The 56,130-nt window shown below is 55.0% G+C and carries 57 protein-coding genes and 1 pseudogene (2 of these 58 only partly in view); 21 read left to right on the top strand and 37 right to left on the bottom strand.

The features are described from left to right. A protein-coding gene (locus tag AC6I8T_RS22005) for a polysaccharide deacetylase family protein (RefSeq protein ID WP_497834404.1) crosses the window boundary here: on the bottom strand, window positions 1-597 show its 5' portion. Its footprint begins 279 nt before the window's first position; only the first 597 of its 876 coding nucleotides appear in the window; it begins with the start codon at window positions 595-597; the stop codon falls past the left edge of the window. 324 nt (window positions 598-921) lie between these two features. Here AC6I8T_RS22005 and AC6I8T_RS22000 point away from each other — a divergent pair, with 324 nt between their 5' ends. Both AC6I8T_RS22000 and AC6I8T_RS21995 read left to right on the top strand, forming a co-directional pair. After that, window positions 922-1,932, top strand: coding sequence for a GntR family transcriptional regulator (locus AC6I8T_RS22000; protein ID WP_208726516.1), 1,011 nt, complete (start codon window positions 922-924; stop codon window positions 1,930-1,932). 212 nt (window positions 1,933-2,144) lie between these two features. Beyond that, complete coding sequence (locus AC6I8T_RS21995) at window positions 2,145-3,302, top strand: alpha-hydroxy acid oxidase (RefSeq protein ID WP_208726514.1); 1,158 nt, start codon at window positions 2,145-2,147, stop codon at window positions 3,300-3,302. Between the two features lie 11 nt (window positions 3,303-3,313). Here AC6I8T_RS21995 and AC6I8T_RS21990 read toward each other — a convergent pair whose 3' ends face one another. Next, the gene (locus AC6I8T_RS21990) at window positions 3,314-4,456 is read right to left on the bottom strand and encodes an alanine racemase (protein WP_497834403.1); all 1,143 of its coding nucleotides are present in this window, start codon (window positions 4,454-4,456) and stop codon (window positions 3,314-3,316) included. Between the two features lie 17 nt (window positions 4,457-4,473). Further along, a complete protein-coding gene (locus AC6I8T_RS21985; protein WP_208726510.1) occupies window positions 4,474-5,442 on the bottom strand; it encodes a threo-3-hydroxy-L-aspartate ammonia-lyase in 969 nt (322 codons plus the stop codon). Window positions 5,443-5,531: 89 nt separating this feature from the next. Between AC6I8T_RS21985 and AC6I8T_RS21980 the strand changes: the two genes are divergently transcribed. Continuing rightward, window positions 5,532-6,155 (top strand): helix-turn-helix transcriptional regulator, encoded by a 624-nt coding sequence (locus AC6I8T_RS21980; protein ID WP_497834402.1) that lies wholly within the window; start codon window positions 5,532-5,534, stop codon window positions 6,153-6,155. A 3-nt stretch (window positions 6,156-6,158) separates the two neighbouring features. Here AC6I8T_RS21980 and arnF read toward each other — a convergent pair whose 3' ends face one another. Genes arnF through arnB form a run of 7 tightly spaced genes read right to left on the bottom strand, consistent with a single transcriptional unit; the run spans window position 6,159 to window position 13,508 of the window. After that, the gene (arnF, locus tag AC6I8T_RS21975) at window positions 6,159-6,533 is read right to left on the bottom strand and encodes a 4-amino-4-deoxy-L-arabinose-phosphoundecaprenol flippase subunit ArnF (RefSeq protein ID WP_208726507.1); all 375 of its coding nucleotides are present in this window, start codon (window positions 6,531-6,533) and stop codon (window positions 6,159-6,161) included. Further along, window positions 6,530-6,862 carry a 4-amino-4-deoxy-L-arabinose-phosphoundecaprenol flippase subunit ArnE gene (gene arnE, locus AC6I8T_RS21970; RefSeq protein WP_208726505.1) on the bottom strand — a complete coding sequence of 111 codons (333 nt, stop codon included), beginning with the start codon at window positions 6,860-6,862 and terminating at the stop codon, window positions 6,530-6,532. The genes arnF and arnE overlap by 4 nt, the downstream gene beginning before the upstream one ends. Further along, entirely contained in the window at window positions 6,859-8,508 is a 1,650-nt protein-coding gene (gene arnT / locus AC6I8T_RS21965; RefSeq protein WP_497834401.1) for a lipid IV(A) 4-amino-4-deoxy-L-arabinosyltransferase, read from the bottom strand. Before arnT ends, arnE begins: the two co-directional genes overlap by 4 nt. 6 nt (window positions 8,509-8,514) lie before the next feature. Further along, on the bottom strand, window positions 8,515-9,411 hold the full coding sequence (gene arnD, locus AC6I8T_RS21960) for a 4-deoxy-4-formamido-L-arabinose-phosphoundecaprenol deformylase (RefSeq protein WP_497834518.1): 897 nt from the start codon (window positions 9,409-9,411) through the stop codon (window positions 8,515-8,517). Beyond that, window positions 9,411-11,390: a bifunctional UDP-4-amino-4-deoxy-L-arabinose formyltransferase/UDP-glucuronic acid oxidase ArnA gene (gene arnA, locus AC6I8T_RS21955; protein ID WP_497834400.1), complete on the bottom strand. Its 1,980-nt coding sequence runs from the start codon at window positions 11,388-11,390 to the stop codon at window positions 9,411-9,413. Before arnA ends, arnD begins: the two co-directional genes overlap by 1 nt. Then, window positions 11,387-12,370 (bottom strand): undecaprenyl-phosphate 4-deoxy-4-formamido-L-arabinose transferase, encoded by a 984-nt coding sequence (gene arnC, locus AC6I8T_RS21950; RefSeq protein ID WP_208726499.1) that lies wholly within the window; start codon window positions 12,368-12,370, stop codon window positions 11,387-11,389. Before arnC ends, arnA begins: the two co-directional genes overlap by 4 nt. A gap of 1 nt (window position 12,371) precedes the next feature. Beyond that, a complete protein-coding gene (gene arnB / locus AC6I8T_RS21945; protein ID WP_497834399.1) occupies window positions 12,372-13,508 on the bottom strand; it encodes a UDP-4-amino-4-deoxy-L-arabinose aminotransferase in 1,137 nt (378 codons plus the stop codon). 466 nt (window positions 13,509-13,974) lie between these two features. Between arnB and AC6I8T_RS21940 the strand changes: the two genes are divergently transcribed. From AC6I8T_RS21940 to AC6I8T_RS21925, 4 genes are all read left to right on the top strand, one after another. Beyond that, on the top strand, window positions 13,975-14,184 hold the full coding sequence (locus AC6I8T_RS21940) for a hypothetical protein (RefSeq protein WP_208726495.1): 210 nt from the start codon (window positions 13,975-13,977) through the stop codon (window positions 14,182-14,184). 170 nt (window positions 14,185-14,354) lie between these two features. Continuing rightward, window positions 14,355-15,110: a prepilin peptidase gene (locus tag AC6I8T_RS21935; RefSeq protein WP_497834398.1), complete on the top strand. Its 756-nt coding sequence runs from the start codon at window positions 14,355-14,357 to the stop codon at window positions 15,108-15,110. A 211-nt stretch (window positions 15,111-15,321) separates the two neighbouring features. Further along, complete coding sequence (locus AC6I8T_RS21930; protein WP_208726492.1) at window positions 15,322-16,707, top strand: diaminobutyrate--2-oxoglutarate transaminase; 1,386 nt, start codon at window positions 15,322-15,324, stop codon at window positions 16,705-16,707. A gap of 14 nt (window positions 16,708-16,721) precedes the next feature. Then, a complete protein-coding gene (locus tag AC6I8T_RS21925; protein WP_415175500.1) occupies window positions 16,722-18,194 on the top strand; it encodes a pyridoxal phosphate-dependent decarboxylase family protein in 1,473 nt (490 codons plus the stop codon). A 133-nt stretch (window positions 18,195-18,327) separates the two neighbouring features. On the opposite strand, the gene AC6I8T_RS21920 is transcribed toward AC6I8T_RS21925, so the two are convergent. Then, the gene (locus tag AC6I8T_RS21920; RefSeq protein WP_208726488.1) at window positions 18,328-19,512 is read right to left on the bottom strand and encodes a pyridoxal phosphate-dependent aminotransferase; all 1,185 of its coding nucleotides are present in this window, start codon (window positions 19,510-19,512) and stop codon (window positions 18,328-18,330) included. Between the two features lie 97 nt (window positions 19,513-19,609). Beyond that, window positions 19,610-20,518, bottom strand: a complete 909-nt coding sequence (locus AC6I8T_RS21915) for a LysR substrate-binding domain-containing protein (RefSeq protein ID WP_208726486.1) — start codon at window positions 20,516-20,518, stop codon at window positions 19,610-19,612. A 96-nt stretch (window positions 20,519-20,614) separates the two neighbouring features. On the opposite strand from AC6I8T_RS21915, the gene AC6I8T_RS21910 reads away from it, so the two are divergent. Beyond that, window positions 20,615-21,484, top strand: coding sequence for an aldo/keto reductase family oxidoreductase (locus AC6I8T_RS21910; protein ID WP_208726485.1), 870 nt, complete (start codon window positions 20,615-20,617; stop codon window positions 21,482-21,484). On the opposite strand, the gene AC6I8T_RS21905 is transcribed toward AC6I8T_RS21910, so the two are convergent. The 3 genes from AC6I8T_RS21905 to AC6I8T_RS21895 all read right to left on the bottom strand — a co-directional run bounded on the left by AC6I8T_RS21905 (window position 21,481) and on the right by AC6I8T_RS21895 (window position 24,292). Next, window positions 21,481-22,632 carry a glycosyltransferase gene (locus AC6I8T_RS21905; RefSeq protein WP_208726483.1) on the bottom strand — a complete coding sequence of 384 codons (1,152 nt, stop codon included), beginning with the start codon at window positions 22,630-22,632 and terminating at the stop codon, window positions 21,481-21,483. The two genes, AC6I8T_RS21910 and AC6I8T_RS21905, sit on opposite strands and share 4 nt — an antisense overlap. A gap of 228 nt (window positions 22,633-22,860) precedes the next feature. Further along, on the bottom strand, window positions 22,861-23,733 hold the full coding sequence (gene rluF / locus AC6I8T_RS21900) for a 23S rRNA pseudouridine(2604) synthase RluF (RefSeq protein ID WP_208726481.1): 873 nt from the start codon (window positions 23,731-23,733) through the stop codon (window positions 22,861-22,863). An 82-nt stretch (window positions 23,734-23,815) separates the two neighbouring features. After that, on the bottom strand, window positions 23,816-24,292 hold the full coding sequence (locus tag AC6I8T_RS21895) for an Lrp/AsnC family transcriptional regulator (RefSeq protein ID WP_208726479.1): 477 nt from the start codon (window positions 24,290-24,292) through the stop codon (window positions 23,816-23,818). Between the two features lie 137 nt (window positions 24,293-24,429). Here AC6I8T_RS21895 and AC6I8T_RS21890 point away from each other — a divergent pair, with 137 nt between their 5' ends. After that, complete coding sequence (locus tag AC6I8T_RS21890; protein WP_497832888.1) at window positions 24,430-24,852, top strand: DUF2000 domain-containing protein; 423 nt, start codon at window positions 24,430-24,432, stop codon at window positions 24,850-24,852. A gap of 38 nt (window positions 24,853-24,890) precedes the next feature. Next, window positions 24,891-25,352: a GNAT family N-acetyltransferase gene (locus tag AC6I8T_RS21885; protein ID WP_208726475.1), complete on the top strand. Its 462-nt coding sequence runs from the start codon at window positions 24,891-24,893 to the stop codon at window positions 25,350-25,352. On the opposite strand, the gene AC6I8T_RS21880 is transcribed toward AC6I8T_RS21885, so the two are convergent. The 3 genes from AC6I8T_RS21880 to AC6I8T_RS21870 form a co-directional block, all read right to left on the bottom strand. Then, on the bottom strand, window positions 25,329-25,748 hold the full coding sequence (locus tag AC6I8T_RS21880) for a nucleotide triphosphate diphosphatase NUDT15 (RefSeq protein WP_208726472.1): 420 nt from the start codon (window positions 25,746-25,748) through the stop codon (window positions 25,329-25,331). The two genes, AC6I8T_RS21885 and AC6I8T_RS21880, sit on opposite strands and share 24 nt — an antisense overlap. Window positions 25,749-25,812: 64 nt before the next feature. After that, the gene (locus AC6I8T_RS21875) at window positions 25,813-26,319 is read right to left on the bottom strand and encodes a DUF1543 domain-containing protein (RefSeq protein ID WP_208726470.1); all 507 of its coding nucleotides are present in this window, start codon (window positions 26,317-26,319) and stop codon (window positions 25,813-25,815) included. Window positions 26,320-26,391: 72 nt separating this feature from the next. Beyond that, window positions 26,392-27,546, bottom strand: coding sequence for an MFS transporter (locus AC6I8T_RS21870; RefSeq protein WP_208726468.1), 1,155 nt, complete (start codon window positions 27,544-27,546; stop codon window positions 26,392-26,394). Between the two features lie 105 nt (window positions 27,547-27,651). Here AC6I8T_RS21870 and AC6I8T_RS21865 point away from each other — a divergent pair, with 105 nt between their 5' ends. Together AC6I8T_RS21865 and cybB are read left to right on the top strand one after the other, a co-directional pair. Then, window positions 27,652-28,146: a MarR family transcriptional regulator gene (locus AC6I8T_RS21865; RefSeq protein WP_208726466.1), complete on the top strand. Its 495-nt coding sequence runs from the start codon at window positions 27,652-27,654 to the stop codon at window positions 28,144-28,146. Between the two features lie 80 nt (window positions 28,147-28,226). After that, on the top strand, window positions 28,227-28,766 hold the full coding sequence (gene cybB / locus AC6I8T_RS21860; protein ID WP_208726464.1) for a cytochrome b561: 540 nt from the start codon (window positions 28,227-28,229) through the stop codon (window positions 28,764-28,766). Here cybB and AC6I8T_RS21855 read toward each other — a convergent pair. Beyond that, a complete protein-coding gene (locus AC6I8T_RS21855) occupies window positions 28,758-29,702 on the bottom strand; it encodes a helix-turn-helix domain-containing protein (protein ID WP_244634073.1) in 945 nt (314 codons plus the stop codon). The two genes, cybB and AC6I8T_RS21855, sit on opposite strands and share 9 nt — an antisense overlap. Window positions 29,703-29,760: 58 nt before the next feature. Here AC6I8T_RS21855 and AC6I8T_RS21850 point away from each other — a divergent pair, with 58 nt between their 5' ends. Further along, entirely contained in the window at window positions 29,761-30,753 is a 993-nt protein-coding gene (locus AC6I8T_RS21850; protein WP_497834397.1) for a class I SAM-dependent methyltransferase, read from the top strand. 41 nt (window positions 30,754-30,794) lie between these two features. Here the strand turns inward: AC6I8T_RS21850 and AC6I8T_RS21845 are convergent, their stop codons facing one another. Continuing rightward, a complete protein-coding gene (locus tag AC6I8T_RS21845) occupies window positions 30,795-32,735 on the bottom strand; it encodes a methyl-accepting chemotaxis protein (protein WP_497834396.1) in 1,941 nt (646 codons plus the stop codon). A gap of 217 nt (window positions 32,736-32,952) precedes the next feature. On the opposite strand from AC6I8T_RS21845, the gene yefM reads away from it, so the two are divergent. Next, window positions 32,953-33,204: a YoeB-YefM toxin-antitoxin system antitoxin YefM gene (gene yefM / locus AC6I8T_RS21840; RefSeq protein WP_208726458.1), complete on the top strand. Its 252-nt coding sequence runs from the start codon at window positions 32,953-32,955 to the stop codon at window positions 33,202-33,204. Beyond that, window positions 33,201-33,455, top strand: coding sequence for a Txe/YoeB family addiction module toxin (locus AC6I8T_RS21835; protein ID WP_497834395.1), 255 nt, complete (start codon window positions 33,201-33,203; stop codon window positions 33,453-33,455). The genes yefM and AC6I8T_RS21835 overlap by 4 nt, the downstream gene beginning before the upstream one ends. Before the next feature lie 35 nt (window positions 33,456-33,490). On the opposite strand, the gene AC6I8T_RS21830 is transcribed toward AC6I8T_RS21835, so the two are convergent. The 6 genes from AC6I8T_RS21830 to AC6I8T_RS21805 are packed head-to-tail and all read right to left on the bottom strand — an operon-like array spanning window position 33,491 to window position 38,617. Continuing rightward, window positions 33,491-33,958 (bottom strand): GlcG/HbpS family heme-binding protein, encoded by a 468-nt coding sequence (locus AC6I8T_RS21830; RefSeq protein ID WP_208726454.1) that lies wholly within the window; start codon window positions 33,956-33,958, stop codon window positions 33,491-33,493. Between the two features lie 45 nt (window positions 33,959-34,003). Beyond that, window positions 34,004-35,398, bottom strand: coding sequence for a c-type cytochrome (locus tag AC6I8T_RS21825; protein ID WP_208726452.1), 1,395 nt, complete (start codon window positions 35,396-35,398; stop codon window positions 34,004-34,006). A gap of 3 nt (window positions 35,399-35,401) precedes the next feature. Next, window positions 35,402-36,994, bottom strand: coding sequence for a GMC family oxidoreductase (locus tag AC6I8T_RS21820; protein ID WP_497834394.1), 1,593 nt, complete (start codon window positions 36,992-36,994; stop codon window positions 35,402-35,404). A 26-nt stretch (window positions 36,995-37,020) separates the two neighbouring features. Further along, on the bottom strand, window positions 37,021-37,677 hold the full coding sequence (locus AC6I8T_RS21815; protein WP_208726448.1) for a sugar dehydrogenase complex small subunit: 657 nt from the start codon (window positions 37,675-37,677) through the stop codon (window positions 37,021-37,023). Window positions 37,678-37,692: 15 nt separating this feature from the next. Then, window positions 37,693-38,169 carry a GlcG/HbpS family heme-binding protein gene (locus AC6I8T_RS21810; RefSeq protein ID WP_208726446.1) on the bottom strand — a complete coding sequence of 159 codons (477 nt, stop codon included), beginning with the start codon at window positions 38,167-38,169 and terminating at the stop codon, window positions 37,693-37,695. Between the two features lie 49 nt (window positions 38,170-38,218). Next, window positions 38,219-38,617: a DoxX family protein gene (locus tag AC6I8T_RS21805; RefSeq protein WP_208726444.1), complete on the bottom strand. Its 399-nt coding sequence runs from the start codon at window positions 38,615-38,617 to the stop codon at window positions 38,219-38,221. 493 nt (window positions 38,618-39,110) lie between these two features. Here AC6I8T_RS21805 and AC6I8T_RS21800 point away from each other — a divergent pair, with 493 nt between their 5' ends. From AC6I8T_RS21800 to AC6I8T_RS21790, 3 genes are all read left to right on the top strand, one after another. Next, entirely contained in the window at window positions 39,111-40,088 is a 978-nt protein-coding gene (locus AC6I8T_RS21800) for a hydroxyacid dehydrogenase (protein ID WP_497834393.1), read from the top strand. 3 nt (window positions 40,089-40,091) lie between these two features. Beyond that, entirely contained in the window at window positions 40,092-40,784 is a 693-nt protein-coding gene (locus AC6I8T_RS21795) for an RraA family protein (protein WP_208726439.1), read from the top strand. An 80-nt stretch (window positions 40,785-40,864) separates the two neighbouring features. Continuing rightward, a complete protein-coding gene (locus AC6I8T_RS21790; RefSeq protein WP_208726437.1) occupies window positions 40,865-42,325 on the top strand; it encodes an MFS transporter in 1,461 nt (486 codons plus the stop codon). A gap of 342 nt (window positions 42,326-42,667) precedes the next feature. Here AC6I8T_RS21790 and AC6I8T_RS21785 read toward each other — a convergent pair whose 3' ends face one another. After that, complete coding sequence (locus AC6I8T_RS21785) at window positions 42,668-44,635, bottom strand: acyltransferase family protein (protein ID WP_497834392.1); 1,968 nt, start codon at window positions 44,633-44,635, stop codon at window positions 42,668-42,670. 272 nt (window positions 44,636-44,907) lie between these two features. Between AC6I8T_RS21785 and AC6I8T_RS21780 the strand changes: the two are divergent. Beyond that, window positions 44,908-45,265: pseudogene (locus AC6I8T_RS21780) on the top strand (Fic family protein); the annotation flags it as partial. A gap of 122 nt (window positions 45,266-45,387) precedes the next feature. Here the strand turns inward: AC6I8T_RS21780 and AC6I8T_RS21775 are convergent. The 10 genes from AC6I8T_RS21775 to AC6I8T_RS21730 form a co-directional block, all read right to left on the bottom strand. Beyond that, on the bottom strand, window positions 45,388-45,735 hold the full coding sequence (locus AC6I8T_RS21775; protein ID WP_208725738.1) for a YebG family protein: 348 nt from the start codon (window positions 45,733-45,735) through the stop codon (window positions 45,388-45,390). A 73-nt stretch (window positions 45,736-45,808) separates the two neighbouring features. Continuing rightward, on the bottom strand, window positions 45,809-46,603 hold the full coding sequence (locus AC6I8T_RS21770) for an SIR2 family protein (protein WP_013511679.1): 795 nt from the start codon (window positions 46,601-46,603) through the stop codon (window positions 45,809-45,811). Beyond that, window positions 46,600-47,160 (bottom strand): non-canonical purine NTP pyrophosphatase, encoded by a 561-nt coding sequence (locus AC6I8T_RS21765; RefSeq protein WP_497834391.1) that lies wholly within the window; start codon window positions 47,158-47,160, stop codon window positions 46,600-46,602. The genes AC6I8T_RS21770 and AC6I8T_RS21765 overlap by 4 nt, the downstream gene beginning before the upstream one ends. 202 nt (window positions 47,161-47,362) lie before the next feature. After that, entirely contained in the window at window positions 47,363-48,157 is a 795-nt protein-coding gene (locus AC6I8T_RS21760; protein WP_208725742.1) for an amino acid ABC transporter ATP-binding protein, read from the bottom strand. After that, the gene (locus tag AC6I8T_RS21755; RefSeq protein WP_208725743.1) at window positions 48,141-49,055 is read right to left on the bottom strand and encodes an amino acid ABC transporter permease; all 915 of its coding nucleotides are present in this window, start codon (window positions 49,053-49,055) and stop codon (window positions 48,141-48,143) included. The genes AC6I8T_RS21760 and AC6I8T_RS21755 overlap by 17 nt, the downstream gene beginning before the upstream one ends. After that, window positions 49,052-49,561 carry a GNAT family N-acetyltransferase gene (locus AC6I8T_RS21750; protein WP_497834390.1) on the bottom strand — a complete coding sequence of 170 codons (510 nt, stop codon included), beginning with the start codon at window positions 49,559-49,561 and terminating at the stop codon, window positions 49,052-49,054. Before AC6I8T_RS21750 ends, AC6I8T_RS21755 begins: the two co-directional genes overlap by 4 nt. Before the next feature lie 9 nt (window positions 49,562-49,570). Then, the gene (locus AC6I8T_RS21745; protein WP_208725747.1) at window positions 49,571-50,506 is read right to left on the bottom strand and encodes an ABC transporter substrate-binding protein; all 936 of its coding nucleotides are present in this window, start codon (window positions 50,504-50,506) and stop codon (window positions 49,571-49,573) included. A gap of 15 nt (window positions 50,507-50,521) precedes the next feature. Beyond that, window positions 50,522-51,835: an LLM class flavin-dependent oxidoreductase gene (locus AC6I8T_RS21740; RefSeq protein ID WP_497834389.1), complete on the bottom strand. Its 1,314-nt coding sequence runs from the start codon at window positions 51,833-51,835 to the stop codon at window positions 50,522-50,524. A gap of 82 nt (window positions 51,836-51,917) precedes the next feature. Beyond that, window positions 51,918-53,075 (bottom strand): amidohydrolase, encoded by a 1,158-nt coding sequence (locus tag AC6I8T_RS21735; protein ID WP_497834388.1) that lies wholly within the window; start codon window positions 53,073-53,075, stop codon window positions 51,918-51,920. 22 nt (window positions 53,076-53,097) lie between these two features. Then, a complete protein-coding gene (locus AC6I8T_RS21730) occupies window positions 53,098-54,096 on the bottom strand; it encodes an MsnO8 family LLM class oxidoreductase (RefSeq protein WP_208725753.1) in 999 nt (332 codons plus the stop codon). Window positions 54,097-54,282: 186 nt separating this feature from the next. Here AC6I8T_RS21730 and AC6I8T_RS21725 point away from each other — a divergent pair, with 186 nt between their 5' ends. After that, window positions 54,283-55,188 carry an alpha/beta hydrolase fold domain-containing protein gene (locus AC6I8T_RS21725; protein WP_497834387.1) on the top strand — a complete coding sequence of 302 codons (906 nt, stop codon included), beginning with the start codon at window positions 54,283-54,285 and terminating at the stop codon, window positions 55,186-55,188. Between the two features lie 192 nt (window positions 55,189-55,380). Further along, window positions 55,381-56,130, top strand: partial view of a TIGR04028 family ABC transporter substrate-binding protein gene (locus tag AC6I8T_RS21720; protein ID WP_208725757.1) — the start only. 873 nt of this gene lie beyond the right edge of the window; 750 of the gene's 1,623 nt are visible here — the first part of the coding sequence; it begins with the start codon at window positions 55,381-55,383; the stop codon falls past the right edge of the window.

Below are 56,130 nucleotides of genomic sequence, written 5' to 3'. Positions count from 1 at the left end.
GTCGAGATACCAGTTGGCCGGGATCTCCACCAGATCGGTTTCTGCTCCGCGTTGTAACGGCTTCATCCAGCTATCGGGGTGCTGGCTGTAGTCGATTTTGGTCCAGCTATCGCCGACGCGCACATAGTAAGGATGGAAATCGTTATGCATCAGGCTGTGGTCATATTTGATACCCTTCTTCAGCAGTAACTCGTTGGTGACGTTGCTGAATTCCCACCAGGGGGCGACATAGCCGGTCGGACGTTTGCCTGCCAGTTGGGTCACCAGTTCGATGCTGCGATCCAGCACCGCCTCTTCCTGCGCTGGCGTCATGGCGATGGGATTTTCATGGCTGTAGCCGTGAATACCGATTTCATGACCGGCATTCACCACCGCTTTCATTTGCTCGGGGAAGGTTTCAATCGAGTGGCCGGGAATAAACCAGGTGGTACGCAGATTCTGCTCGGCAAACATCTTCAGCAGACGTGGCGCGCCGACTTCACCGGCAAACAAGCCGCGAGAGATATCATCAGGGGAATCTTCGCCACCGTAAGAACCCAACCAACCGGCAACAGCATCGACGTCTACACCAAATGCGCAAAGGATTTCTTTGGCCATATCTGCAACTCCATAAATGTATATTTGAAAATAATATCCATTTGTTAATTGCAATGCTCATGCCAGGATCTTGCCGCCGGGAGGAATTGATCACCTGATAAGATAGAAAAATACCGGTTAACTACGTGTTTTCAATTCGTTACATGATCATCGTCAGCATCTGAAAGAAAACGCTGCGAGTCTCTCCAGCTCGTCCTTAAGATGTATATTTATAAATATGATCCGTTATTGTGCGAGCTGCACCATAATTGTGCTTCGCCATTACGCGACTTTGCAGCCCGCCCGGATGTGATAATGTAGCGCGATGAAAACAGGGCCGATGACATGAGAATGCTGACAAACAACACCCCGGCAGCGACGGAAGAAACCGGTTCTGCGCGCTATGAAGTGATCCGACAGGTTTTGCATAACGTATTGATACAGAAGCGAGTTCCGCAAGGTCTGGTCTTGCTGGAGGGGCCGCTGGCACAGTTGTTTGGCACCAGCCGTGTCCCGGTACGCCGCGCCCTGAGCCTGCTGCATGAAGAAGGGTTGATCGCGCGCTTTGAAGGTCGCGGCTTTATTGTGGCGAAAGAGGACGAGGAACCAGAACCGTTACGCGCCGGACTGACGCGTGAACTGCTGGGTCTGGATGAACAAGAGGCGCTGGTGGATACCCGCAGCACCGGCGAAAAGGTGCTGGATAACCTGCAAGTGGTGCTCTCGACGGCAATGGTGTTTGGCTGCTATCAACTCGACGAACAACTGGCCGCACAGCACTACAACGTCAGCCGCGCGGTTATTCGGGAAAGCCTGATGCGCCTGCGTGATAAAGGTTTGGTGGAAAAAGAACCCTATTCCCAATGGCTGACCGGTCCCCTGACCGCACGCGAAATTGCTGACCACTTCGAAATTCGCGCCAGCCTCGAACCCACCGCGCTCCGCAAAGCGGGTCGCCTGCTGCCGGTCGAGTGGCTGACGGCATCACTGGAAAAAGCGCAACGCTATAAAGGTCAGCAACTCAGCGCCGCCGAACTGGAGTTACTGGAGGAGGATTTGCATGTACGTTGCCTGGAACCCGCAGGCAATAAATTGATGATGCAAATTCTGCGGCAAAACCAGTCGCCGTTTATCGTCACGCGCATCTTTTATGATCTGCTGTCCATCCCGGTGGAAACCGCGATGCTGGAAGAGCATTGCCTGGTGTATGAGATGCTGCTGAAAGGTAACTGGGAGCTGGCTGCTGGCTGCCTGCGTGACCATCTGGAACGTGCACAGGTACGCACCCTGCAACGTCTGAAAGTGTTGTCGGTGCTGCCGGTGCCAGCACTGCCCTCATTTATGGATCGAATTTAATAAAATCCATTTTCCCATTACGTAGCGGCGCGATTTATCGCGCGGGGTTTTCTAGCTCCACGCAGGAAATTGCACGATAAATCGCGCCGCTACAGATATGATGTCGCTTATGCGATTTTCCGCATAGCATTACCGTTTTTGTCATTTGTGATCGCCGGGTGATGCACATAGCATTGATTTTTATTGCCTTCCTGACCTAAACCCCTGAAGAAATGCGCAAACTTGCCAACCGCTGCCTGTCGTTAAATGATTTCGAGAAGTACGCCCAAAAACATCTGCCACGCCCGTTGTTCGCCTATGTTTCCGGTGGTGTCGAGGACAACCTTTCTCGCGACCATAACCTCACGTCGTACGCACGCTACAGCCTGATACCGGACAATATGGTGGATGTGTCACAGCGCAATACCGAAGTTACGCTGTTCGGTCATCGCTATGCCGCTCCGGTGGGGATTGCGCCGATGGGGATCAGCGCCATCACTGGTTTTGAAGGCGATCTGACGCTGGCAAAAGCGGCGGCGACGAAAAATATCCCGTTTATTATGAGCGGCTCCTCGCTGATGCGGCTGGAAGAAGTCGCGGAGGCCAATCCGGCGATGTGGTTTCAGGCATACCTGCCAAAAAGCTATGAAGAGATTGATCTGCTGATCGACCGCGTGGCGCGGGCGCGTATTCCGGTGCTGGTAGTGACGGTGGATACCCCGGTGAAAGCTAACCGTGAGAATAACGTACGCGCCGGGTTTGCCACCCCGTTCAGACCCAGCCTGCGACTGGCATATGAGGGCCTCACCCATCCCCGCTGGCTGACCGGCACCTTAATCAAAACCCTGCTAAAACGCGGCATGCCGTGGTTTGAAAACAATCAGGCGGTGCGCGGTGCTCCGCTGTTTTCCAAACATGCGGTCAGGGATTTCAGCGGCCGCAGCCATCTCACCTGGGAACATATTCAACATATCCGCCGTCGCTGGTCTGGCGCGATGGTGATTAAAGGCATCCTCAGCCAGCGCGATGCGCAACGCTGTAAAGAAATTGGCATTGACGGGATCGTGGTGTCGAACCACGGGGGACGGCAGTTGGATACCAGCATCGCGCCCATCCATGTATTGCCGGAAATCGTTGCTGCCGCGGGTGAAATGACGGTGATGCTGGATAGCGGTATCCGCCGGGGCACCGATGCCATCAAAGCATTGGCACTCGGTGCCGAAGCCTGTTTTATTGGGCGGCCATTTAACTACGCCTGCGCCGTTGGTGGCGAGCAAGGCGTGCATCTGGCGATTGACCTGATCACCAGCGAAGTCAGCCGTGATTTAGGTATGCTGGGCGTTGCCTCACTGGCGCATCTTGATAGCCGTCATCTGCGTTTTATTCAGTGACGGCGTCACGTTCACCATCCCATAATGCGTGACCAGACGCGCGGCTGTTCGCTTTCTGCCTGCCATACCTGGTAATGCTGATGCATGGCGGAGGTGGCGCAGGCGTGGTTGGGCAGGATGCGCAGACGGGAACCCACCGGAAAATCCGCTGGTGTCAGCGTACCGTTCTCAGGCAGGCTGATGATGCCGTGTTCCTGATTGGTGGTACTGAGGCATACATCCAACGGGGCACCCTGCATATCGCAAACCAGCCCATAACCATAATCGACCGGCCCCGCCGCGGTGCCGCGATCGCGTGACATCGCCATCCAACCCGCATCAACAAACACCCAGTTCTTTGCCGTGTTATGGCCGATCACGGTGGTTACCACCGACAGAGCAATATCCTGCTTCTGGCATACCCCCACGTTATGCATCACCAGATCGAACATGGTGAAGACCCCGGCACGCACCTCGCTGATGCTCTCCAGCTCCGCGGCATAATGCGCGGTCGGCGTTGCGCCAACGCTGAGAATCGGGCAGGCAATGCCCGCCGCCCGCACCCGCTGTGCCGCCAGACGAATGGCGTCACACTCAGCGCGTGCAGCAGCGCGAATCGCTTCTTCGCTACGGCAGTTGTAAGATTCACCAGCATGGGCCATCAGTCCGGTGACGGTCGCACCTTGTCCTTCCAGTTGCTGCGCCAGTTGCAGCAACGTCTCGCTGTCAGGTGGAATACCGCCGCGATGGCCATCGCAGTCGATTTCGATAAAAACCGAAAAGGTCAGTTGCTGCTGGCGGGCAAACTCGGTGACCGCCAGGGCTTGTTCTGGCGTATCCAGCAGAATGTGTAGCTGGACACCCTGACGCATCAGTTGCGCCACACGCGGCAATTTATGCGGCGCAATCCCTACCGCATACAACAGATTGCGGTAACCGGCAGCGGCAAAGCCTTCCGCTTCTGCCAGGGTGGACACGGTGGCCGGATGATCCGCCTGCGGCAACAGATACGCGGCAGCTTCCACCGAACGCAGCGTTTTCAGATGCGGTCGCACCTGGCTACCCAGCTGCGCCACGCGTTGGTATAAACGGTCGATATTGCGTTGATAACGCGCTTCATCGATCAATAAAAACGGGGTTTCAAGTTGCGTAAGCCACTCGGGAAGCGATTTCACACACGTCTCCTGCGCGATTAGTTAGCCAGCAAGGTGCCGAAACGACTGATATCGACGTTACCACCGCTGATCACAATGCCAATGCGTTTCCCACGGAAACGCGCTTTATCGGCCCGCACCGCGGCCAGCCCCAGGCAGCCGGTCGGTTCCACCACCATTTTCATGCGCTCGGCAAAGAAACGCATTTCCGCGATCAGCTGTTCATCACTGGCGGTAAGAATATCGTCGACCAGGCTTTGAATCAGCGGGAAAGTGTAGCGACCAAGATATTGGGTCTGTGCACCATCGGCGATGGTCTTGGGCGTCTCGATGCGGATGATTTTTCCCGCGCGTAACGACTGCTGACCGTCATTTCCGGCTGCGGGTTCCACACCATAAATGGTGATACCCGGACTGAGATGACGTGCTGCCAACGCGCTGCCTGCCAGTAATCCGCCGCCGCCGAGTGGTGTTAACAGCACATCCAACGGGCCGGTCTGCGCCAGCAATGCCTGAGTGGCGGTACCCTGTCCGGCGATCACATGTGGGTGATCATAAGGAGGGATCAGCGTCAGGCCGTGTTTTTCCGCCAGATCGCGACCAATCTGTTCCCGGTCTTCGCTGTAGCGATCATACGTCACCACCTGAGCGCCATACCCTCTGGTCGCGGCCAGTTTGGCCGCCGGGGCATCCAACGGCATCACGATGGTGGCTGGAATGCTGAGTAATTTTGCCGCCAGCGCGACACCCTGCGCATGGTTGCCGGAGGAGAACGCCACCACCCCGGCTTTACGCTGCTCGGGGGTGAACTGTAATAACGCGTTGAGGGCACCGCGAAATTTAAACGCTCCCATGCGCTGAAAGTTTTCACACTGGAAGAAAACTTCGGCCTCTAACGCCTCGTTCAGACTGCGCGAGGTCATGACCGGCGTCGGGTTGATATAGGGCTGGATACGCTGTGTGGCGGCTGCGACGTCATCATAAGTCGGCAAAGTAAACTCAGTCATGCGGTTAACCTTTTAGGTGAAGGACTTTGCATTGAAATGACAAAATATATAAAATTAGACAAATAATCTAGCCATTTTGGAGAGCCACGATGCCCGATCAGCAAAATGCCTTGCTGCTGGCGCAGCTGACCACCATCGCCGAAGGACTGAGCGCCACTTTTGCCCCGTTTTGCGAGGTGGTGGTGCACGATTTACAAAATCCAGAACACTCCATTCTGGCCATTTATAACAATCTTTCCGGACGGGAAATCGGTGAACCGACTACCGAACTGGGCCTGGCGCGTATTGCCTCGCCGGAATTTCCTTCGCTTCTGACAAACTATGCGAATCAGCTGGCTGACGGACGTCCGGTAAAGAGCACCTCGATTGGTCTGAAAGATGCCGAAGGGAACTATGTGGCGGCGCTGTGTCTGAATGTGGATATGACGCTGTTTCGCGGTATGCAAAGCGCACTGGCGCAGTTCACCCAGATTGCCACCCGTGATATTACAGAGCAGTTGGAACCGGCAGGTACAGAAGCCTTACGGCAGCGGATTGAACAGTTCGCCGCGCGTCTGGCGACCACGCCGCGCGCGCTAAAAGCGGCCGATCGTAAGACGCTGATGCAGGAACTGCGCACCAGCGGGTTACTTGAGGTAAAGCGATCAATGGAGGTGATTGCACAGCAACTGGGCGTTTCGCGTGCTTCGGTGTATCTCTACGCCAAAGAATAATGACTATTTTCTGCCGGGTAGCGATACACAAAGTAATCCGGCAGCAATCAACCCCACTCCGGCGAGGCTGCTCCAACGGAATGGCTCGTCAAACATCGGCAACGAAATCGCGGCAAGCCATACCAGCACATAACTGATGCTGAGTAAGGGATAGAGTCGGTTCAGCGCCAGGTGACGTAATGCCAGCATCCAGCACAGCATCGACAATGCGTAGGCACTTAAACCGATAAACAGCAAGATCAACGGCAACGGTTGCTGCCAAAGTTCACCGTCAAAGATGGCCTGCCACCCGGGAAAATGCAGCATCCCGGCGCGCAACAGGAGTTGCGCCAGCGACACCAACATCACGCTGCATAATGCCAGTCCATACCCTTTCATAAGTGGCTTCCCATCAGGGCAACGCCTGCAACAATCAACAGCGTGCCGATTATCTGCCGCAGGCTAAAACTCTCGCGCCAAATCAGCCGGGCAGCCAGCGCCACCAACACGAAATTGAGACTGAGCATCGGATAAGCGACGCTAACGGGCACCAGACGCAACACCACCAGCCACAGCAGCATCGCGAGACCAAGCAGCAACATACTCAGCGCGATCCACATCAACAGGCGCGCTTTACCTTCGCGCCTGCCGATCCAGGCCGCCTGCTTCTGACACAACTGCGCGGCACAACTCAGCAGGCTTACCAGCAGGATCAGGAGAAGATTCATGGCTGCTGATCGTAGCCGTAATACAACAACCGTCCCTGACGATAAACAAAATCAGGTTTCGGCAGGCGTGCATCCGGGTTTGTACCGGTCGAAGACATGATCATGGTCAGTGACACCTTGCCCTGCTTGCGATGCTGTGCCAGCCAGTCGGCAAAGGCATCCGCAGAAACATAGCGATGCGCAGCATCGGGATAGCTCAGACCATATCCCACTTCGCCCTTGCGTTCATAGAACAGAATATCATCGCGCTTCATCTCCCAGGCCACCGCAGACGCAATGCCGGGATCATTCGCCAGGATATAGCGACTGTCAGCCAACTGCCCGGATACCGCCGCCACGAAGTTTTGTGGTTGTTTGCTGTCACGGACCCGATCCGGGATAGCAAAACCAATCACCAACGCCAGTACCAACGGGCATAAGGCAGCCAGTTGCCAGTTTTTCTGACTCAGAGCACCAAACAATGTCCAGCCGCCAAACGCCAGGATCCCGAGCATCAGTTTGTAATGTTCAGTGACGCCAAATGGCGGACGATGCGCCAGCCCCCAGGGAGCCAGCACCACCGCCAGCGCCACGGCGGCAACGCCACCAAAAAACATATTGATCCACGCGTTGGCCTTCATGGCTTTGATCACCTGCGGCGTCATGCTGTGAGCATAGTGCGCCATCAGCAGCGCCAGCGGGGCAAAGCACGGCAGGATGTAGGTCGGCAACTTACCTTTCGCAATACTGAAAAACAGCAGCGGCAGTAGCGTCCAGCTGAGCAAGTAGCTCAAACCTGGTTGCTGTCCACGCTGACGCCAGCCCTGAATCAACGATCCTGGCAACAATCCCAACCACGGCAACGATCCCGCCAACAAAATCGGCAGGTAATACCAGAAGGGAGCTTTGTGCTGAGCATCCGACTCGGCAAAACGTTGAATATGCTCAACCCAGAAGAAATAGTGCCAGAAATCCCCCTGCTGATGATAAATCGCCAGCGACCACGGAGCACTCGCCAGCACCGCCACCAGCACCGTCAACGGGCCAAAACGTAACAGCTCACCAAAGCGGCGTTGCGCTACCGCCCACGGCAGAATAGCCAGAACCGGAACGGCCAACGCCAGAAAGCCTTTGGTCATAAAGCCCATAGCGCAGGCAATACCGAGCAAGACATAGCCCAGCAAACGCTGACGTGACGTGCTGGCCTGTACCGCCAGGTAATAGCTCGCCATCGCGGCCACCATCCATAGCGTCAGCATCGGATCGAGCACCGCATAGGTGCCTACTGCGTAGACCAGCAGCGAGGTCAGAAAGATAATACTGGCGCTTAACGCCACCGTACGGCTGGCAAACAGGCGGGTACCCATCCAGAACACCAGCAGCGCGGTAAGGGTGGTGCTAAAAATAGACCCCACGCGCACGGCAAAATTAGTGTGACCAAACAACAACTGTCCGAAGTCATTGATCCAGTAACCGGCAATCGGTTTTTCAAAATAACGCAGACCGAAAAAATGCGGCGTCACCCAGTTACCGTTGGCGAGCATTTCACGGCTGATCTCCGCATAGCGGGTTTCATCAGGTTGCCATAAGGCGCGGAATTCAATAGGGATAAGGTAGTAAAGCGCAAATACAAACAGCAGCAGCGCTGTTTTAGTACCAGTTCGCATCCGTGGTTACCTGTATTGTTGTTGCTGGCAGCCGAGCCAGCCTTCACGTCCGGGAATCTGTCCGCGTACGACGTTGCCGATGGGCAGTGTCTTGAGATCTTCAGGCAATAACTCACTCAGCGGGCAAAATTGAATGCCCTGTTTTTCCGCCCGGCTGAGCAATTGGCTAAACGCCTGATGTCCGACAATCCCTTCCACCTCGGCATGAATGGTATAAACCGCCATTTCGTCGGCCTGACTCAGCTGATTAAGCAAAAAGTCGTTGAACTCGTGGACACCCACCCTGGGGCCAACCACCTCGTCCCAGGTGGGTAACGTGACCGGAATCTGCACCGTTCCCAGACTGCCGTCACTCAGGCGCGGCAGAAAGGGGCCGGTACCCCGGCAGTCGCTGTTATAGCGGAAACCGAAGCGTTGTTTAGCCTCAACAACCCGGCCATCAGCACGCCATCCGGCCACAGCCGAACAGGTGACAGTGTCACCTATGATTGCCTCCAGCGCCTGCTTACCCCGGGCAATTTCCTCTATCAACCGCTGCTCCGACCAAACCCCCGCCCAGGTCTGCCAGGCAAAGTGGTCCCAGGCGTGCAGACCCACTTCGTGGTGATCGGCGGTGGCGCTGATAATCTCTTCCAGTCCACGACCGATCTCCTTACCCGGCCAGGCCGTACCGGCCAGCAGGATATCCCAGCCATATAAGGAGGCAGCGCGCGAGCGCAGCATCTTCCAGAGAAAGCGCGGCTTTAGCAGGCGCCACAAGTGGCGCCCCATGTTGTCCGGCCCGACGCTGAAAAAGAAGCTGGCCTGCACCTGATGCAGGCTGAACAACTCCAGCAGCGCGGGTACGCCTTGTTGCGTACCGCGCCAGGTGTCGACATCAACACGCAAGCCGACTTTTTTCATCATTGCTCAACCTGTAACTCGACGGTGCGCAGGAAGAAATCCAGCGTGTTGTCGATGGTGGTATCCATCTGCACTTCCGGTGTCCAGCCCAACAAGCGACGGGCGTTTTTGATTGACGGTTTACGGTGCTCAACATCCTGGTAGCCTTTGCCGTAATAGCTGCTGCTCTCCACTTCGCGGAAACCGGCAAACGGCGGGAACTGATCGCGCAACGGGTGGCGCTCGAAACTTGCCAGTAACTTCTCAGCCAATTCCTTAATGCTGGCTTCGTTTTCCGGGTTACCGATATTGATGATCTGGCCGTCGCAGTTGTTCTGCTTGTTCTCGATAATACGGAACAAGGCTTCAACGCCATCACGGATATCGGTAAAGCAACGTTTCTGCGCCCCACCGTCAATCAGTTTGATCGGCGAGCCCTCAACCAGGTTAAGAATCAACTGGGTGATGGCGCGGGAGCTACCGATACGCGCGGCGTTGAGGTTATCCAGACGCGGTCCCATCCAGTTAAATGGACGGAACAGCGTAAAGCGCAGACCTTCTTTTTCACCATAAGCCCAAATCACCCGATCCAGCAGTTGTTTGGAAACGGAATAGATCCAACGCTGTTTGTTAATTGGCCCCACCACCAGGTTCGAGTTATCTTCATCAAAATGACGGTCGGTACACATGCCATAAACTTCTGATGTCGATGGGAAAATGATGCGTTTTTTGTACTTCACGCAGTCTCGGATGATTTTAAGGTTCTCTTCGAAATCCAGTTCGAACACGCGCAGCGGATTGCGGGTGTACTCAATCGGCGTGGCGATGGCCACCAACGGCAACACCACGTCGCATTTCTTGATGTGATATTCAATCCATTCCGAGTGAATGCTGATGTCACCTTCAACAAAATGAAAACCCGGATGGCCGAGGAAACGGCTGATGGCATCGGAACTGATGTCCAGGCCGTAAACTTCAAAATTATCATCCTGCAACAGACGTTCGGTCAGGTGGTTACCGATAAAACCATTCACGCCGAGGATCAGCACGCGGGTGCGACGTTTCACGGCGGCGACCGGTTGTGAATACAACAGCGCGCTGGGCACCATACCGAGGCTGAGAGCCAACTGGCTGCCATTCATATAGACGCCGTTATCGCTCTGGCCAGTGACCACTTCCAGCGCACCCTCTCCGCAGGCAATCAGGAACGGATCGACGGATAACACCGTACCCGGTTTTGAACCATGAGCGGTTGGGTGCACACGTCCTTTCCAGACGATAAATTTCACCGTTCCGGCATAGGCAAACGCGCCCGGCCAGGGATCGGTCACTGCACGTACCAGGTTATTGATCTCGGTCGCCGGACGCGACCAGTCAATACGGCCATCCTCCGGCGTGCGACGCCCTACCACGGTGGCATCGTTATCATTCTGCGGGACAGCCCGAATCTCACCGCGCTTCATGGCAGGCAAGACGTCTTCCAACAGCTGTGCCGCGCTCTGTACCAGTTTGCGATGCAGCGTCAGCACGTTGTCCTGCGCGTCAATCGCTACACGGGTTTGTGCCACGATATCGCCCGCATCTGCACGCTTCACCATACGATGCAGCGTCACACCGGTTTCGGTTTCGCCGTTGACCAGCACCCAATTCAGCGGCGCGCGGCCACGGTATTTCGGCAGCAGCGAACCATGCAGGTTGTAAGCACCACGTCGGGCGCAATTGAGGATGGCATCACTCAACAGGTTGCGATAATAGAAGGAAAAAATAATCTCCGGTGACATCGCTTTGATACGATCGACCCACAACGGATGATTCACATCATCCGGGGCATACACCGGGATGCCCTGCTCTGCGGCAATGCGCGCCACCGAGCCAAAAAAGTGATTTTCACCGGCCGTATCGGGGTGCGTGAAGATGGCACTGATCTCGAAGCCAGCCTGTAGCAGCGCATTAATGCCGGCACAGCCCATGTCATGGTAGGCGAAGACGATGGTTTTCATTGTTCAATTTCCTGTACAGATGCATTTTTATGCGAAGGGATAACACGTTGAATAAAGTAGCGAGGGCGGGCACGGACATCGTTGTAAATACGGCCGATATATTCACCCAGTAGACCCATACCGACGAACTGTGCGCCGATAAACATAAACAGCACGGCGAACAGCATAAACACGCCATCACCGGCCCAGGCTGCGCCAAGGAATAAGCGCAACACCACCAAAATCAGTGAGAAGGCAAAACCCGCCAGCGCAATCACACTTCCCACCACGCTTAACAAACGCAGCGGCGTGGTGGTCAGGCAGGTCACCAGGTCGTACATCAGGTTGATCAGGCGCATAAAGCTATATTTCGAATCACCAAATTCGCGCTCCGCGTGTTTCACCGGTAGCTCGATGGTGCGTCGGGCAAACGTATTTGCGAGGATCGGGATAAAGGTGCTGCGCTCATGGCAATTCAGCATGGCATCAACAATGTGGCGACGGTACGCACGCAGCATGCAACCGTAATCACCCATAGCTTTGCCGGTAACGCGTTGAATAAGTTTATTAATCAGGCGCGAGGCGCGACGACGAAACCAACTGTCCTGGCGATTCTGGCGTACCGTACCGACCACGTCATAGCCCTGCTGCGCTGCCGCCACCAGATTAGGGATCTCTTCCGGCGGATTTTGTAAATCAGCATCCAGCGTAATGATGAGGTCACCGGTGACATGGCTGAAGCCCGCCATAATTGCCGAGTGTTGGCCGTAATTGCGATTCAGCAACACCCCCACCACATGACTGTCGGGCATATCGGCGGCATCAGCGATCATCTCGCCGGAACGGTCACTGCTGCCGTCATCTACCAGCAAAATTTCATAATCCAGTTTGAACAAGTCGCAAGCGGCATGGGTACGACGTACCAGCTCAGGCAGACTCTCTTCTTCGTTGTAGACCGGGATCACCACGGACACTTTACGAATCGGTTTTTCTTCCAGCATTTCAGCCTCCGGCCAGCGCGTGCAGCGCTTTGACGACACGGGTAACGTCGTCATCGGTCATATCAGGGAACAGTGGAATTGAGCAGATACGGTCGCTGCTCCATTCGGTATGAGGTAAAGAAAGTTGCGGGTATTGCTCGCGATAATATTTGTGGGTATGCGCCGCGCGGAAATGCAGGCCAGTACCGATGTCTTGTGCTTTTAACGCTTCCATCAATCCATCACGGCTGATGCCGCACCGGGCTTCATCCACACGAATGATGAACAAATGCCAGGCATGCTGGTGCGCCCAGGTGGGCAGCGACAATGGCAGGAAAGGTGTATCTGCCAGTTCGGTCAGGTAACGCTGAGCAATCGCACGGCGGCGTGCATTGATGGCATCCAGTTTTTGCAATTGCACCAGCGCAATCGCGGCACTGATATCCGGCAGGTTGTATTTGAACCCCGGGGTAATGACCTCGGCCTGCGGGCGGCGACCGTGGGTGTGGCGATCGTAAGCATCCACACCTAAGCCATGAAACTTGAAGCTGCGAATGCGATCGGCAAGCGCGGCATCATCAGTCACCACCACGCCACCCTCAGCACAGGTGATATTTTTAATGGCGTGCAGGGAAAAGATCGCCGTGCCGCGTTGCCCGACCTGATGACCTTTGTAGTGTGTACCCAGCGCGTGGGCCGCATCATCAATGATCGCGATACCATGCTTTTCCCCCACGGCACGAATCGCATCAATATCGGTGGGCGCACCCGCATAATGCACCGGAATAATGGCGCGGGTGCGCGGCGTAATCGCGGCTTCCACCAACTCCGGCGTCACCATCAAGGTATCGCGGTCGATATCAATCATCACCGGCGTTGCGCCCATCAAAGTGATGATGTTGAGGGTGGAAACCCAGGTCTGCGACGGCGTAATCACCTCATCACCCGGCTTAATTCCCAGCGCCATCAGCGTCACATGCATGCCGGCGGTGGCAGAACAGACGGCAACCGCGTGCTGATTGCCGGTTAACTGGCAAAAGGCTTGTTCCAGTGCGGCGTTTTGTGGCCCGGTGGTGATCCAGCCAGATTCAAAAACCGCTTTGACTGCTGCTAACTCGTCTTCGCCCAGTGACGGGCGCGAGAACGGAAGAAAGGACATAAATTAGATTCCTTAATGTTTAAGGCCTTTTGCTTAAAATTTGCTGATTAACTGCCAGAATTATCTAGTGTAAACAACGTTTTTAACGGGTTATCAATCTTATTATCATCTGCATAAACACTTAGTACAGCATGATGCACTAATCAAATTTTTCTCACATTTTGAAAGCATTAGACACACTGGGTTGTTTCGCTAAAAAACAAAATACGGCGGAAAACTTAACGGAACATTAAATGACACGAAGAAGTGAGACTGTTTCTGTCTGGTGTTGAGGATTGGTAGAACATCACGGCAGATATTCTGGTTGACGGGGATATGCCTCTTTGATGCGGGATTCACAATCTTTAATTCCCTGCAAATCCTGAAATTAAAGGATTAACTATACTCTTCTTAAGGGAAAACTAAGGTAATGGCATTATGCTGATTTACCTGGTTTTTTACTTAATTTCAGGCATGGAGGTGAACTGTGAAAACTGAAACTGACCGTCTCTCGCAGGCCGCACTGCGCCGTCATCATATTGGTGTTAAAACCAAAGGGTTACGCTTTCGTGGGGCGCTCTATGTCTTCCGCTATAATGCCGGGCATTATGATGTTTTCCTCAATAACGCGTACGTGATGCAGCTTGAAACCAGCAACGTGCAGGAAGCGATCCAGATGTTTAAGCGTCAGCAGTAATTAAATAGCGCACGACTAATCGCAATAAAATCAGACAACCGCCCTACACCCGCAAATTTATGAATGCAGCGCTGAAAACTTTGTGCAACTTGTTGTAATAGCTCATTTACCCTCGCCTTGTTTATCCCTGCCGGCATAAAGTATCCGGAGAATACTGCGAGGATAAACACATGGAATGGTGTTATTGGTTAATGCTGGGCCTGAGCATCGGCAGCTTTATTAATGTCGTGGTCTATCATTTGCCGCTACGATTAATGCAACCGGATCAACAGCTGAGCTTGTTGTTTCCCCCATCACACTGCCCGAATTGCCTTAATTCGCTCTGCTGGCGCGACAATATTCCTCTCTTAAGCTGGATGTTGCTGCGGGGTAAATGCCGCAATTGCCACCAACCGATAAGCATAATTTACCCATTGATTGAATGGCTTATGGCTGTCATCAGTCTGGTTCTGAGCAAATTTTTACCGGATATCCCTTTGTTGTTGGCGACATTATTTTTCTGTGGCTCCTTGTTGGCATTGTCGCTCATCGATATCCGGTATTATTTATTACCTGATGCGGTCACGCTGCCGTTATTGTGGGTCGGCTTATTATTGCACTGTCTGGCGCTTATGCCCGGTTCGCTGACGGATGCGGTGCTGGGCGTGGTGATTGGGTATATCTCACTGGCGGGGCTTGCACATGGCTATCACTGGCTGCGCCACCAGCACGCACTGGGAATGGGAGATGCGAAATTGCTGGCGGCGATCGCGGCCTGGACAGGCTGGGAGGCTTTACCGATTGTGCTCATTATTGCCTGTAGTAGCGGCATTTTATTTGCCTTAATTTCCAGAATTTTGTGGCAGCAACGCTTGAATCAGGCCATCGCTTTTGGCCCGTGGTTATCGCTCGCAGGCATAAGTCTTTTTATTCACTCGATTATTTAATACGCACGTCATACAACCACATTAAAATAATCGGACAATTCTTCAGCAAAGCCCTGATTCGTATATAGAAGTAATAAACAATTCTAAACAAAATTAATCATTGCCCCCCAGGGTAAAAGGCTCTATATTGGCGGCGCTTTTTTCACAGGTGGTAGTTTTTTGTTCAATTAACCAATCGGCGCGCATTTCCTGCCCCCGGTTGAGGAGAGATATGATGACGGATAAAGTCCGTATTGATAATTTTGGTGCCAACTCATTCCACGGAAACAACGACGCGTTCTTAGCCCGTCAGGCTGAGTTCGAATCGAATGTCAGGAGTTATCCACGTAAATTGCCTTTAGCAATTGCGAAAGCACATGGCGTGTGGATTACCGATGTTGAGAATAAACAATATCTTGACTGCCTGGCTGGCGCAGGAACTTTAGCACTGGGTCATAACCACCCGGAAGTTCTGCAAAGCATCCAAAATGTCATTACCAGCGGCTTGCCGTTACATACCCTTGATCTTACGACTCCGTTAAAAGATCAGTTCTCTGAAGCCCTGCTGTCTCTGCTGCCGGGTCAGGGTAAAGAGTATTGCCTGCAATTCACCGGCCCTTCCGGTGCCGATGCGGTTGAAGCCGCCCTTAAGCTGGCGAAAAAAGTCACTGGCCGTAGCGGCGTTATCAGCTTCTCTGGCGGTTATCACGGTATGACCCACGGTGCGCTGTCAGTCACCGGCAACCTGTCACCGAAAGAAGCGGTTGACGGTATGATGCCAGAAGTTCAGTTCATGCCTTACCCGCACCTGTACCGCTGCCCGCTGGGCCTCGGTGGTGAAGCGGGCGTGAAAGCTCTGACCTACTACTTCGAAAACCTGATCAACGACGTTGAAAGTGGCGTGCGTAAACCGGCTGCGGTGATCCTCGAAGCCGTTCAGGGTGAAGGCGGCGTGAACCCGGCTCCGATCGAGTGGTTGCAGCGCATCCGTAAAGTAACCCAGGAACACGGCATTCTGCTGATCCTCGACGAAGTGCAGGCTGGCTTTGCCCGTACCGGCAAATTCTTCGCCTTCGAACACGCAGGCATTGAGCCAGACATCATCGTGATGTCAAAAGCCGTAGGCGGCGGTCTGCCGTTGGCGGTTCTGGGTATCAAAAAGCAGTTCGATGCCTGGTCACCGGGCCATCACACCGGCACCTTCCGTGGCAACCAGCTGGCAATGGCTACCGGCCTGACTACGCTGAAAATCCTGAAAGAACAGGATATCGCGGGCAAAGTGGCAGAACAGGGCGAATGGCTGAAAGCGCAGCTGGCAGAAATGCAGAAGCGCTACCCGGTAATCGGCCACATTCGTGGTCTGGGCATGATGATCGGTATCGAGATCGTGAAACCGAACGAAGCGGCTGATCATATGGGTGCTTACCCGGCTGATGGCGAACTCTCTGCCCTGTTGCAGAAGAAATGCTTCGAAGCGGGCCTGATTCTGGAGCGTGGCGGCCGTCATGGCGCGGTACTGCGTCTGCTGCCGTCGCTGCTGATCAGCAACGACGAACTGAAGATTTTCCTTGATAAATTTGAGCAGGCGCTGCTTGGCGCTGGCATCAAACCAGTTTGATTCGGAAGAGTTAGATGACTGAAGTAAACCCGATTCTGGCCGCTTCTGCACAAAGCATTGAAGCGTACCAGCAGGCGATTGCGCAGAGCAGCGCCGCCGTGGTGCAGTGGCTCAAGCAGCCTGAAATGTACCAGGGCAAAACCGTTGCTGAACTGCGTGAGCGTATTACGCTCGACTTCAATCCGAATGGCCTGGGTAACCAGGCCGCGATTGAGCGCGCGATTGAATACTTTCTGAAAGACAGCCTGTCGGTGCATCATCCGCAGTGCGTGGCGCATCTGCATTGTCCGAGCCTGGTGGTAAGCCAGGCCGCGGAAGTGCTGATCAACGCCACTAACCAGAGCATGGATTCCTGGGACCAAAGTCCGTCTGCCACCATCATTGAGATCAAACTGATTGAATGGTTGCGTGCGCAAGTGGGTTATCCGGCCGGTGACGCTGGCGTGTTCACCAGTGGCGGTACCCAAAGCAACCTGATGGGCCTGATGCTGGCGCGTGATGCATTCTATGCGCGTCAGGGTCATTCGGTTCAGCAGGATGGCATCACTGGCGATCTGCGTAAGATTAAAGTGCTGTGCTCGGAAAACGCCCACTTCTCAGTGCAGAAGAACATGGCGCTGCTGGGCCACGGTTATCAATCTGTGGTGCAGGTGAAGTCAGACCGTTTTGCCCGCATGGATGTTAACGACCTGAAAGCCAAACTGGCACAGGCCGAAGCTAACGGCGAGCAGATTCTGGCGATTGTTGCCACCGCTGGCACCACTGATGCGGGTGCCATTGACCCGCTGCGTGAAATCGCCGGCATTGCTGCTGAGCACAACATCTGGGTTCACGTCGATGCGGCATGGGGCGGCGCACTGCTGCTGTCTGAGAAGTATCGCGATTACCTGGATGGCCTTGAGCTGGTGGATTCTGTCACCCTGGACTTCCACAAGCAGTTCTTCCAGACCATCAGTTGTGGTGCGTTCCTGCTGAAAGATGAGCGTCATTATGAATTGATGCGTTATCAGGCGGCGTACCTGAACTCTGAGTTCGATGAAGAGCAGGGCGTGCCAAACCTGGTTTCCAAATCACTGCAAACCACCCGTCGTTTCGATGCGCTGAAGCTGTGGATGGGTCTGGAAGCTCTGGGTCAGAAACAATACGCCGCGATTATCGATCACGGTGTGACCCTGGCGCAGGAAGTTGCGCAATACGTCAGCGACCTGCCGCGTTTTGAGCTGGTCATGCAGCCGCAGCTGGCAAGCGTTCTGTTCCGTTTCCGCCCTGAGCAGCTGGCATCCAGCGGCGATGCGGCCGTAGCGTTGTTTAACCAGCGCATCGGTGATGCACTGCTGGAGTCAGGTCGCGCTAACGTGGGTGTGACTGAGGCTGATGGCATCACCTGCCTGAAGCTGACGTTGCTGAACCCAACCGTGACGCTGGAGGATGTTAAAATCCTGCTGGCGCTGGTGGAAAAGACCGCGGATCAATTGCTGAGCGCATAATGTTTGCGTAAAGCGAAAAAGCCGATAACTGGCAACGGTTATCGGCTTTTTTTTATCTATACGATTTATCGCGCCTTTTTACCGCCGTAGCCAAAACCCGCGCGATAAATCGCGCCGCTACGAATGGAAGCCATTAACGATTACGCGCTAAAAACTCACCCAGACGCGCCAGGCCCTGCTGCAACTTATCGGTGGAGGACACCGCATGGCACCAGCGAACCCAACCATTGCCTTCCGGACCAAATGCCGCACCGGGTGCCAGGCCGAGTGAGCTTTCCCGTACCAGTCGTTTGGTCAGCAGGGTGGTATCCGCGAAGCCCTCAATTCGGAAGAACGCATACATCCCCCCGCCGCTTTCTGGCACCGTCACGCCCGGCAATTCTCGCAGTCCATTGACCAAAAATTGATAGCTGTGCGCCAGCTCGGCACGCAAACTGATAATGCCGCTTTCACCGCTCAACAACGCCGCTTGCGCCGCGCGCTGGCAGGGTTCAAACAGGCAACTGGTGTTGAACTCAATCAACTTGCCCAACGCTTCGATAATCAATGGTGGCGCGACCACCCAGCCCACACGAAATCCGGTCATCAGCCAGGCTTTGGAGAAGGTATTCACCGAAATCAGGCGATCGTCCGGTGTGGCGTAATCAAGGAACGACGGTGCATAGTGACGATCGCTGGCATAGATCAGCCGTTGATAAGCATCATCACTGAGGATCCAGATGCCGTGTTTGCGGCAGTGCGAGAGGATGGTTTGTACTTCTTCGTTGGTGATCGTCCAGCCCGTCGGGTTACCCGGCGAGTTGATGATCAACATCCGTACATCAGGACGCAACGCACTCAGCAATTGATCCATATCCAGCGCCCACGCCCCCTCCTTCACCGTCAGCGCGACACGATCCACGGTTGCGCCGAGGATCTGCGGGATCTCCACCACATTTGGCCACACTGGGGTGATCGCCACCACCTTATCTCCCGGTGACAGCACCGTTTGCGCCACCAGCATCAGCCCGTTGATACCCGCGCTGGTGATCGCCAGTTGTTCGCTACCGATGGGGCGTCCATGTAACTGGCCGAGGTAATCTGACAACGCCTGGCGCAAATAAGGCCGCCCAAGGTTCTGGATATACCGCGTTTCCCCCTGTTGTAGCGAGGTGATTGCGGCGTCGGTGATATATTGTGGTGTCGGTTTGTCCGACTCGCCAAACCAGAAGGCGAGCATATCGGGACGATCCATCCCTTCATTGGCAATTTCGCGGATAAGCGAGGGTGAAATCTGGCTGATAGTGGCGCGCGAAACGAGGGGAAAAGAAGACTGCATGAAAAAACCTCCAACGATGATCCCTGTTTAACTGTTATTTCAATACATAGCACCTGCCTGGTATATCACGCCGGGGAAAAGTTCAGGAATAGCAATTTCATCTGGCTGTATTCAACTCACGGACATAATCGATAAAGGCCTGGAGCGGTGCCGGAATTAAACGACGATCGTTGTAGTAGAGCCACAAGCCGGAAAAACTCAGCCACCACTCCGTGAGTATCGCCTGGAGCTGCCCGTTCACCAGAGCCGGTCGCAGCCAATCTTCAAACAGATAAACAATCCCGGTACCGGCAATCGCCGCTTGCACCGTTAAATCCATCGCCGCCCCGATGCTACAGGTTAACGGCCCTTTCGGCTGAAGCCGCACGGTTTCATCCGCACGGGCAAATTCCCATTCAGCCATCACCCCGGTGGCATAGCGCCCCAGCAGGCAACGATGCTGCATCAGCTCGCGTGGATGTTGCGGTATGCCATATTGCGCCAGATATCCCGGTGCCGCCGCTGCCGCGAAACGCTGGATACGTGGGCCAATGGGGAGCGCGACCATGTCCTGCTCCAGATGATCGTCATAGCGGATGCCCGCATCGCAACCGTCGCGAAAGATGTCCTGAACATTGCTTTCGGCCACCACCTCCAACTGAATATCGGGATAGCGCGCCAGGAATCCTGGGATGATTGCGGGCAGCACCAGACGCGCGGCGCTGACGGGGACGTTCAGGCGCAAGGTGCCGCCCGGTGTATCGCGAAAACGATTAAGCGCATCAAGCGCAGCATCCACTTCATTCATTGCGGGTAGCAGGCGCAGCATCAATGCCCTGCCCGCTTCGGTTAGCGCCACGGTGCGCGTGGTGCGGTTGAACAGCCGCACACCCAGTTGTTGTTCAGCGCGACGTACGGCATCACTGAGACGGGAAGGATTGCTACCCGTCATGCGAGCCGCTTCACGAAAACCGCCTGCTTTTGCCACCGCCACCACCGCATGCAGCAAAGCAATATCTAATGACATTGTGCGTCACTCCGTACACTGTGTCCTGATTTCAGCGGATAGTTGCACAGCCAATACGTCATTACAATCATCAGACAGCCTAAGAAGGAGGTTCCCATGTCTCATCCTGAAATGACGTATTCCCTTGGCCATCGTCGTGTTAACCGTCTGGGTTATGGTGCCATGCAGCTTGCCGGGCCGGGGGTATTTGGCCCGCCAAAAGATGAAGCACGCGCCGTACAGGTGCTGCGCGATGCCATCGCCGCTGGCGTCAATCATATCGATACCAGTGATTTCTATGGCCCCCATGTGACCAATCAGCTGATTAAAAAAGCGCTGCATCCGTACTCAGAGGATCTGGTGATTGTCACCAAAGTTGGCGCGCGCCGTGACCAGCAAGGGGGCTGGCTACCCGCGTTTTCCCCCGCTGAGCTAACGACGGCGGTGGAAGATAACCTGCGCAATCTGGGGCTTGAGGTGATCGATGTGGTGAATCTACGTGCCATGTTTGATGTCCACGGTCCGGCGGAAGGCTCACTGGAGACGCAATTGGCAACGCTGGTTAAACTGAAAGAGCGCGGCCTGATCCGGCACATCGGTTTGAGCAACGTCACACCAAAACAGGTGGCAGACGCCCAGGCCATCAGCCCTATCGCCTGTGTGCAGAATCTCTACAATCTTGCTAACCGACAGGACGATGCCCTGATTGACCAACTGGCTCATCAGGGCATCCCCTATGTTCCTTTCTTCCCGCTTGGCGGTTTTTCCCCATTGCAGTCGGAGCAGCTGAGCGCCGTAGCAAATGAGCTGAATGCCACACCATTACAAGTTGCGCTGGCGTGGTTATTGCAACGCTCACCCAATATTTTGTTGATTCCAGGCACCTCTTCGCCAGCACATCTGCAACAAAATCTGGCCAGTTCGGCGCTCAACTTGTCCAAAGAGATTGTTTTGCGACTGGAGGGATTAAGTAACAACTCAGACTAACCCACTGATAAATAGATATCCTTTAACCTTTCCTGAAAACAGCGAGGATCATGCTCCCGGCGGATCCTCGTTAATGCCTGCTCGGAACGGCGGTTAATACTGCCCGGATCATGCACCACATCGGTAATATACCCTTTCAGCTGGCTGATAATGGTATTCCTGATTTTTTGCTTCGTCTGGTCAGAATCAACCGTAAACTCAAACATATCATTGAGTTTGTGCTCAATAAGCCAACCGGCATAAGAAGGATTAATTTCCGGCAGCGCCCTGACATTGGTGGTGATCACCGGACAGCCACAGGCCTGCATTTCCAGTACAGAAAAACCATAGGTATCCTGCCAGGTAGGCAGCAGCCCGACATCGGTCTGTTTGAGCAATTCAATTACGGATGTATTGGGTAGAGAAGAAGCATGATGGAAAAAGGACCACTTATTGATCAGATCCTCGATTTGATGATGGAAACTATCATTATCCTGATAATGGTGATGAGCAATATTATGTCGTCGCCCGAGGTCACCAATAAGATTCACCTTTATTTTTTGTGGATCAATCAACCCCTCATTGGCTAACTCAGTAAATGCCATCACCACTTCCGCCCCACCTTTGCGATAAAACTCATTTCCAATAAAACTAAAGGTGATCAGCGTATCTGTGGCTTTGCGCACTTTGTCGGTCAACAGGGGCTGTGGAGGATGCATAACGCACAGCTTAGCGGCGATACTGTCTTTCAGCGTAGGGAAAGCATCCAACAGCTTGAGTTGAATACGGTGAGTAGCTTCAGAAATGGCGATCAGACGAACACATTCCTTGCGCGCGGCCAAACGCATTAAGGCATGGAGTTCCGGGTTTTGGGTTTTCGCGATGCCTGCAACCGGTAATACGCGCGGGATTTCAGTCTCGAATGTCGATACCCATCGGGAGGATGTACGAGCCACTTCATTAAAAAGATGAATAATATCCCCATTATCAGAAATCATGCCGGGGAAAGGCTGAAAGATGAATATCTTATTCTTTTTAAAAACTTTCTGTCGCAGGGTATTGATATAGAGATAGATGTTTTTCTTCTTTAGGTTTACATAATTGTTTTCAGGATCAACCATTATGTTCCTTTTCTCTGGGTAGCCGTCGCTACTGACTACAATATTCATCAATCCTCCTAAACACGAAACGAGTTCGGTGGAATTAAAAATGTCAGTAAGATAGTTATAAAATAAATTCTTCGCGAGTAAAGTTGTTTGATGAAAAATAGGATTAGTAATAGCGCGGCGTTTAAGAAGCATTAAAAAACTGACATTGTTAAATCATGTCAATGTATTTCAATGCTGGATGTGCCAGTAATAATTAGAAATACCCGTCGCCGGGTATTTTCAGCCCAATTAACGACCTTTCTTTTTACGACCGGGTTGGGTAAAGCGTTTGCGCGCACCAGGATTGCTGCCCGGTTTTTCACCGTTCTTTGGCCCGCTGGCAGCTGGTTTTTTCGCACTGCTCTTTTTCGCCTGCGCTTTTTGCGTCGATTTGTCTTCCGAAGAGGAATCCTCGATCAACTTAAACAGTTCAATTAACTCATCGTCCGTTAAATCACGCCATTCCCCCAAAGGTATTCCCTTCAGATTGACGTTCATAATGCGGGTACGTTCCAGCTTAGTGACTTCATAACCAAAATGTTTGGTCATGCGGCGAATCTGCCGATTAAGCCCCTGGACCAGCGTGATACGAAACACAAAGGTCGACTCTTTCTTCACCTTGCATTTCTTGGTCACGGTGCCGAGCATGGGGACACCGGCCCCCATGCCACTAATAAACTCATCGGTGATCGGTTTATCCACCGTCACGACGTACTCTTTCTCGTGGTTATTCCCGGCACGCAGGATTTTGTTCACCAGATCGCCATGATTAGTCAGGAAAATCAGCCCCTGGGAGTCTTTATCCAGTCGGCCAATCGGAAACACGCGTTTGCTATGGTTGACGAAGTCGCTGATGTTATCGCGCTCGCCCTCTTCCATCGTGGTAATGATGCCCACCGGCTTGTTCAACGCAATCAGCACCAAATCTTCTGCGTCACGCGGTTCAATCAGCTGACCATTCACTTTAACTTCATCACCAGCAAACACCTGCGCACCCACGCTGGCGCGTTTACCGTTGATAAAAACATTGCCCTGTTCGATATAACGATCGGCATCACGGCGTGAGCAAATACCGCTCTCGCTGATGTATTTATTAAGGCGGGTGGATGAGTTGGTCAGCATGGTTCCTCCGAAAAAAGAAGCGGACTATACATCAACCTTTGACATTCTGTGAGTGCTTTGCGCAAAAGTTGTAACACAAAAGCTAACTGTGGTCTGTGGCCTGAATCGGCCAGACGGATTGGGCTTTGATTTCTTTCAGCACAAACATGCTTTGCATCTCTTTAATGCCCGGCAAGCGGCGAATTACCGACATAGCAAAATCGGCATAGCGATCCATATCTGCCGCCACTACCTGCAACAAGAAATCGGCATCGCCGCCAATGCTATAGCAGGCAACCACGTTCTCCAGCGCAGCAACTTCCGCCTCAAACTTCCGCGCTTCTGCCTCGCTATGGCTGTCGATAGTGACACGCACAAACACCATCATATTGAGGCCGATCTTCTTGCGGTTCAGCACCGCGCGATACCCCTGAATCACGTCATCTTCTTCCAGTTTGCGGACTTTGCGCCAGCAAGGCGAAGGCGACAGGCCAATCGCATCGGCGAGGTTCTGATTGGTGATGCGTGCATCCTGCTGCAACTGCGTAAGAATTTTGATATCTGTCCTGGTCAAACTCATTGCGGGAATATCCTTTCTTTTAAATATCGCATTAGGGTTAATTCTGCCTTAACTTAAGGAAATAGTTTGCTAAACAGCAAGCACTTTTCTCTGCGCGTCGCGCACAATATCTGCCACAGCAACCGCAGGAGAAAAGTATGAAATTTGACGCCAATGTGCACCGTTGTACCCTGGTGATTGACCAGCAATTGCCCGCCGGGCTGGCGATGAATGCTGCCAGCGTGATTGGCATCAGCTTTGGCAAATGGATTGATAATCTGGTAGGGCCGGATATGCACAGCCAGGACGGTGAATACTATCCGGGGGTGATATATGCGCCTTTGCCGGTGTTACTGGCGCAGGGGAATTATTTGCGCGAATTGCAGCAAAACTGTGCCAATGATGCGGAGATTTTCACCATGCCGTTCAGCGCCCTGGCGCAGTCCTGCAAAACCTATGATGAATATGGTGAACGCATTGCTTCAGCGCACAGCGATCATATCGAGCTGGTGGCGATCGGCTTGATCGGACCAAAGAAAAAAATTACCCGGCTGACGGGAAATCTGAAGCTTTATCGTTAGACTGTCTCTCTCCGGGAGAAAACATCTAAGGAAACGCCATGCAAATCAGCTCGCTGCAACAGCAGCCCGCCCTTATCACGCCGCTAACGCAACTGTTATTTCGCGAATGGGCGGCGTATCCCAACTGGAACAATCCGGGGCAGATCGAGGCGCGTTTGCAGGCACGCAATCTGCCCTCGGTCAAGACCCTGACACTGGTGGCAACCGCAGCCGATGGCGCTTTGATGGCATCCGCCAGCCTGATCCAGCATGAGTTAACCGATGTTGTCGAGCGTGAGTTCTGGTTGGGTGAAGTGATTACCGCCCCTGAACATCGCGGCAAAGGGGTCGGCAGCGCGCTAATCAGCCGGATGATTACGGAAGCCCGCGCGCGGAATATCTCCGCGCTGTGGCTGTATACCCCGGACCAACAGGCGCTTTACCAGCGCTTCGGCTGGCAGGACGTGGAACAGCGCGAAGTGGATGGTGACCGGGTTTCAGTGATGATGCTCCGGCTGTAACGCCGCCAGCCCATCGCGCGCAATCAACGTGCGGAGCGGAGCGAACAGCGGTTCCGGCAAGGCTTCCGGCGCAAACCACTGCCAGCCTTCGCATTTCTCAGGTTCGAGACACTGTGGCTCCCCCTCCGCATGCAGCGCCACCATAAACAGCGTGATGTAATGCTTTTGGACTTCCGGGAACACATCGCTGACAAAAGCGCCATTTTGCAGGCTGTGCAGCTGTAACCCGGTTTCTTCCAGCGTTTCCCGCCGCGCGCACGCCTCCGGCGTTTCACCAAACTCCAGGTGACCGCCAGGCGCTGACCAGTCGCCCGCACCGTGGCTACCTTTGCGCCGCCCCAGCAACAATTTCCCGTGACGGAAAATCAGAACACCCACACCAATTTTGGGAGACATACACATCACCTTTATGTTCATACATTGCGGCGCGCTTTATCGCGCCGCAACGGACAAATAACGATTACTCAACACCTATCGGCTGATATCCCTGCCACTCTGGCTGAAACGGCTGGCCGTTTGCATCCGGGGTCAGGTGCACATATAAGTTCCCTATCTTATCCAGCAGCAGACAATCATCCACCTCTTTCAGATTGTCCTTGTGTTGCTGATCTGCCCCTTTCAGCAACCGCTCCAGCGCGCTGGCTTTTGCTTGCGCGGCATCCTGCGCTACAAACAAGTCAAAGGCATGCAGTTCCGCCAGGGTTGAAGGATGGTAGGCACCGGCATTCACAAAGAACAAGTGCTCGCCACCGGTTGCCGGTTCTGGCGACAGCGACACGCGATAGCCATCCGCCCAGGTAATACGTGCGTAGCCATCGATATGAATTTTATCCGCGTCACCAAACCAGGCTTCACGTAACGCAGGCCAGGCATCCTGCGGCTGGTCAGCCGCAACAAATTGAATATCATGGACTTCAATATTCGATTTCCCGGCATTACCACCAACATAAAACATAAACAGGTTCATGCATTTTTCCTTGTGTTGTAGGTCAAGTGGTATGCGTTATAAATCATGATATACAGCGATACAATTATTTCATCAGGTCATCAATTGAGGGCGCAGACGCAGTGCCATCCCCATCAACAGCACGATCCCGACACTCATCAACGCCCAGGCGCTATCAAAGGAGGCAGCATGATCACGTACCATGCCGGCGATCAACGGCATCAATGCCGCCAGCAGATAACCTCCGCCCTGCACCATCGACAGCAGCGCACCCGCCTGCTCCGCTGTCCGGGCATGATCGAGAGTGACGATCAGCGACAGGGGAAACAACGCGCCAATTCCTAACCCCAGCAGTAACGTGGGCAGCCAGGCCTGTTCGCCGCCCAACATCATCAGGCTGATCAGGCCAGCGAGGATAAGCAGCAGTACCAGTAACAGGGGACGGCGACGATCGGGAAAACGATGGATCAGCGCGGAAAGTACAAAACCAGCCACCACCTCCGTCAGCGTCAATGCGCCGAGCAGAAAACCGCTTTGTCGGGCGCTCCAGCCATGTTGCTGATAAAACGCGGGCAGCCATGCCAGTACCAGCGTGTAAGCACCGGTACCGATACCGAAGAACACCAGCAACAGCCAGGTACGTCGCGGATTGATCGCCTGGACGCGGGGTTGTACCTCAACGGGCTCGTGAGAACGCAGCATTTGACGCCAGAGCAGCAAAGCCAGTAACGCTGGCAATGCCGGCAACGCCAGCGTCAACGCTAAGCCCGAGCGTGCGGCCAGCGGTGCGGCACTGGCGGCCGCCAGTGCCGCACCGGCCATAATCCCGGTGGTAAATAGCGCCATCAGCGTACCGGCATGGCGCGTAAAGCGCCGTTTAATCAGTGCAGGCATCAGCGCCTGAATCAGTCCAATACCGATCCCGGCCAACAAGGCACTGGCAATTAACATCAACCCCTGCTGGCTGACTCCGCGAGCCAGACAGGCCAGTACCAGCAGGATTAATCCGCTGGCAATCCCTTTGACCTCCCCCAGCCACCGCAGCAGCAAGGGTCCCGCCAACGCCGCCAGGCCCATCATAATCACCGGTAAGCTGGTGAGCAGGCTGACCTGGGTCGCCGTGAGATGAATATCTTGTTGTATCCGGGTAAAAAGTGGCCCGATTGCGGCCATCACCGGCCTGAGATTAAGACCGACGATAAAAACCATAAAGGTAAATAAGCCGATTGCAGGTAAGGTACGTTTCACAGTGCTTCTCCATTGCTGATTTATCTTAACGTTAAGATAAATCATGATGACGGAGTAGACCATGCGCACAAAACAACACGGTAACCACAACAAGTGAGGGGAAAAGTGGCGGATCACGTCGATTTCGTGACACAACAATGGGCCAGCGCCATGCCGGAGCTGGATGCATCGTCGATGGCCGTTTTTGGCCGGATGCTGCGCATTATGAAACATCTGGCGAAAACGCGAGGCGAGGCGCTGGCCCCGTTTGGTTTTCACGAGGGGGAATTTGATGTGCTGGCGACGTTGCGCCGTGCAGGAAACCCCTTCTGTTTATCGCCCACCCAACTGTATAAGTCGCTGCTGGTCACCTCGGGAGCGATGACCCATCGACTGAATCGGCTGGAACAGGTCGGGCTAATCACCCGCGTGGCCGATCCACAAGACAAACGCAGCACGCTGGTGGCATTAACCACCGCCGGGCAGGAGAAAATTGAGCAAGCGTTGCAGGTGCATACCCAAACGCAAAGCGCGTTACTGGCCGCGCTGCAACCGGCACAACAGCAACAGCTTTCGGCGTTGCTGAGTCAGTTGCTCACTGCCTGTGAACAGGAAACGTAAAACCTTGTGTCAAAATATGAATTCACACTCACACTTTTCCGTTATCTTATTTGTTTGCCAGACTTTTTAACGGAATAGATATGCAGAACAAATTCGCCCCCTCGCAGGTTTTTCTCCACTGGCTGACATTTCTACTGGTCGTCACCGCGTATTGCACCATGGAATTTCGCGGGTTGGCGACGCGGGGTTCCTGGCAGGGGTTTGCCATGATCATTGGTCATTTCAGCGCGGGAAGTTGCGTGCTGGTGCTGATGCTATCGCGTGTATTATTGCGTTTTCGCCATCGCAGTCCAGCCATCGTACCCAAACCGCCGCACTGGCAAACCGGGCTGGCGCATCTGATGCATCTGGCGCTGTATCTGTTTTTTATCGTGCTGCCGATTCTCGGCATTTTGTCGCGTTTCTATCTTGGCCGTACCTGGTGGTTGTTTGGCATCCCGATGCCCGTCAGCAGCGATCCCGATCCAGATTTCTCGGATACCCTCAGTGGCTGGCATGAAACCCTCGCCCCTTACGGTTACTGGCTGGTGGGCCTACACGCTGCCGCCGCGCTGGTGCATCATTACCTGATCAAAGACAACACCCTGCTGCGTATGATGCCCGCACGTCGTTCACGTTGACTGACCACGCCCGGCAACCTGACTGGCCGGGCGTCCAAAGTAGCGTTGAAACGCCACGCTGAAATTGCGTGGATGCTGATACCCCACCTGCCACGCCGCCTGGGCGACCTGGTACCCTTCCTCCAGCAACTGATGCGCCTTCTGCATGCGTAACGCCAGTAATTTCTCTCCGGGGGTACAGCCGAAATGCTGCTGGAAGCCTTTCTTGAGCTGGTAATCACTGAGTCCGACAGCCAACGCCAGCGTTGCCAGGGTAAAAGGTTCCGCCAGATGGGTTAGCATCCAGCTATGCGCCTGCTCAACGCGTTCAAGATCCTGAGGATGGCGTTTTTTTTCCGGAACAACCTGCGGTTGCAACTGATGACGATGCAGCGCCAGCAAATTTAACGCCTGGATTTCACGTAGCAGTGGATCGGTCGGCACGTTATTAAGTTGGGCGGCAGTGGCACCACCAAAAGGGCTGAACAGATGACGCTTCAGTTGCGGCTGGTGCAGTAACATTTCTGCCGTCTCGGCTCCCAGATAACGTTGCGCGCTGTCGGCGTTGAGCACCAGACGGAGCTGCTGTACCCGTTCACCGGCGCGATAAAGGCGTTCTCCGCTGCTGTGCTGAAAGCTGGTGACGGTAAGATGCCCGGCGTTAAACAGCACTTCACAGCCGCTATCGGCACGAAACCGCGAACTGCCACACAAGCCAAAGGTCAGCACCAACTGGGGGAACGAACTTCCAGGGCGCGAAACTTCGGCCAGCGCGGTGAGGGGTTGATAGTCGGACTGCACCAGCCGCATGCCACCTGACAGCGTGAATTGACGCGAGCGAAATACACCAATACCTGGTTGATGTTCAACCCAGGGCGTGTCGTCGCCGTTTGGCTGGTTTTGCATGCTTTCGCCCTCGCGCAGAGTCAAATCACCGTTTTGCAGACCAACGAGCATAAATGTCTGCTGTCTGAAACGCTAGTCTGTTGCTATCACCTTCGCTCTGGAGACAGCCATGACATCCCCGTTACCTTTTCTCGATAACCTGCTGGCACAACATGCCCTGAGTGGCGCTGTGGCGCTGGCGTTTGAACAGCGATTATTCGATTTCCTGACCCGGCAGGCGGATGCCACGCAGGTGGCAAATCATTTTGGCTGGCAGCCCGAACCGGTGGAGCACTGGCTGCGCCTGCTGTGGAGCGGGGAATTGTTGCAGCGCCGTGGGGTGGAATACCACACGCCGCAAACAGCACAACCGTATCTGTGCCATAGCGGAACACGTTATATCGGTGACGCCTGGCATTATCGTCAGCAACTGTTGCAGCAGTTTGCCCGCAAACTGCCTGACTTGCTGAAGCGCAGCACCCCCGGCTGGCAGGACCCGCTGGAGATTGAAACTGCCTGGGCTGATGCAGCGATGAGCCAGATTGCCCAGGAGCAGCGGGCACTGAGCGGCGCGACCGCCTGCGCCATTGCCAGCACGCTGGCTGATTTTCAGCGTCCGGCGCGCCTGCTGGACATGGGCGGCGGGCCAGGCCTGATCACTCTGGCGTTGGCTGAGCGTTTCCCGCAGCTGTCCGGTGTGGTGCTTGATCTGCCCAAAACCGCCACGGTGGCACAGCAAAATATTGAACGTGCCGGATTAGGCGGGCGCTTTAGCGCCTGTTCACAACTGGCGGAAAGCGAGCTGGTCGACATTATCTGGTGCTCCTCCTTGTTGTATTTTGTCGAGGATCGCCAGGCGATGTTGCAGCAGTTGTACCGCCGCCTGAAACCAGGAGGGCTGTTGATCAGTGCGCATGCCGAGGTGCCTGCCGACCCGGTGGAAGCACGTCAGGTGCTACCGTTCTTCACACCATTAATGATGCGAGGTTACACTGTCACGCAACAGGGCGTGCTGAGTGGGGAATTGCAACAGGCGGGTTTTATCATTGAGGCGATTCAGCGGATGCAACCCTTCCCGATGTCGCCGCTTGATGTCCATCTGGCGCGCAAAGCGAGAATCTAAATGTGTAGCGGCGCGATAAATCGCGCCGCTACGACTCCGCATCAGGCGAGATGAAAACGTCCGACGGTCTGCGCCAGTTGCGCAGCCTGATCTTCCAGCGAACTGGCGGCAGCCGACATCTGCTGCACCAGCGCGGCGTTCTGCTGGGTGGTGCCATCCATCTCATTGACCGCGATAGTGACCTGGCTGATCCCGCGCGCCTGCTCATCCGACGCGGTGACGATCTCGCCGATAATGGTGCGTACCGAATGTACTGCCTGAGTCATCTCCTGCATGGTTTTCCCGGCATCACGCACCAACTGCACACCGCTGTCGACACGCTGGCTGGACTCCTCAATCAACGCGGCAATCTCTTTCACCGCATTGGCGCTGCGCTGCGCCAGGTTACGCACTTCAGAAGCCACCACCGCAAATCCGCGCCCCTGCTCGCCGGCCCGCGCCGCTTCTACCGCGGCGTTCAGCGCCAGGATATTGGTCTGGAAAGCGATGCTGTTGATGATGGCGGTGATGTCGCCAATCTTTTTCGCGCTATCGTCAATTTGCGCCATAGTCTGCACCACTTCACCGACCAGCGCCTCGCCACGGCTGGCAATGTGCGTCGCATTGTCGGTCAGGGTGGTCGCCTGATGCGCATTGGCGGCGTTATGTTTCACCGTCGCGGTAATCTGCTCCATGCTGGCAGCAGTCTGCTCGAGGGCGGCGGCCTGTTGTTCCGTGCGTGACGCCAGATTCAGGTTACCGCTGGCGATTTCACCCGCCCCCTGGCGCACCGAGGCGCTGGCATCCTGGATCTGGCCAACGATATCGCGCAACTGGTCCTGCATGGTACTCAGCGCATAGAACAGGCTGCTGGTATCGCGGTTTTTCACGGCAATCGCGTTATCCAGTTTGCCATCCGCCACAGCCAGCGCGATGGTGGCGGCTTCCAGCGGCTCGCCGCCAATCGGTTTCAACACCTTGCGGCTAAACAGGATACCCAGCAAAGCGCTGACCAACAGGATGCTGATGACCATCAGCACGATGGCGTTGATCAATTGGCGATTGGCTGCCGCCATCACTTCGCTGACCGGGGCCACCACACCGAGATACCATTTCTGGTCGCTGTTGCCGATGACGATCGGCTGCCAGGTCATGAGGGCATTTTCACCGAGAATGGCGTCATGACCCTCACTGACGGCGCTGCTGAAGTGGTTGGTATTACCTTTCCACGCTTTGGTGGTCTGGCTTTTATCCGGGTAAGAAACCACATTCCCGGCGCTGGAGAGCAGCATGGCGTAGCCCGTGCCTTCCCAGGGTTTGATTTTATTCACCCGATCCTGCAATGACGCCAGCGAAATATCAGACGTCACCACGCCCCAGAGTTTGCCCTGGCTGACAATCGGTGCCGCAACTGAGGTGAGCAGCGTCGGCACGCCATTGTAGGCGTAGCTGTAAGGCTCAATCAGCGTGTCTTTCTGGCTTTTCTGCGGCAGCAAATAATAGTCACCCTGGCCCGGTGTAAAAATCGAGGTGAGCGGATGCATGGCGAAATTGCCGGACTGATCGCGGTCAACAAACCAGGCATAGCGGCCTTTCGGAGCCTGTCCTGCCTGGCTGGCAAACTCGGCGTCACGCCCGTCAAAGGCGTTCTCTTCCATAATCACCGAGACAGAAAGATAGCTGGGATTGTCACGCAGCGTAGATTCCATCATCTTGTCGATGACTTTTCGATCCTGCACACCCGCGCCCGGCAGCGCGATAATGCTGTGACCGAGGTTATGCGCCACATCACGCGCATAGCTGAGATCCTGCTGGATTTGCAGCGCCTGGCTCTGCGCTATCTGTTGCAGATAATTTTCGGCCAGGGATTTTTGTTCGTGGCTGGATTGCCAGTTAAGCACACCAATGGTGACGGTAAAGCCAAGGGTAATGGTTAAGGCACCCGTCAGCAGCATTTGCGTGCGGGTACTCATCTTTTTCTTATCAGACAGTCGTTTGGCCATGCTGGCGCTCCTGGGGTCGACACTTTTTCGGTAAAAAGAACCACTCCCTGTGCTCTCACATTCCTTCAGGTAATCTATCGGCGCGTTGAGGGGGAACTTGATGGGTCAGCAGGTCTGATCAGTAAGTGAGCAGCATGGTAGCAATGAAGTTAAAACACCGGTGGTTAAATTTACATCATCATTGTACAATGACTGGGTCAACTCGAAGGAATAAAACATGCGTACCATAACTTATAGTGAAGCCAGACAGCATCTTTCGGAAACGATGATGAAAACGGTAGAGGATCGTGCCCCCATTTTGATCACCCGACAGAATGGCGACGACTGTGTCTTGATGTCGTTGGAAGAATACAATTCATTGGAAGAAACAGCCTATCTTCTGCGTTCACCCGCCAATGCCAAACGATTGATGAACTCGATTGAGAGCTTGCGTAATGGGAACACCATTGAAAAGGATATTGATGAGTGAAATTAACATGGTCGCAGGAAGCGTGGGATGACTATCTCTACTGGCAGGATACAGACAAAAGAATGGTCAAAAAAATCAATGAACTCATCAAAGACGCCAAAAGAACGCCTTTTGAAGGTAAAGGAAAACCAGAACCTTTAAAGCATATTTTGGCGGGATTCTGGTCACGAAGAATCACGGAAGAACATCGTTTAGTCTATTCAGTGAACGAGGGAGCACTTTTAATTGCCGCCTGTCGTTATCACTACTGAGGTTCAAGGCCAGGCATACGCCCGGCCCCGGCCATTTATTTAAAACTCTCACTCGCCGCTTTCGCGATGGCGATTTCATTCGGGTTAGCCGAACCGCTCACGCCCACCGCACCCAGCGTGTTACCGCGCCACTCCACCGGTGAGCCGCCGCCCAGCGGGATCACGCCCGGCAGTGTGGCAATAGCGGGTTCTTTACCGTTGGCACGATCCATATATTTGTCGGTCGGGGTGCGATACAGCGCCGCAGCGCGTCCTTTCAGGATTGACGAATCGATACAACCAACCGGCGCATTGTCCATACGCTGAAATGCCAGCAATTCCCCGGATTGATCCAGTACCGCGATGCAGACGTTGGCATTCAGTGCGTGCGCTTTTTCCTGCGCAGCTGCAATCAGCTTCTGTGCATCCGCCTGCGTGAGGATGGTTTGGGTGGTGACAGCCTGGGCACCCGCTGCGCTAAACAGGGCAGCACTCAGCAGCGCCAGAGACAGGATCTTTTTCATTTCAATCACTCCATAATAAGGGAGCCAGATCGCGGCTCCCGGAAGTTAACCGCGTCGACGACGCAGGATATAAACTAACCACAGCAGTACCACCAGCGCGATAACAGCGCCAGCAATAGTTAGAGGTTGCGCATAGCGAATCAGCCAGCTGCCACTTTCCCCGTGCAACGTTTGCCGCACGTCATCACCAGAAATGGTGTGTTGCGGGTTACCAAAGCTGGTGGAGACATAATTCGCTACCTTTGCCAGTTGTGCCTGACTGAACTGGGTGCGGAACTCCGGCATAAAGGCGTGACCTGCCGGGGTTTGACGGTCCACCCCTTCGGCGATAGTCATGATCAGGTTGGCCGGATCACTGGAGAGCACCGCAGAGGAACCCACCAGCGACGGGTAAAAACGCTGTTGATCATGAGTACCGCGACCATCACTGGCGTGGCAGGTGGCGCAGGCACCGTTATACAACTGCGCACCGCTCATGGCATCCGCCGAAACGTAATCGTTGATGTCGTCTTTCATCCCGGTTTCGATTGCCGACAGCGGCGTGCTGGCGGGCGCCACGCCAGGGGCTTTGCGATCGCTTCCGCCAATCGCGGGCACCTGTTTCAGGTAGCGGGCAATGGCCTGGAGATCGCTGTCATCGAGTTTTGAGAACGAATTCTGCACCGCCGTCCCCATCTCGCCCGCGGCAATCGCTTTGCCATGCAGCGCGCCGGTACGCAGGTAGGTTTCAATCTCCGCTTCGCTCCAGTCACCAATCCCGGCCTGTGCATCTGGCGTGATATTCGGCGCACTCCAGCTACCCACCTTCCCACCGGACAGGAAACGATCGCCCTGCTCCGCCATCATGCTGTTGCGCGGTGTATGGCAGGTGGAACAGTGCGCCAGAGTCCGTACCAGATACTCGCCGCGTTCGGCGCTACCTGGTGCGGCCGTACTCCCCGGCACCGCGCTTTTATCGAGGAACATCAGGTTCCACATCGCCATCACCGGACGGAAAGAGAACGGGAATGGCAGATGGGTTTCCGGTGCCGGATGGTCATCCGCGGGCACGCCCAACATCAGGTACGAGTAAAGCGCATGGATGTCATCATCTGACATGCCAGCAAACGCGGTGTACGGCATCGCCGGATAAAGATAATGATTACCCGGCGCTTTCCCTTCACGCATCACTGCGGTGAAATCCGCCAGGCTATAACCACCAATCCCGGCGCTTTTCGATGGCGTGATGTTCGAGCCGTAAATCATCCCCATCGGTGACTGAATGGCGTAACCACCAGAAAAAGGTTGACCGCTCTCCGGGTTGCGATGGCAGGCGGAGCAGTCTCCGGCAATCGCCAGATATTCGCCGCGTTTGACCAGATCCGGTGAGGCGTCCTGCGCCAGACTCAGGCTGCTGACCAGCAGCAGGCTGGTGAGGCTGAACAACTGATGTAAGCGCATCGTTCACACCTCCCTGGCAATGGTCGCCGCCATGCGGATCGCCAGTGCGATGCCGGTCAGCGTCGGGTTAACGGTCGCCGACGTCGGCATCACGCCGGTGGTGGCGAGGAACAAGTTGGGGTGATCCCAGCTACGACAATCGGCGTCAACCACCGAGTCCTTGCGGTTATCGCCCATAATGGTGGTGCCCATAATGTGGTACTGGTTACGCCAACCGGTCGGCGCTTCAATCACTTCACCGTTAAACGCCTGCAAAAAGTTGGCAAAATCCTTGTATGCCTGCGGTCGCATGCCACGTACATAACTGTCGAGGTGATAATTGACCTTCAGCATTGGCAGGCCAATCGAATCTTTGCGATCGTAATTCGGTACCACACGGTTGGTCGGGCTGGGTAGCGTTTCACTCATGGTGCTGATGTTCATAATGCGTGAAGCGCGATCGCGGATTGCGTCATCCAACGCCTGGCCCATCATGCCCTGCTTCAACAGCGGCACCGTGACATCGACGTTGGGCACCAGATTACGCAGTGAGTAACGAATGGCAGAATGCTGCGAACGACTCGCTTCATCGCGACGATTGGCGATGGTGCCGTGTTGCACCGAACCCCGACCGGTCCACAGCGGTTCATCGGCGAGGAAGGTCAGACTCAACCCGGTGTGATCCATCAGGTTGCGGCCCACCTGATCCGAACTGTTGGCGACGTCGTTCATCAACAGCAGCTTCGGCGTTTCCAGCCCGTGGGCGGCAACGATAAACACCTTGGCGGTCAACCGGCTGTCCTTGCCATCCGGCTTACGCCAGGTCAATGCGACAATTTTATTGCCTGCGCCCTTCTCCAGCTTCCAGGCCACCGCTTCGGTGATCAGTTTGACGCCCAGCGCCACCGCTTTGTCCACATGCATATCGCCGGAATACATAGCACCAATCGGGCAGATCGGTTCGCAGTTGTTATTACCGGCGCAGGCCGGACGACCATCATAGGGACGAGAGACACGGGCGTGCGGTTCATGCACCACCTGGTAGCCCATCGGCCCCAGTTTGGCCTGCATGCGCTGCACCATATACGGTTTTGCCTCGGGCGGCAGCGGATACGCCGCTGAACGTGGTGGATAATGACCGCGTCCCTGGCCGCTCTGATCCTCTTCGCCGGTACCGACCACACCAATTTCACGTTCGGCTTGCAGATACCAGGGTTCCAGCTCGCTGTATTCAAACGGCCAGTCACGACCCACGCCGTAAACGCTTTTTAGTTTGAAATCATTGGGTAACAAACGCCAGCAGGCCGAGGCCCAGTGGCGGGTACTGCCTCCGGCGACGCGCAGGTAGCTGGTGACGTATTCGAAATCGTCATCCCCTTTGGCATCGATATAGCCTTCGGTGTAGGAGTTGGGCGCCCACGGCAGATTGGGATACGGTGCGCACCAGTTCCGCTTGCTGGCCCCGTTGCGGTAATTCTCCACCACTTTCCAGCGCGGGATATAGGGTCCGGCTTCCAGCATAATCACCGACTTACCGGCTTTCGCCAGTTGGTAAGCGGCATTGGCGCCGAGGGCGCCCGAGCCGATGATCACCACATCAGCATCAAATTCGCTCATTTTTGTCTTTCCTGCTCACGTTCTTGTTATGTGTTGTTGTGCTGCGCCAGTAACGCCTCGGCTTCCACGAGGGTTTTGGCTTTGCCCTGAATCATCAGCAGCCAGGGGGCTTCCGGTTCTTTGATGGTGCTGGCGGCCAGCGGCGAGCGATCGCCCCAGGCGCGGATCTCCGCAGGCATGGTCGGCGCGGTAACGCCGGGCGGGACTTCCGCCCAGTAATCTCCCCCGGCGCGCGCATAAGTAGGACGAATAGTGTGATCCTTCGTCGGTTCATACATTAACGCCGACAGGAAGGTCACAAAGTGCGCGTCATCCACCGCTTTGGTGGTGGACGGATGGCCGGTGTAGCCGAGATACCACGGCGAAATAATCATCAGCGCGGTTTTCACTTCGTCATCGCTTAACTGGGCGACGATCTGCTCACGGTCTTCGCTGTGCAGCGCATTCAGACGCGCCATCAGACTGGCGAGCTGCGCGGGAAACGTGCTGTCCTGTTGGCACAACAGCGTCCACAGGCGCTCGGTAATCCCGATATCCAGCCCGCGACGTCCGGTCAGCAATTCACTGGCGCGCAGCAGCAGCGCCGCGCTGCTGTCTGTCGGCGCTGCCAGCAGTGGCTGCATGGGGATGGCAACAATCACCGGCGTCGCCATCATCAGTTTTAAAAAGTGTCGTCTTTCCATCGTCAGTTTCTCGCGCTAGCCCGCACTCAGGGCCGACAACGCCCCTTTGGCCGCTTCAGCATCAACGTTGCCATCCGGGGTGCTGACGCCAATCGCGCCAACCACCACGCCATTCAGTTTGACCGGCTCACCGCCAGGCAACGGCACCACCGCCGGGTTACCCAGCATTCCGATATTTCCGGCGGCGATCTTCTGCTGGAAACTGGCAGTAGGCACACCAAATGCGGCAGCGGAATGGGCTTTCTTCGGTGCCAGTTCGCTGTTTGCCAGGGTTGCGCCATCAAGACGGTCAAAGCTGATCAACTGACCAAAGGGATCAACCACCGCCACCACGCCGCCAATCTGGTGGCTGCGGATGATTTGTTCGGCTTTGTTCACCAGCGCCTGAGCCTGCTGGTGGGTAAGTACGGATACCTGGTTAACCGGTTGGGCAGCCTGCGCAGCGGCACAGAACAACCCGGTACACAGCAGTGCGCCTGGAATCAGTTTCATGGTGTAGTCCTGAATTAAATGGGTTAGAGGGATTAACTATTTAGCGTACTCAGCGACGTGCGAGACGGCGTTGAATCAGATGATCGAGGCTCCATTTGCCGCCACCATGCAGACACAACAGCAAGAACGCGGCGGCACAGGAGATGTTTTTCAGCCACACCATCAGGTGCGCATGACTGTAGCCCTGATAGAACAGAAAACCGGCGACCACCGAGAAAACCGCCATAAAAATGGCGGTGAAACGGGTGAGGAAACCAAGGGCGATCGCCGCGCCACCGCCCACTTCCAGCAGGATCACCAACGGCAGGAAGAAACCCGGCACATGGTTGTCGGCCATCAGTTGCAGGTTGTCACTGTAGTGCGAAATCTTGTCCAGACCGGAGGTAAAAAACAGACCCACGGCCATCACCCGGACGAGGACAGAAACGAAATCTTTGGACTGATTCATGATGTAACCATTCTGATATGTAGTTGTTAACGAACCAGACAGTACATTTTAAATCTTTACTAACTTTTACCAATTTGTGCGGCTGAAAAAGCTGCTGTTTTTTTGCGCGATCGCGAGGGTGGCACAATTTTGCCCACGGGGAAGTAAGAAATTGTTTCTTTTGTTACAGATGCTTGAGGGCATAGTTTGAAGCCGATCACACTATGAACTCAGGGTTAAGGTTGAGGGTGTGCGGGTCTGTAACAGCGTCATCAGAAGCGTTGGCGCGCGATCATCCAGCAAAGATGGTTATCCACTGTGCCTCTGCCGGTGTCACCAGAAAGTGAACAAGTTGTTAACACAGTATGGCGATGCGTTTGCCGGGTTTTTACCCAAAGCCAGGAGCAGAAAAAGTGGCATAAATTCCTGTCAGGAATGAATTGATAACTAACACAGAATATTTTTTATCGGTTTCCGATGCCAGGATGACGCTAAACCCTATCGGAGAACCATCATGACTTATCGCTTTCTCGTGACCACCACGAGCCTCGGCCAGGGAGGCCGTACGTTACTCGCTGACGCAAAATGCACCGTGGATTACCTGGATAACGCCAACGATGCGGCGGAAGTTGAACGCCGCATGAGCAGCGTGCCCTATGACGCGGTGATTTCGCGTACCGTTGAGCTGAGTGCCAAAGCGATAGCCGCCTGCCCGACACTGAAAATCATCTGCAAACATGGCGTTGGCGTCACCAATATCGATGTCGATGCCGCCACGCAACACGGCATTCCGGTACTCACCACGCCAGCCACCAATGCGCAATCCGTGGCTGAACTGACGCTGGCCTTGATACTCAACTGCGCGCGCCGCCTGCCGTTTTTCCAGCAGGAGGTGGCCGCCGGACGCTGGACGCGTAGCGGTGATGGTGAAGAGTTGCAGGGCAAAACCCTCGGCCTGGTGGGCTTTGGTGAAATTGGTCGTCGGGTCGCCCGTGTGGCTCGCGCCGTGGGGATGCAAGTGGCCTTTTTCGATCCGGCCCTTGCCGCCGATGCGGATGTGGCAGACGCGCAGCGCTGTACATCGCTGGAGCAACTGCTGCCGCTGGTGGATGTACTGAGCCTGCACTGCCCGGTGACACCGAAAACCCGCCAGATGATCAATACGCACTCGCTTGCCCTGCTGCCACCAGGCGCCATCCTGATTAACACCGCGCGCGGCGAGTTGGTGGATGAAGCGGCGTTGGCAAGCGCACTACAAAACGGACAACTGCGGGCCGCCGCACTGGATACCGTGGCGGAGGAGCCACTGGCTGCCGATCACCCGTTCCGTACCCTCCCGAATCTGATTATCACCCCACACATCGGCGGATCGACCCCACAAGCGCTGGACGCGGTGGCGCAAAGCGCAGCACGTCAGTGTCTGGCCTGGCTCGATAATCAACACATTTACCTTCCCGCCTGCGTGAATCCGCAGGTGCTTAACCGGAGTTAACTTATGACGATGCGAAGTGACTGGCCGATTGGCTATTTTATTGGCGAACGCGGCCCACAGATTGATGACGCGACACTGGCGGCATTCCGCCAACTGCCGGTCCCCAATATTGGCGACTCGATGGGCCGTAGCGTTGGCGCGCTGGGCCTGACGGCCTATCACAACGATCCGCAACTGGTGCTGTGTGGCCCGGCCTTGACGGTGAAGGTACGTCCGGGCGATAACCTGATGATCCACAAAGCGATCGAGCTGGCTCAGCCCGGTGATGTGATTGTGGTAGATGGATCCGGCGATCTTACTCAGGCACTGATTGGCGGCCTGATGCGCACCTCGGCGGTGGCGAAGAAAATCGCCGGTTTTGTCATTGACGGTGCGGTGCGCGACCTCAACGAATGGGCCGAAGGTGGCGTAGCCGTCTGGGCGCGCGGTAATACCCTGCGTGGTCCTTCTAAAGACGGTCCGGGTGAAGTCAACACCAGGGTGCACTGCGCCGGTCTGGTGGTATCACCGGGCGACTTGATCGTGGCTGATGCCGATGGCGTGATTGCCATCCCGCATGACGAACTGAGCGTGCTGCTGCCGCGCGTGCAACAACATGCGCAGCGTGAAGAGAAGATCCGCGCCAGTAATATGGCTGGGACCAACGATCCCGAGCGCTTTAACGCGATCCTGCGCGCCAAAGGTTGCCCGTTATAACGTCCTGATTGACCGATCGCGGCGCGATAAACCGCGCCGCTACACCTGCACGAACATTATAAAAACTGGAGTACCCTACCGTGCTTAAGAAAATTTCACTGAGCGAGTCGTTACCGCCGCCGATCACCTGGCGTGATAACTTCACACCAGAAGAAGGGAAAGCCTTTGGCGCGCAGCTCTCCGCGCGACTGGAGCGGTTACCTGCCGCACGTCCGTTATGGCTGATCATTTTCGCACTGGCGCTGGGTGGCTGGTTTGAAGTCTATGATGTGTTTCTCACTGCTTATGTCGGACCGGGTATGGTGCGTGAAGGGATCTTCACCCACGGCAGCCATAACTTTTTCGATCCCGGCAGTCTCGGTGCCTTTGTGGCCGCGATGTTCCTCGGCGTGTTTCTCGGCACCCTGTTGATTGCCAACCTTGCCGATCGCATGGGTCGACGTAAGGTATTTATTATCGCGCTGCTGGTGTACGCCATTGCCAGCGGCATTATGGCGTTTCAGCATCATCCTTATGCCATCGTGTTCTGGCGCATTGTCTCCGGGATTGGTGTCGGTGCGGAGCTGGTCACTATCGATGCCTACGTTTCGGAGTTTATTCCTGCCCGTCTGCGTGGTCGCTCCTACGCCTTTGTCCAGGCGATTCAATACACCTCGATTCCCACCATCGCCTTTTTATCCTGGCAACTGGTGCCGCTGGCGCCATTCGGCCTGACCGGCTGGCGCTGGGTGGTGTTGTTTGGCTGCATCGGCGCGGTGGTGGTCTGGCTGATCCGTATGGGCCTGCCGGAAAGCCCACGTTGGCTGGTCGAACAGGGGCGCTACAAGGAAGCGGAAGATATTGTGCGACGTCTGGAAGCGCGCGTGGCGAAATCCACCGGCGCGGTTCTGCCGCCAGTGGAGATGGCAGAGTTGAAACCGGTAGAGCACGTCCCGGCGCTGAAAAATGAGATGTGGCGTCCCCCTTACCGCCGCCGCACCATCATGCTGCTGGTGTTTAACTTCTTCCAGTCGATTGGCTACTACGGGTTTGCCAGTTGGATCCCTACGCTGCTGGCGGCGAAAGGCGTAACCTTTACCCACAGCCTGATGTACTCGTTCCTGATTGCCTTCGCCAGCCCACTGGGGCCGCTGCTGGCAATGACCTTCGCCGATCGCATCGAACGTAAATGGCTGGTGAGCGGTTCAGCGCTGGCAATTGCGCTGGTTGGCACGGTGTTCTCATGGCAGTCGCAGCCGGTAATGTTGGTGACCCTTGGCTTGTTGCTGTCACTCGCCAGCACCTGCATGACCTTCTCCTATCGCGCCTATCAGGCCGAGCTGTTTCCGACGCGTTTTCGTGCCAAAGCCATCGGTATGGTTTATTCAGTCAGCCGGATCAGTGGCATGTTGTCGGGCTTTACTATCGCCTGGGTACTGCATGAGATGGGTGTAGGTTCGGTGTTTATGGTGATCTCGATTGCGATGGCGATTGTGGTGTTTACCATTGGCGTTTTCGGCCCGCGTACTCTGAATCGTCGTCTTGAAGAGATCAACACCTGACAGCGTGTGTTGGCAAAAGCTGCGCAAATTGTCTGATTTGATCGCAATTAAAACATCAAGGGGATGCTTGCATCCCCTTTTTTGATCCAGCGCAATAACCTCCCTCGCGTCTCCTGTCAGCTTATTCCTCACAGGGTCTTCACACCCACATAACAAGAGGATACGAAGATGACAACTAAAGTAACTTTGGCAGGCGTGTTAGTGGTATGGCTGGTCTATGTCGCGTGGATGGTGCATTACTACGCAGGCACGTTTTCGTTGTTTACGCATTGATGACAGCGATAACGCACACTCCGTATCGGCGCGATAAATCGCGCCTTTTCCGGCAAATTTATTATCTGATTAAAACTGCGCGGTAAATCGACCCGCTACATCTCCAACCTCGGTCAATTGCGGTGACGATTTCGCAGTGGACTCACCATTAATTCTCCGCCACATCCCGGCAAAAATCTCCCCGAGCATTTTGTTGCCAAACTCCGACAGATGATTGCTATCACGGTACAACGGCACCTCACCGCGCGCGCCATAACAGAAATGGTTATCACACAGCGCCTGCGCGCTATCAAGTAGCGTGACATTGGGTATCTCCGCCACCACCTGATGCAACATCCTCAACGCATCCTGATTACGCGCCAGATATTCCTCACGCGGTAACTGGATAGCGAAAGGCTTTCCGCGCATCGCATCGCGTGTCATGCGGTAAATAACGTCGTAATCAAATTCCGGTACCGGCGTCATGATGAATACTTTGCGGTGCGTAGCCAGTTTCTTCACTGCTCGGGTGAAATGTTTCTGGAAACTTGTCAGTGAACTGACTTCATTGGCGAAGGTATATTGTGGGATATCGTCGCTGCTGCCATTTTCACCATGTAAATACAGTGAAAAGCGATTGATGATCAACACCGAGGCCTGGGGATATTTCTCTTCAATGGTGGTGAGGGCATTTTTAACAAAATCCCCGCAATCAGGTCGTCCCGGTCGGTTAATATCCGGCACCGTCGGACAACCCGACTGCGCGATAAATACCACCGCATCAGAGGCTGCATTACCGCTGGCGACCACCGAAGATAAAAGCGCATTAGCATGGCTGTCGCCCAACACTACCAGATTAACTTCATTGCCCTCGCCGAAAGTACATTGCGGTGACTGTTTACTGTTCACCACCAGACACCCACGCGCAGCGGTAAAACGTTGTTTTGCGTATTGACTAATCTGGCTAACGCTCTGTGGGGCGCGGGCCGGAAATCCCTGTTGTGCGACAATTAACAGGGCGGCCAGCAGTACCAACGCGGCATTCCCTATGGCCACTGGTGTTGTTGCACTGAGTAAACCCACTTTATTCTCAACCAGCGCCCAGGATAATCCACCCAACAACAACGACAAGGCGATCAACACGGCCTGGCTGACCGGTGTTACCGGCAAATCCGCCAGATGCCAGAACACCCACAACGGCCAATGCCACAGATAAATGGAATAGGATGCTTTGCCAATAGCTTGCACCACGCGGTTATTAAGCAACGGACTATCGTTCGCTGTAACGTGAATAATTAACGCGGTCAGCACTACCGGGATGAGGGTCATCACGCCAGGCCATGTGGTTCCTGCATCAATCCACATCGCGCTGGCAATTAACCCCAACAGCGCAGGCAATATCACCCAACGCTGCCCGGTGAGCCGACTGTTGGGTGCCAGATATACCAGCCCCCCCGCCAGCATCTCCCATGCGCGGGTTGGCAACATAAAGTACGCCAGGGTGTCATGCAAATGCGTCACCACCAGCGCCAGGGTAAATGACAGCAACGCACCCATTGCCATCACCCAGCCAAACTGACGCCGCAGATAACGGGCGGTAAACATCAGCGCCAGCGGTAGCAGCAGATAGAACTGCCACTCTACGCTTAACGACCAGGTATGTAGCAGCCATTTATACATCGAACCGGCATCAAAATATCCGGCTTCTTTAAAATAAACGAGGTTAGAAATAAAGCTCAGGCTGGCGGCAATATGCCCGGAGAGGGTTTTATATTCATCGGGCGGGATCAGGAAATAACCCACCATCAGCAGAATGGCGCACATCGCCATCAGCGGAGGAATAATACGGCGACAACGGGATGCATAAAAACCTGACAGCGAAAACCTTTGCTGTTGCAAGCGCGAAAGAATAATCCCCGTCATTAAATAACCAGAAATGACAAAGAAGATATCCACGCCAAGAAAGCCACCGCTGATACCACTGACACCAACGTGATACAGCAGCACCAGGATCACGGCGTAAGCACGCAGGCCATTAATATCAGCACGGAAATTCATACGGAATCGTCCATACAATTTGTGTATTTTAAAATCGTAAATTTGCCACCGATGCGAAGCAAGAGAGTTATTTCATTTTGTTTCCGTGGGTTTATTTTTGCCGGAACTGAATTCCTGAGTTTTATCTAAAGATTTCATCAGCAAAACCAGATGGCGATGGATAATACGGCGCGGCGGTGATTTTTTTCACATCATGAGTTGTGAAGAGATAATCGGAAAAGGCCGCAATGTTCCCCATCGCGCCCCTGCTGCCCTATCGCCCTTCCTGCGCCATAAATCCCTTTGATGACGGGAATGGGCGCATTACCCGTGCATTAACCGATTTGGCACTGGCACAGTCGGATAGCCAAAGTATTCGTTTGTATGCCATGTCAGCATCAATTCTGGCACGACGCTCCGACTATTACCGTATCCTGCAAGAGACGCAGCGCGGAGGAATGGATGTCACATCCTGGCTTGTGTGGTTTCTGGAAGTGTTGAATGACAACCTTGAACAGGCATTGCATGCAGTAACGCGCACGCAAAATAAAGCGCTTTTTTGGTTGGTTCATCGTGCCACCGAATTTAGGTCTGGAAAGGTTGCCAGGAGGCGGTCGCAGCACCCGTTATCAGATAAAATATTCAGATTGATACCAAACGTAGCGGCGCGATTTATCGCGCAATTTGATGCAATGTCAGAAAAAACCGCGCGATAAATCGCGCCGCTACGCGGGAAACAATCACGCCGTCCTTTACGACGGCGTGGTATTAAATCAGGCGGCTTTTACCGCGCGCGGTTTCTTTTCGGGTGCATCCGCCGTTGCCTCTTCGGCATCATCCACTTTGGCGGTTTCGGCAGCCACAGCGTCTTCCGCATTTACCGGCTCCGGCAGTTTGCTGGTACGCAGAATATGCTGCACCGCGTCTTTCTGCTCCGCCAGTTGCAAACCCAGCGCTTCGGCCTGGCCTTCATCCATCTCTGGATTGTTTTGCAACAGCCAGTCAGTAAAGGCATCGGCCATATCGAGCATTTTGTCCCAGGCATCTGCGTCTTTTTTATTGGCAAACGTCATTTTCTCTTCACCCTTTCTGACCACAACATATTTGGTTTCGACTGCCATGATGCACCTCGTTAACTGTATTTATATACAGTATATTCCGAATTATCGTTGCCAGGCAATGGTTTTTTGCCTGTCAGGCGATCAATTCCTGCAAAAAATCCGCGAGTGCTTTGCGCGGATCATCCTCTTCAGAGACGATCATCTCAATCCCCCACTGCCCCAGTACCTCTTTCGCCACCGGATTATTGCGATTGGTAAACAGGTAAGATTTCGGTCGCGCCGATGCCAGCCCGGTACGCCCCCACATCTTGGTCAGGCGATAGAACAACAGACGGATGTTGAAATCGCTGATGCTGTAGCCCACAAACAACACCGAGTTGCCCATCACATCATGTGTCAGCTTAATGTCCAGCGGCGAATCGAAGTACAGTCGTTCAAAATAGCTGCTTTCATCGAGGACAATCGAGGTGTCATCGTCAAAATCACCATGTAATTTGATGATATGCCGCTTATCTTCAGTGAGCGACACCAGATCGGCGGCATTTGCGACCTTACTGTAGGGCACGCCATGCGCCTCGTGCGCCATCTCCAGCCAGCGATCGTAATTGGTCGTGTAGATACGCGAAAAATTACCCTGAGTGATCATGGTATGGATTTCGGAGCTGCGCACATCAATATCCGGGCGATGCCATTCACGATCCATCCAACTGCGTAACGGGCCGAGCGACCCTTTACGCTGCTTGTAATATTCCGCCAGCGACAGATGCGTACCGTAAGTATTGAAAATTTTCGGATCGTAGCCCAGTTCATTGGCGAGATGCGCAATCAGCTCATGCCACTCCGGCAGGCCGAGGTTACGCGAAATCCCGGCCCCGGCAAACAGAATCAGCTTGCCAGCATCGTAGGCGCGTTTCAGTTCCGGTTTCATGCCAATCCCCGTGACGTTTTCAAAAATGTGGCGAAGCGATCCAGCGCCAGGCGACGCATGGAAATCTCGTTTTTCAGCTCGCCCATCTCGGCAAAGGTTTGGTTGTGTCCTTCCGGGATAAACACGCAATCCCACTGAAACTGGCGCGGTCCCGTCGCCTGCGCAGCAATGGTGCCACGAACTTCACCTTCAAACAGGTACATTTTGCGGCCATCGCAATAACCCAATACGGTTTTGGCGGTCACGCTTTGGCTCTCCAGCCCTTGCACCAGCTTGGTAAAACGTTCCGCCTCGAGGCGATTCCAGAAAATGCGGGTCAATCCGGCCGGTAAGCCGTTTAACCCGTCGAGATACAGGCCAGTATGCTCAACAAACAACGGGCGACCGATAATCGAGAACGCCTTGGTGAGCTTATCGCGCACCAGTTCGACTTCATTTTCGGTCTGGATCTCTTCGATACGGCGCGCGATGGGGATCACCTCGACACCGACCGGCTCAAGGATGGTGCGGACTTCAGCCAGTTTATGCTCATTTGCCGACAGGAAGCGTATTTTCATTGCAACCAGTTGATTTTTAATGGGTGGATTGCAGCAGTTATGATTGTATGACGCAGGATAGCTGCTTTTTGTGACGGCGGTTTTAGTCCCGCCGTGTTTGTGAGGATAGTGCAGTTTATTTTGAATGCAACTGTTTGACCAATAAGTAGCGGCGCGATTTATCGCGCTTTATCAGGTAGTTCCTGCACATGATGAATATTCGTTACAGCACCCTCGCCAAAAAGCGCTTCGTCCTTTCATGACGCGGTTGGTTGAGCACCTGCTGGCTGCTGCCCTGCTCGACAATCCGGCCATCCACCATAAACACTACGTTATCCGCCACTTCACGGGCGAAACCGATCTCATGGGTGACGATCACCAGCGTAGTGCCGGACCGCGCCAGTTTCTTGATCACATCCAGCACCTCGCCCACCAGTTCCGGGTCAAGCGCCGAGGTGGGTTCATCAAACAGCATCACGCGCGGATTAAGCATCAACGCGCGGGCAATGGCGATACGCTGCTGCTGACCCCCTGAAAGATGGCGCGGCCAGGCATCCGCCTTATGGCGCAGGCCAACGATATCCAACAGCTCGCCCGCACGGGTGATCGCTTCGCGGCGCGAGAGCTGACGATGGGCAATCGGCGCTTCAATTAAGTTTTCCAGCACCGTCAAATGGGGAAACAGATTGAAATTCTGAAACACGTAGCCCACGTTAATGCGCTGACGCAGAATAGCTTTCTCTTTTAATTCATAGAGTTTATCGCCCCGACGCTGATAACCAATGTAATCGCCATCAATCTGGATAAACCCTTCATCCACCCGCTCCAGATGATTAATGGTGCGCAGCAGCGTCGATTTTCCCGAACCGGACGGCCCGAGGATCACGGTGACGGAACCGGGGGCGAGTTCCAGCGACACATCATCCAGCGCCTGATGTTTGCCAAAAAACTTGCTGACATGGGTGATGCTGATGGCACCGGTGGCATGGAGATTACGGTAATCAATGGCTTCGGACATGGGAGAGATCCTCAGTAGTGGCGCGGTTGCGCCATTGACGCCAGCGCGAGGGTTGCGGTTCGCGGGTGACGCTGCGCGCCAGCCAGCGTTCAACGCTGTGCTGCAATAACGACAACACGGTGGTGATAATCAGATACCAGGCAGCCCCAACCATCAGCAGCGGGATCACCTGCTGCGTGCGGTTGTAAATCATCTGGATGGTGTAAAAAAGTTCAGGCATCGCCAGCACATAAACCATCGCCGTGCCTTTGGCGAGGCTGATGATTTCATTAAATGCAGTGGGGATGATGGCGCGCAGCGCCTGCGGCAGAATGATGCGGAAGGTACGACGCGAAGAGGACAAACCCAGCGCCGAGGCAGCTTCAAACTGCCCGTGATCCACACCGAGAAAGCCACCGCGAATGATTTCGGCGCTGTAGGCGCTTTGTACCAGCGTCAGGCCGATCACCGCTGCCGGGAACTGCCCCAGCACGTTGATGGTCTGGAAATGCCCCCACGACAACGTGGTAAAGGGAATGCCGAAGGAGAGCGTGTCGTATAAGTAGGAGAAGTTATACAGAATGATCAGCACCACAATCAGCGGCAGCGAACGAAACAGCCAGATATAACCAAACGCCAGCCAGCTCAGCAACCACGAGGATGACAGCCGTGCCAGCGCCAGCAGGCCGCCGAAGATCAGGCTGAACACGGTGCCAAACAGCGTCAGCAACAGGGTTTGTCCCAGCCCGCTGAGGATCACCGGATCGAAAAACCAGCGGGCAAATACGCCCCATTCCCAGCGCGGGTTAAACGCCACCGACTCAATCACCCCGGCGAGGATAAACAGCGCAACAATCGCTCCGAAGGTGCGCGCCGGATAGCGCGCCGGGACCACAGTTAAAGGTTGTGCGGATTTCATGCAGGCTCCTTGCTGTGCGCATCAATCACTTTCAGGAAGCGCAAGCGCCCGTCATGTGGCGGCTGGCCGTAGATCTCCATATCGTCACGCAGTTCAAACTGCGGCTGATAACCGTGGCCGATATACAAACGCACCGCTTCCGGCTGGCGGAAACCGGTGGTGAGGAAAATACGTTGATAACCGGCGCGCAGCGCGCGCCGTTCCAGTTCCTGCAAAATCAGCAGCGCCAGCCCCTGACGGCGCAGGTCGCTACGTGTCCAGATCCGTTTGAATTCAGCGGTGTGGTCGTCATAGGGTTTGTACGCCCCCATGGCAATGATCTCGCCGTCCCGTTCCAGCACAATAAACAACCCATGCGGCGCTAAGTACCATTCGGTCTGTTCCACTTCTTTGCTGTTGCGGAAGAAATCACCGTAGCGCGCCTCATATTCGCCGAATAATCCGGTGAGAATTGGCTGTAACTCGGGCGCTTCCGGCGACACTTCACGGAAAACTTGTTGGCTCATGCCGCCTCCTTAATCGCCCAGACCCGCCGGATTCACTTCCGAGCGGTCGATATGTTCGACACCCTCACCCCAGCGATTAAGTACCTTGAGATAGTCGCCGTTCTGCATCACGCCATTCAGCGCGGTGCTGATCGGTTCCGCCAGACCGCTGCCTTTCTTCACCGTCACCGCGATGTGCGCCGCTTTCGGCCAACCACCGTCGACGCTGCCGACTAAACGCGTCTGTCCGGTCAGGGCCGCTTTCCAGGCACCAATCACGTTGGGGCCGAAGTAAGCGTCAGCCCGGCCCGATTGCAATGCGAGGGTTTGTGCCGCGTCATCTTTGGTATAAATCGGCGTGAACGGTTTCAGACCTTTGGCCTGATTGGCTTTGTCCCACGCCAGCAAAATCGCTTCCTGATTGGTGCCGGAGCCGACGATGATGCGCAGCCCGGCGATATCTTCCGCTTTGGTGAGGGATTTTATCGGGCTGCTGGTTTTGACATAGAAACCGAGCGAGTCCTTGCGATAAGTGGCGAAATCGAAGCGTTCTTTACGTTCTTTGGTCACGGTGATGTTGCTGATGGCGGCATCGTATTTACCGGAAGCCACGCCGAGCGGCCAGTCCTCCCATGAGGTTGGTACGATCTTCAGCTTCAGCCCGAGGCTATCCGCCACCAGCCGGGCAATATCCACTTCGCTGCCCAACAGGGTTTTGTTGTCATCGCTAAACACCGTCAGTGGCGGTGAGTTCTGCGCCGCCACCGCCACGGTAAAGGTGCCGGGCGCGGCGAAATGGTGTCCGGCGGGGATCTGTGCCACGGCAGCACTGTTTTTGCTGGTGTTGATCGGGGTTTTGTTCGCTTCAAGGCTGACCTGCTGGCCGTTCAGCGCCACCTCTTCGGCGAGGGCGGCAGCGCTGCTGGTCAGTAATAACAGGGCGATGAGGGAGATCTTCTTCTGCATAGCATCAACTCGCTTTTATTGTTGTGTGAACTGATTAACCGGATCGGACAGACCGAAGCTGGCACGCAGCGTGGTCCCAGGGTATTCAAGGCGTGACAAACCGCGTGACTGCAAAATCGGCACGACGTGGTCAACAAAACGTTCGAAGCTATCCGGCGTACCGCCGTTAATAATGAAACCGTCAGTTGCTGCACTTTCGAACCACAGTTGCAGGCCATCCGCCACCTGTTCTGGCGTACCGTGGAACAGAGGGCGCGGCGTGGCCGCCTCCAGCGCCGCCTGACGCAGCGTGTGGCCGTTCTCGCGGGCTTTACGTTTGATTTCATCGGTGGTGCTACGGAAACTGTTCTGACCGATATCACCGATATCGGGGAAGGGTTCATCCAGCGGGTATTGCGAGAAATCGTGGTGGTCGAAGAAGCGACCAAGGTAATTCAGTGCATCCTTAATCGACACCAGCGCGGCAGTGGTTTGATACTGACGCTCCACATCCTCGGCATCATCACCCACAATCACCCCAACCCCCTGGAAGATATGCAGATCCTCGGGCTGGCGGCCATTGGCGACCAGCTGCTTTTTCACATCGCGGTAGAATGCCTGGGCCTCTTCGCGCGTCGGCTGATGGGTGAAAATGGCGTCAGCGTGTCGTGCTGCCAGCTTTTTACCATCTTCGGAGGCACCGGCCTGAAAGATAATCGGACGCCCCTGCGGCGTGCGCGCGATATTCAGTGGCCCCTGCACCTGGAAGAAATCACCGTGATGGTTGAGGGTGTGCAGTTTGGTGGCATCGAAGAACTGCCCACTCTCTTTATTGCGCACAAAGGCATCCTCTTCCCACGAATCCCACAGCCCTTTCACCACCTGCAAATATTCGTCGGCGATGCGATAACGCAATGCATGCTCAGGATGCTGCTGGCGCGAGAAGTTTTTCGCCGACCCTTCCAGCGGCGAGGTCACCACGTTCCAACCCGCACGTCCCCCGCTCAGATGGTCAAGGCTGGCGAACTGACGCGCCACGGTAAAAGGTTCGCTGTAGGAGGTGGAGACGGTGCCCACCAGGCCGAGATGCTGGGTGACGCCCGCCAGGGCTGACAGCAGCGTCAGGGGTTCAAAACGGTTAAGAAAATGCGGGATCGACTTGTCATTGATAAACAGGCCGTCGGCAACAAACAGGAAATCCAGCTTGCCCTGCTCCGCTTTGCGCGCAATCTGTTTGGCATAATCAATATTGATGCTGGCATCGGCCAGCGCCGCCGGATGACGCCAGGCAGACATGTTGCCGGATGCACCATGCAGAATGGTGCCCAGTCGAAGTTGTCTTACAGTCATAATGGTCCCTCTTTAGCCATAGCGAAGCCTGACGGCATCGCGCAGGATGCCGCTACAGGTGAATATCGGGTTGAAGAATGGGTTAATTCAGAATGGCGTCACGACATCGGGCATTGAGATGTAGCAGCGCCTGCTGCGCCAGTTGCGTGAAATAACTGGCAGCAGGGGCGATCAGCGCTTCATCCGGGTTAAACCCACCATGATGCAGGCCAAAATCGCTGGCGCTGCCGATGCTGACAAAAGCGCCGGGGATCTGTTGCAGATAAAAGGCGAAGTCCTCGCCACCGAGATGCAGATCGGCGGTTTGCACGCGATAGCCCGCCTGCTGCGCCACGTTACTGGCGAAAGCAGCCCAATGCGCGTCGTTCTCCAGCACCGGTGGCCCGGCGTGCCAGCTCAGGCTGGCGCTGGCTCCGGCGGCAGCCGCCACATTCTCGACCAGGCGGCGCACCCGTTGTTCCAGCTGCTGCCGCACTTGCCGGTCGTGGGTACGGGCTGTTCCACCAAATTCGACCTCACCCGGCAGCACATTCCAGGTTTTTCCGCCATCGATGCGGGTGACGCTCAGCACCAGGCTATCGAGCGTATTAAAGCTGCGGCTGGTCAATGATTGCAGCGCCTGAATAATCTGGCTGGCGACCAGGATACTGTCCACTCCCTGTTCCGGGTGTGCGGCATGCGCGCCGGTACCGCTGACGCGGATCACAAAGCGATCGGCATTGGCATAAAAAGCGCCAGCGCGCGTGGCGAAGGTGCCGGTGGGCAAGCCAGGCTCGTTATGCATCCCAAAAATCGCCTGCACATCCTGCAACACGCCAGCTTTGATGAATTGCCGTGCGCCGGTGGCGTTCTCTTCACCGGGTTGAAACAGGATACGAATACGCCCCGTTAGCTGCGCCTCCTGGGCCTTCAGTTGCAGCGCCGCACCCAGCATCACCGCGCTGTGCACATCATGACCGCAGGCATGCATCACACCGGTATGACGCGAACGAAACGGCAGGCCAGTGGCCTCATGAATCGGCAAACCATCGATATCGGCGCGCAGCGCAATCACCGTATCACCCTGACCGATCTCCGCCACCACACCGGTTTCCAGTGCATAACCCAGCAACCGTATTCCGGCGGCTTGTAGCCAGCCGCGCAGACGGGCGGTGGTTTCCACTTCGTGACTGGAGAGTTCCGGCCAACTGTGCAGCTCGCGTCGCCAGTCAATCAGCTGTTGTTGCGAAAATTGCGTCATAGGATGTCTCCGGGGATGTTGCTCAGGCCGCGACCAGACGATGGGTTGCCAGCAGTTCAAGGGATTTCAGGCGGGCTTGCTCTTCCACCACCGGCGAATCAATCACAAACTCATCAATGCCGAAGTTCTGATGCAGCGCCTCCAATTGGGCGTGTACCTGTGCGGCGGTGCCTTTCAGTAACGACGGGGTACGGGGTTCAATCACGTAATCGCTGTATCCCCCCTGACGCACATAACGTTCCGCTTGCTCCAGACTGGCAACATTCACGCTCTGGCCACCCTGCACGTTGACGTGAAAGAAACGCAGATTACTGACCAGCAGGTCAGCCGCTGCCGGTGAATCCGCCACCACCACCTGCACCGCCACCAGCGCTCGCTGGCCGTTGCTGCGCTGGTGGTAACGCGTGAGTACCCGCTCCATCAATGCACGGTCGCCATTCAGATGCGCGGCGAACACCAGTTGCCAGCCAAGATCGGCTGCCAGCCGGGCACTCTCTTCGCTGGCCCCCAGCAGAAAGCGATTGGCCGGGCGGGTGGGTTGCGGTGTGGCGACCAGTGATTCTTCATCATGTTGTTGCGTTGCGGGCTGAAGCCAGCCATCCAGCAGCGCCAGTTGTTCGGCAAAACTGCCTTTTTCAGCGGCATGGACACCGAGTTGCAATGCACGCGTCGACAGCGGCAGACCACCGGGCGCTTTACCTACGCCAAGATCGATCCGGCCCGGTGCCAGTGAGGCCAGCAGGTTGAAGTTTTCTGCCACTTTATACGGGCTGTAGTGCTGCAACATCACGCCACCGGAACCCACGCGAATATGGCGCGTCTGACCGATAATCCACGCCATCAGCAACTCAGGTGACGGGCTGGCTAACTGGGTAGAATTATGGTGTTCCGCCAACCAGAACCGATGATATCCCCAGGCTTCCGCCTGCTGCGCCAAATGCAGGGTGCGATGCAGCGCGCCAGTCGCACCCTCTCCTTCCGCTATCGGCGATTTATCCAGCAAACTCAGTCGGTATGACATGCGCCTTATCCTTTTCCATCGTGAATATGGCGGCTAGTGTGGAACGGGGAATAACGTTCGTAAAACAACAAAATCGACAAAGTGAATTAAGAAAATGGAAATGGTCAGCCCTGTTCAGTTACACAGGAATGCAACATACTCGGGCAGGTCGAAATGGTTCGGCACCGCTAAATGGAGATTGCGTACATGACAACAGCCATCGAAACACACCACCCTTTGTCCGCCGCAGACCGCACGCAGGAAGTACAAATCCTTGCGGCGCTGGAGCAGCATCGCAACACTTTCCAGGGATCTATCCCGGAGTGGTATGACGCGCTGCTGGAACAAACGCCGATCGCGGCAGGCATGATAACGGAGCCGGTCAATACCGACACCGTCAATGGCTGGTGGGTGACGCCGGAAACCGCATCCAGCCAGCGGGCGTTGGTGTTTATCCACGGCGGTGGCTATGCTCTCGGCAGCGCACGCGCCTATCGCGGTTTTGCCAGTCAGATAGCGGCACGCACCGGTATCGCCACTTTGGTGCCGGACTACCCGTTGACCCCGAATCACCCTTTCCCGGCAGCCCCCCAGGCCATTTCCCAGATTCCGACATGGCTCGCAGCGCAAGGGATCACGCAATATGCCTTAATCGGTGATTCGGCTGGTGCTGGCCTGGCATTGGGCTTATTACAAAACCCTGCCGTGTGTGCTGAAGTGAGTTCAGCCGTGGTGTTTTCGCCGTATCTCGATCTGGCATTTACTGGCGATTCGTTCAATAACCCGGAGACGTACGATCCGATTTTCCGCCCGGAAGTCCTGACCCAACTGGCCGCAACTTACCTGAACGGTAACGATCCCACCACGCCACTGGCCTCACCACTATACGGCGTGCCGGAAGTATTACCACCGCTGGCGATTCAGGTTGGAACCGATGAGTTGTTGCTGGATGATGCCACCCGTTATGCCGCAGCGGCTGCCGCGCGGGGTGGCGAGGTACGGTTGGATATTTATGAAGGGATGCATCATGTGTTTCAGGGCGATATTGCCCTCGGCGCGGCGCGTCATGCGCTGGATGCAGCGGCCGCATTTATTACGCGTCACTGGCGTTAATTCTGCGCGATAAATCGCGCCGCTACCGATCGTTCGCTTTGTAGCGCGCGCGATTTATCACGCATTTTTACCCACCCCGCCATTTATTTTTTCCGGCAAAGCTTAGTGCATTTCCTTTGTTCAACTCCGCGCCGCGGCATTCGATGATGAAAACCGCCCGTCGGGTAATTGATAACAAAGGAATTCACCATCATGAAGCAACGTTTTCACTTGCAGGCATTAACTTTCGCCCTGCTGACCGGGATCTTTAGCGCGCAGGCAGCCGACACGCCGGTAAAAGGCGGGACGCTGATTTATCTGGAACAACAACCGCATACCAACCTCTATCCCCCCGCTGGCGGATTCTACCCGAACGGCGGCATTCTCAATCAGATTACCGACAAACTCACCTGGCAAAACCCAAAAACTTTGCAGGTTGAACCGTGGATAGCCGAAAGCTGGAGCAGCAACGCCGATAAAACCGAATACACCTTTAAAATTCGTCCGGGCGTGACCTTCTCCGATGGCACACCGTTAGATGCCAACGCCGTGGCAAAAAACTTCGATACTTACGGGCTGGGTAATAAAGCGCAGCGCCTGCCGGTTTCTGAGGTGATCAACAACTACGATCACAGCGAAGTCATTGATCCTCTGACGGTGAAGTTTTACTTCAAAAAACCGTCGCCGGGCTTTTTACAGGGCACCGCCACCATCGGCTCAGGGCTGGTTTCCCTGAGTACCCTGCAACGCAGTTTTGACCAACTTGGCGATGCACGCCATATCATCGGTTCCGGGCCGTTTGTGGTCAGCAATGAACAACTGGGCCGTGAAGTCGACCTGGTGGCGCGCAAAGATTATCACTGGGGGCCAAAAAACATTCAGCAGCAAGGCCCGGCCAATCTCGACGGCATCAAAATTATTGTGACGCCTGAAGATAGCGTGCGTATCGGCGCGCTGCTGGCG

The sequence above is a fragment of the Pantoea sp. X-Soil-OKNW-556 genome (assembly GCF_059730695.1).
This window is presented reverse-complemented; position numbering and strand designations above follow the sequence as displayed.

What these genes read in the sequence shown, in the direction of transcription:
- cybB (WP_208726464.1), top strand. Translation starts at nt 28,227, where the DNA reads ATGCAGAACAAATTCGCCCCCTCGCAGGTTTTTCTCCACTGGCTGACA.
- AC6I8T_RS21805 (WP_208726444.1), bottom strand. Translation starts at nt 38,617, where the DNA reads ATGAATCAGTCCAAAGATTTCGTTTCTGTCCTCGTCCGGGTGATGGCC.
- AC6I8T_RS21980 (WP_497834402.1), top strand. Translation starts at nt 5,532, where the DNA reads ATGCCCGATCAGCAAAATGCCTTGCTGCTGGCGCAGCTGACCACCATC.
- AC6I8T_RS22000 (WP_208726516.1), top strand. Translation starts at nt 922, where the DNA reads ATGAGAATGCTGACAAACAACACCCCGGCAGCGACGGAAGAAACCGGT.
- AC6I8T_RS21800 (WP_497834393.1), top strand. Translation starts at nt 39,111, where the DNA reads ATGACTTATCGCTTTCTCGTGACCACCACGAGCCTCGGCCAGGGAGGC.
- arnF (WP_208726507.1), bottom strand. Translation starts at nt 6,533, where the DNA reads ATGAAAGGGTATGGACTGGCATTATGCAGCGTGATGTTGGTGTCGCTG.
- AC6I8T_RS21925 (WP_415175500.1), top strand. Translation starts at nt 16,722, where the DNA reads ATGACTGAAGTAAACCCGATTCTGGCCGCTTCTGCACAAAGCATTGAA.
- AC6I8T_RS21915 (WP_208726486.1), bottom strand. Translation starts at nt 20,518, where the DNA reads ATGTCATTAGATATTGCTTTGCTGCATGCGGTGGTGGCGGTGGCAAAA.
- AC6I8T_RS21935 (WP_497834398.1), top strand. Translation starts at nt 14,355, where the DNA reads ATGGAATGGTGTTATTGGTTAATGCTGGGCCTGAGCATCGGCAGCTTT.
- AC6I8T_RS21730 (WP_208725753.1), bottom strand. Translation starts at nt 54,096, where the DNA reads ATGTCATACCGACTGAGTTTGCTGGATAAATCGCCGATAGCGGAAGGA.
- rluF (WP_208726481.1), bottom strand. Translation starts at nt 23,733, where the DNA reads ATGCTGACCAACTCATCCACCCGCCTTAATAAATACATCAGCGAGAGC.
- AC6I8T_RS21755 (WP_208725743.1), bottom strand. Translation starts at nt 49,055, where the DNA reads ATGAAATCCGCACAACCTTTAACTGTGGTCCCGGCGCGCTATCCGGCG.
- AC6I8T_RS21930 (WP_208726492.1), top strand. Translation starts at nt 15,322, where the DNA reads ATGATGACGGATAAAGTCCGTATTGATAATTTTGGTGCCAACTCATTC.
- AC6I8T_RS21765 (WP_497834391.1), bottom strand. Translation starts at nt 47,160, where the DNA reads ATGAAAATACGCTTCCTGTCGGCAAATGAGCATAAACTGGCTGAAGTC.
- AC6I8T_RS21770 (WP_013511679.1), bottom strand. Translation starts at nt 46,603, where the DNA reads ATGAAACCGGAACTGAAACGCGCCTACGATGCTGGCAAGCTGATTCTG.
- AC6I8T_RS21810 (WP_208726446.1), bottom strand. Translation starts at nt 38,169, where the DNA reads ATGAAACTGATTCCAGGCGCACTGCTGTGTACCGGGTTGTTCTGTGCC.
- AC6I8T_RS21825 (WP_208726452.1), bottom strand. Translation starts at nt 35,398, where the DNA reads ATGCGCTTACATCAGTTGTTCAGCCTCACCAGCCTGCTGCTGGTCAGC.
- AC6I8T_RS21895 (WP_208726479.1), bottom strand. Translation starts at nt 24,292, where the DNA reads ATGAGTTTGACCAGGACAGATATCAAAATTCTTACGCAGTTGCAGCAG.
- AC6I8T_RS21735 (WP_497834388.1), bottom strand. Translation starts at nt 53,075, where the DNA reads ATGACGCAATTTTCGCAACAACAGCTGATTGACTGGCGACGCGAGCTG.
- arnB (WP_497834399.1), bottom strand. Translation starts at nt 13,508, where the DNA reads ATGTCCTTTCTTCCGTTCTCGCGCCCGTCACTGGGCGAAGACGAGTTA.
- AC6I8T_RS21725 (WP_497834387.1), top strand. Translation starts at nt 54,283, where the DNA reads ATGACAACAGCCATCGAAACACACCACCCTTTGTCCGCCGCAGACCGC.
- AC6I8T_RS21905 (WP_208726483.1), bottom strand. Translation starts at nt 22,632, where the DNA reads ATGAATATTGTAGTCAGTAGCGACGGCTACCCAGAGAAAAGGAACATA.
- AC6I8T_RS21845 (WP_497834396.1), bottom strand. Translation starts at nt 32,735, where the DNA reads ATGGCCAAACGACTGTCTGATAAGAAAAAGATGAGTACCCGCACGCAA.
- AC6I8T_RS21830 (WP_208726454.1), bottom strand. Translation starts at nt 33,958, where the DNA reads ATGAAAAAGATCCTGTCTCTGGCGCTGCTGAGTGCTGCCCTGTTTAGC.
- AC6I8T_RS21890 (WP_497832888.1), top strand. Translation starts at nt 24,430, where the DNA reads ATGAAATTTGACGCCAATGTGCACCGTTGTACCCTGGTGATTGACCAG.
- AC6I8T_RS21775 (WP_208725738.1), bottom strand. Translation starts at nt 45,735, where the DNA reads ATGGCAGTCGAAACCAAATATGTTGTGGTCAGAAAGGGTGAAGAGAAA.
- AC6I8T_RS21740 (WP_497834389.1), bottom strand. Translation starts at nt 51,835, where the DNA reads ATGACTGTAAGACAACTTCGACTGGGCACCATTCTGCATGGTGCATCC.
- AC6I8T_RS21760 (WP_208725742.1), bottom strand. Translation starts at nt 48,157, where the DNA reads ATGTCCGAAGCCATTGATTACCGTAATCTCCATGCCACCGGTGCCATC.
- arnT (WP_497834401.1), bottom strand. Translation starts at nt 8,508, where the DNA reads ATGCGAACTGGTACTAAAACAGCGCTGCTGCTGTTTGTATTTGCGCTT.
- AC6I8T_RS21785 (WP_497834392.1), bottom strand. Translation starts at nt 44,635, where the DNA reads ATGAATTTCCGTGCTGATATTAATGGCCTGCGTGCTTACGCCGTGATC.
- arnE (WP_208726505.1), bottom strand. Translation starts at nt 6,862, where the DNA reads ATGAATCTTCTCCTGATCCTGCTGGTAAGCCTGCTGAGTTGTGCCGCG.
- AC6I8T_RS21910 (WP_208726485.1), top strand. Translation starts at nt 20,615, where the DNA reads ATGTCTCATCCTGAAATGACGTATTCCCTTGGCCATCGTCGTGTTAAC.
- AC6I8T_RS21850 (WP_497834397.1), top strand. Translation starts at nt 29,761, where the DNA reads ATGACATCCCCGTTACCTTTTCTCGATAACCTGCTGGCACAACATGCC.
- yefM (WP_208726458.1), top strand. Translation starts at nt 32,953, where the DNA reads ATGCGTACCATAACTTATAGTGAAGCCAGACAGCATCTTTCGGAAACG.
- AC6I8T_RS21880 (WP_208726472.1), bottom strand. Translation starts at nt 25,748, where the DNA reads ATGTCTCCCAAAATTGGTGTGGGTGTTCTGATTTTCCGTCACGGGAAA.
- AC6I8T_RS21920 (WP_208726488.1), bottom strand. Translation starts at nt 19,512, where the DNA reads ATGCAGTCTTCTTTTCCCCTCGTTTCGCGCGCCACTATCAGCCAGATT.
- AC6I8T_RS21815 (WP_208726448.1), bottom strand. Translation starts at nt 37,677, where the DNA reads ATGGAAAGACGACACTTTTTAAAACTGATGATGGCGACGCCGGTGATT.
- AC6I8T_RS21745 (WP_208725747.1), bottom strand. Translation starts at nt 50,506, where the DNA reads ATGCAGAAGAAGATCTCCCTCATCGCCCTGTTATTACTGACCAGCAGC.
- AC6I8T_RS21820 (WP_497834394.1), bottom strand. Translation starts at nt 36,994, where the DNA reads ATGAGCGAATTTGATGCTGATGTGGTGATCATCGGCTCGGGCGCCCTC.
- arnD (WP_497834518.1), bottom strand. Translation starts at nt 9,411, where the DNA reads ATGAAAAAAGTCGGCTTGCGTGTTGATGTCGACACCTGGCGCGGTACG.
- arnA (WP_497834400.1), bottom strand. Translation starts at nt 11,390, where the DNA reads ATGAAAACCATCGTCTTCGCCTACCATGACATGGGCTGTGCCGGCATT.
- AC6I8T_RS21985 (WP_208726510.1), bottom strand. Translation starts at nt 5,442, where the DNA reads ATGACTGAGTTTACTTTGCCGACTTATGATGACGTCGCAGCCGCCACA.
- AC6I8T_RS21995 (WP_208726514.1), top strand. Translation starts at nt 2,145, where the DNA reads ATGCGCAAACTTGCCAACCGCTGCCTGTCGTTAAATGATTTCGAGAAG.
- arnC (WP_208726499.1), bottom strand. Translation starts at nt 12,370, where the DNA reads ATGCTGGAAGAAAAACCGATTCGTAAAGTGTCCGTGGTGATCCCGGTC.
- AC6I8T_RS21795 (WP_208726439.1), top strand. Translation starts at nt 40,092, where the DNA reads ATGACGATGCGAAGTGACTGGCCGATTGGCTATTTTATTGGCGAACGC.
- AC6I8T_RS21875 (WP_208726470.1), bottom strand. Translation starts at nt 26,319, where the DNA reads ATGAACCTGTTTATGTTTTATGTTGGTGGTAATGCCGGGAAATCGAAT.
- AC6I8T_RS21885 (WP_208726475.1), top strand. Translation starts at nt 24,891, where the DNA reads ATGCAAATCAGCTCGCTGCAACAGCAGCCCGCCCTTATCACGCCGCTA.
- AC6I8T_RS21750 (WP_497834390.1), bottom strand. Translation starts at nt 49,561, where the DNA reads ATGAGCCAACAAGTTTTCCGTGAAGTGTCGCCGGAAGCGCCCGAGTTA.
- AC6I8T_RS21855 (WP_244634073.1), bottom strand. Translation starts at nt 29,702, where the DNA reads ATGCTCGTTGGTCTGCAAAACGGTGATTTGACTCTGCGCGAGGGCGAA.